Source organism: Vogesella sp. LIG4 (assembly GCF_900090205.1).
Classification (GTDB): domain Bacteria; phylum Pseudomonadota; class Gammaproteobacteria; order Burkholderiales; family Chromobacteriaceae; genus Vogesella.
Genome location: NZ_LT607802.1, coordinates 156,088 through 211,514 on the forward strand (window position 1 = coordinate 156,088; position 55,427 = coordinate 211,514).

General features: G+C 63.1%; 56 protein-coding genes (2 of these 56 only partly in view). 36 read left to right on the forward strand and 20 right to left on the reverse strand.

What is annotated here, in order from left to right; translation table 11 throughout:
- The 5 genes in view from PSELUDRAFT_RS00705 to PSELUDRAFT_RS00725 are tightly spaced (at most 16 nt apart) and all read left to right on the forward strand, a layout consistent with a single transcriptional unit that may run on beyond the window.
- Positions 1-1,307, forward strand: partial view of a chemotaxis protein CheA gene (locus tag PSELUDRAFT_RS00705; protein WP_088965034.1) — the 3' portion only. The gene continues 604 nt to the left of window position 1, outside the view; the window shows 1,307 of its 1,911 coding nt (coding positions 605-1,911); its start codon lies off the left edge, out of view; its stop codon occupies positions 1,305-1,307.
- A 12-nt stretch (positions 1,308-1,319) separates the two neighbouring features.
- Positions 1,320-2,531, forward strand: coding sequence for an EAL and HDOD domain-containing protein (locus PSELUDRAFT_RS00710; protein WP_088965035.1), 1,212 nt, complete (start codon positions 1,320-1,322; stop codon positions 2,529-2,531).
- A 16-nt stretch (positions 2,532-2,547) separates the two neighbouring features.
- Positions 2,548-3,189: a tRNA (adenosine(37)-N6)-threonylcarbamoyltransferase complex dimerization subunit type 1 TsaB gene (gene tsaB, locus PSELUDRAFT_RS00715; RefSeq protein ID WP_088965036.1), complete on the forward strand. Its 642-nt coding sequence runs from the start codon at positions 2,548-2,550 to the stop codon at positions 3,187-3,189.
- Positions 3,182-3,631, forward strand: a complete 450-nt coding sequence (gene rimI, locus PSELUDRAFT_RS00720) for a ribosomal protein S18-alanine N-acetyltransferase (protein ID WP_231895272.1) — start codon at positions 3,182-3,184, stop codon at positions 3,629-3,631. Before tsaB ends, rimI begins: the two co-directional genes overlap by 8 nt.
- On the forward strand, positions 3,628-4,410 hold the full coding sequence (locus PSELUDRAFT_RS00725; RefSeq protein ID WP_088965038.1) for a uracil-DNA glycosylase family protein: 783 nt from the start codon (positions 3,628-3,630) through the stop codon (positions 4,408-4,410). The genes rimI and PSELUDRAFT_RS00725 overlap by 4 nt, the downstream gene beginning before the upstream one ends.
- A gap of 119 nt (positions 4,411-4,529) precedes the next feature.
- On the opposite strand, the gene rpmG is transcribed toward PSELUDRAFT_RS00725, so the two are convergent.
- Positions 4,530-4,685, reverse strand: a complete 156-nt coding sequence (rpmG, locus tag PSELUDRAFT_RS00730) for a 50S ribosomal protein L33 (protein ID WP_017506994.1) — start codon at positions 4,683-4,685, stop codon at positions 4,530-4,532.
- A gap of 34 nt (positions 4,686-4,719) precedes the next feature.
- Positions 4,720-4,953, reverse strand: a complete 234-nt coding sequence (gene rpmB / locus PSELUDRAFT_RS00735) for a 50S ribosomal protein L28 (protein WP_026107616.1) — start codon at positions 4,951-4,953, stop codon at positions 4,720-4,722.
- 354 nt (positions 4,954-5,307) lie between these two features.
- On the opposite strand from rpmB, the gene PSELUDRAFT_RS00740 reads away from it, so the two are divergent.
- The 5 genes from PSELUDRAFT_RS00740 to PSELUDRAFT_RS00760 all read left to right on the forward strand — a co-directional run bounded on the left by PSELUDRAFT_RS00740 (position 5,308) and on the right by PSELUDRAFT_RS00760 (position 11,431).
- Entirely contained in the window at positions 5,308-6,948 is a 1,641-nt protein-coding gene (locus PSELUDRAFT_RS00740) for a CTP synthase (protein ID WP_088965039.1), read from the forward strand.
- A gap of 102 nt (positions 6,949-7,050) precedes the next feature.
- Entirely contained in the window at positions 7,051-7,902 is an 852-nt protein-coding gene (gene kdsA, locus PSELUDRAFT_RS00745) for a 3-deoxy-8-phosphooctulonate synthase (protein WP_088965040.1), read from the forward strand.
- Positions 7,903-7,987: 85 nt separating this feature from the next.
- A complete protein-coding gene (gene eno / locus PSELUDRAFT_RS00750) occupies positions 7,988-9,271 on the forward strand; it encodes a phosphopyruvate hydratase (RefSeq protein WP_088965041.1) in 1,284 nt (427 codons plus the stop codon).
- A gap of 2 nt (positions 9,272-9,273) precedes the next feature.
- Complete coding sequence (ftsB, locus tag PSELUDRAFT_RS00755; RefSeq protein ID WP_088965042.1) at positions 9,274-9,573, forward strand: cell division protein FtsB; 300 nt, start codon at positions 9,274-9,276, stop codon at positions 9,571-9,573.
- Between the two features lie 76 nt (positions 9,574-9,649).
- Positions 9,650-11,431, forward strand: a complete 1,782-nt coding sequence (locus tag PSELUDRAFT_RS00760) for a diguanylate cyclase (protein WP_088965043.1) — start codon at positions 9,650-9,652, stop codon at positions 11,429-11,431.
- Positions 11,432-11,493: 62 nt separating this feature from the next.
- On the opposite strand, the gene PSELUDRAFT_RS00765 is transcribed toward PSELUDRAFT_RS00760, so the two are convergent.
- A complete protein-coding gene (locus tag PSELUDRAFT_RS00765) occupies positions 11,494-11,805 on the reverse strand; it encodes an RnfH family protein (RefSeq protein ID WP_088965044.1) in 312 nt (103 codons plus the stop codon).
- Positions 11,792-12,229, reverse strand: a complete 438-nt coding sequence (locus tag PSELUDRAFT_RS00770; RefSeq protein ID WP_088965045.1) for a type II toxin-antitoxin system RatA family toxin — start codon at positions 12,227-12,229, stop codon at positions 11,792-11,794. The genes PSELUDRAFT_RS00765 and PSELUDRAFT_RS00770 overlap by 14 nt, the downstream gene beginning before the upstream one ends.
- Positions 12,230-12,380: 151 nt before the next feature.
- Between PSELUDRAFT_RS00770 and smpB the strand changes: the two genes are divergently transcribed.
- The 3 genes from smpB (at position 12,381) to guaA (ending at position 14,806) form a co-directional block, all read left to right on the forward strand.
- Positions 12,381-12,827, forward strand: coding sequence for an SsrA-binding protein SmpB (gene smpB / locus PSELUDRAFT_RS00775; protein ID WP_088965046.1), 447 nt, complete (start codon positions 12,381-12,383; stop codon positions 12,825-12,827).
- 2 nt (positions 12,828-12,829) lie between these two features.
- Positions 12,830-13,165 (forward strand): hypothetical protein, encoded by a 336-nt coding sequence (locus PSELUDRAFT_RS00780; RefSeq protein WP_088965047.1) that lies wholly within the window; start codon positions 12,830-12,832, stop codon positions 13,163-13,165.
- Positions 13,166-13,228: 63 nt separating this feature from the next.
- On the forward strand, positions 13,229-14,806 hold the full coding sequence (guaA, locus tag PSELUDRAFT_RS00785; protein WP_088965048.1) for a glutamine-hydrolyzing GMP synthase: 1,578 nt from the start codon (positions 13,229-13,231) through the stop codon (positions 14,804-14,806).
- A gap of 172 nt (positions 14,807-14,978) precedes the next feature.
- Here guaA and PSELUDRAFT_RS00790 read toward each other — a convergent pair whose 3' ends face one another.
- Complete coding sequence (locus PSELUDRAFT_RS00790) at positions 14,979-15,875, reverse strand: LysR family transcriptional regulator (protein ID WP_088965049.1); 897 nt, start codon at positions 15,873-15,875, stop codon at positions 14,979-14,981.
- 210 nt (positions 15,876-16,085) lie between these two features.
- Between PSELUDRAFT_RS00790 and ampC the strand changes: the two genes are divergently transcribed.
- The gene (gene ampC, locus PSELUDRAFT_RS00795; protein WP_088965050.1) at positions 16,086-17,255 is read left to right on the forward strand and encodes a class C beta-lactamase; all 1,170 of its coding nucleotides are present in this window, start codon (positions 16,086-16,088) and stop codon (positions 17,253-17,255) included.
- A gap of 43 nt (positions 17,256-17,298) precedes the next feature.
- Here the strand turns inward: ampC and PSELUDRAFT_RS00800 are convergent, their stop codons facing one another.
- Entirely contained in the window at positions 17,299-18,114 is an 816-nt protein-coding gene (locus PSELUDRAFT_RS00800) for an alpha/beta fold hydrolase (RefSeq protein ID WP_088965051.1), read from the reverse strand.
- A 9-nt stretch (positions 18,115-18,123) separates the two neighbouring features.
- On the reverse strand, positions 18,124-18,363 hold the full coding sequence (locus PSELUDRAFT_RS00805) for an AzlD family protein (RefSeq protein WP_088965052.1): 240 nt from the start codon (positions 18,361-18,363) through the stop codon (positions 18,124-18,126).
- A 17-nt stretch (positions 18,364-18,380) separates the two neighbouring features.
- Between PSELUDRAFT_RS00805 and PSELUDRAFT_RS00810 the strand changes: the two genes are divergently transcribed.
- Together PSELUDRAFT_RS00810 and PSELUDRAFT_RS00815 are read left to right on the forward strand one after the other, a co-directional pair.
- Entirely contained in the window at positions 18,381-18,560 is a 180-nt protein-coding gene (locus PSELUDRAFT_RS00810; RefSeq protein WP_255374066.1) for an Lrp/AsnC ligand binding domain-containing protein, read from the forward strand.
- Positions 18,561-18,736: 176 nt separating this feature from the next.
- Positions 18,737-20,287, forward strand: a complete 1,551-nt coding sequence (locus PSELUDRAFT_RS00815; protein ID WP_088965053.1) for an MFS transporter — start codon at positions 18,737-18,739, stop codon at positions 20,285-20,287.
- Positions 20,288-20,361: 74 nt separating this feature from the next.
- Here the strand turns inward: PSELUDRAFT_RS00815 and phhA are convergent, their stop codons facing one another.
- Positions 20,362-21,249: a phenylalanine 4-monooxygenase gene (gene phhA, locus PSELUDRAFT_RS00820; protein ID WP_231895274.1), complete on the reverse strand. Its 888-nt coding sequence runs from the start codon at positions 21,247-21,249 to the stop codon at positions 20,362-20,364.
- Positions 21,250-21,390: 141 nt separating this feature from the next.
- Here phhA and PSELUDRAFT_RS00825 point away from each other — a divergent pair, with 141 nt between their 5' ends.
- Positions 21,391-21,873 (forward strand): Lrp/AsnC family transcriptional regulator, encoded by a 483-nt coding sequence (locus PSELUDRAFT_RS00825; protein WP_231895275.1) that lies wholly within the window; start codon positions 21,391-21,393, stop codon positions 21,871-21,873.
- 74 nt (positions 21,874-21,947) lie between these two features.
- Here PSELUDRAFT_RS00825 and pepN read toward each other — a convergent pair whose 3' ends face one another.
- Positions 21,948-24,581 (reverse strand): aminopeptidase N, encoded by a 2,634-nt coding sequence (gene pepN / locus PSELUDRAFT_RS00830; RefSeq protein ID WP_088965055.1) that lies wholly within the window; start codon positions 24,579-24,581, stop codon positions 21,948-21,950.
- A gap of 98 nt (positions 24,582-24,679) precedes the next feature.
- Positions 24,680-26,461, reverse strand: coding sequence for a M61 family metallopeptidase (locus PSELUDRAFT_RS00835; protein WP_088965056.1), 1,782 nt, complete (start codon positions 26,459-26,461; stop codon positions 24,680-24,682).
- A 415-nt stretch (positions 26,462-26,876) separates the two neighbouring features.
- Here PSELUDRAFT_RS00835 and ccoN point away from each other — a divergent pair, with 415 nt between their 5' ends.
- The 7 genes from ccoN to PSELUDRAFT_RS00870 all read left to right on the forward strand — a co-directional run bounded on the left by ccoN (position 26,877) and on the right by PSELUDRAFT_RS00870 (position 32,543).
- Positions 26,877-28,301 carry a cytochrome-c oxidase, cbb3-type subunit I gene (ccoN, locus tag PSELUDRAFT_RS00840; protein WP_088965057.1) on the forward strand — a complete coding sequence of 475 codons (1,425 nt, stop codon included), beginning with the start codon at positions 26,877-26,879 and terminating at the stop codon, positions 28,299-28,301.
- A gap of 18 nt (positions 28,302-28,319) precedes the next feature.
- Positions 28,320-28,934 (forward strand): cytochrome-c oxidase, cbb3-type subunit II, encoded by a 615-nt coding sequence (ccoO, locus tag PSELUDRAFT_RS00845; protein ID WP_088965058.1) that lies wholly within the window; start codon positions 28,320-28,322, stop codon positions 28,932-28,934.
- Between the two features lie 3 nt (positions 28,935-28,937).
- Positions 28,938-29,117, forward strand: a complete 180-nt coding sequence (locus PSELUDRAFT_RS00850) for a cbb3-type cytochrome c oxidase subunit 3 (protein WP_088965059.1) — start codon at positions 28,938-28,940, stop codon at positions 29,115-29,117.
- Between the two features lies 1 nt (position 29,118).
- Complete coding sequence (gene ccoP, locus PSELUDRAFT_RS00855; protein WP_088965060.1) at positions 29,119-30,033, forward strand: cytochrome-c oxidase, cbb3-type subunit III; 915 nt, start codon at positions 29,119-29,121, stop codon at positions 30,031-30,033.
- A gap of 152 nt (positions 30,034-30,185) precedes the next feature.
- Complete coding sequence (gene ccoG, locus PSELUDRAFT_RS00860) at positions 30,186-31,604, forward strand: cytochrome c oxidase accessory protein CcoG (RefSeq protein ID WP_088965061.1); 1,419 nt, start codon at positions 30,186-30,188, stop codon at positions 31,602-31,604.
- A gap of 1 nt (position 31,605) precedes the next feature.
- Positions 31,606-32,127, forward strand: coding sequence for a FixH family protein (locus PSELUDRAFT_RS00865; RefSeq protein ID WP_088965062.1), 522 nt, complete (start codon positions 31,606-31,608; stop codon positions 32,125-32,127).
- Positions 32,124-32,543, forward strand: a complete 420-nt coding sequence (locus PSELUDRAFT_RS00870) for a YbaY family lipoprotein (protein WP_157724979.1) — start codon at positions 32,124-32,126, stop codon at positions 32,541-32,543. Before PSELUDRAFT_RS00865 ends, PSELUDRAFT_RS00870 begins: the two co-directional genes overlap by 4 nt.
- Positions 32,544-32,596: 53 nt before the next feature.
- Here the strand turns inward: PSELUDRAFT_RS00870 and PSELUDRAFT_RS00875 are convergent, their stop codons facing one another.
- Positions 32,597-33,811 (reverse strand): MFS transporter, encoded by a 1,215-nt coding sequence (locus PSELUDRAFT_RS00875; RefSeq protein WP_088965064.1) that lies wholly within the window; start codon positions 33,809-33,811, stop codon positions 32,597-32,599.
- Positions 33,812-33,879: 68 nt separating this feature from the next.
- On the opposite strand from PSELUDRAFT_RS00875, the gene PSELUDRAFT_RS00880 reads away from it, so the two are divergent.
- Complete coding sequence (locus PSELUDRAFT_RS00880; RefSeq protein ID WP_231895276.1) at positions 33,880-35,628, forward strand: SgrR family transcriptional regulator; 1,749 nt, start codon at positions 33,880-33,882, stop codon at positions 35,626-35,628.
- On the opposite strand, the gene PSELUDRAFT_RS00885 is transcribed toward PSELUDRAFT_RS00880, so the two are convergent.
- The 5 genes from PSELUDRAFT_RS00885 to PSELUDRAFT_RS00905 form a co-directional block, all read right to left on the reverse strand.
- Positions 35,619-36,701, reverse strand: coding sequence for an alpha-hydroxy acid oxidase (locus tag PSELUDRAFT_RS00885; protein ID WP_197693917.1), 1,083 nt, complete (start codon positions 36,699-36,701; stop codon positions 35,619-35,621). The two genes, PSELUDRAFT_RS00880 and PSELUDRAFT_RS00885, sit on opposite strands and share 10 nt — an antisense overlap.
- Before the next feature lie 92 nt (positions 36,702-36,793).
- The gene (locus tag PSELUDRAFT_RS00890; protein ID WP_088965066.1) at positions 36,794-37,171 is read right to left on the reverse strand and encodes a hypothetical protein; all 378 of its coding nucleotides are present in this window, start codon (positions 37,169-37,171) and stop codon (positions 36,794-36,796) included.
- Positions 37,172-37,290: 119 nt separating this feature from the next.
- Positions 37,291-38,046 carry a hypothetical protein gene (locus PSELUDRAFT_RS00895; RefSeq protein WP_088965067.1) on the reverse strand — a complete coding sequence of 252 codons (756 nt, stop codon included), beginning with the start codon at positions 38,044-38,046 and terminating at the stop codon, positions 37,291-37,293.
- Between the two features lie 37 nt (positions 38,047-38,083).
- Positions 38,084-39,472, reverse strand: a complete 1,389-nt coding sequence (locus tag PSELUDRAFT_RS00900; RefSeq protein WP_088965068.1) for a tryptophanase — start codon at positions 39,470-39,472, stop codon at positions 38,084-38,086.
- A 351-nt stretch (positions 39,473-39,823) separates the two neighbouring features.
- A complete protein-coding gene (locus tag PSELUDRAFT_RS00905) occupies positions 39,824-40,249 on the reverse strand; it encodes an Lrp/AsnC family transcriptional regulator (RefSeq protein WP_088965069.1) in 426 nt (141 codons plus the stop codon).
- A 118-nt stretch (positions 40,250-40,367) separates the two neighbouring features.
- Here PSELUDRAFT_RS00905 and PSELUDRAFT_RS00910 point away from each other — a divergent pair, with 118 nt between their 5' ends.
- On the forward strand, positions 40,368-41,957 hold the full coding sequence (locus PSELUDRAFT_RS00910) for an NAD(P)/FAD-dependent oxidoreductase (RefSeq protein WP_088965070.1): 1,590 nt from the start codon (positions 40,368-40,370) through the stop codon (positions 41,955-41,957).
- Positions 41,958-42,034: 77 nt separating this feature from the next.
- Here PSELUDRAFT_RS00910 and PSELUDRAFT_RS00915 read toward each other — a convergent pair whose 3' ends face one another.
- Positions 42,035-42,664, reverse strand: a complete 630-nt coding sequence (locus tag PSELUDRAFT_RS00915; RefSeq protein WP_088965071.1) for a hypothetical protein — start codon at positions 42,662-42,664, stop codon at positions 42,035-42,037.
- Between the two features lie 72 nt (positions 42,665-42,736).
- On the opposite strand from PSELUDRAFT_RS00915, the gene PSELUDRAFT_RS19125 reads away from it, so the two are divergent.
- The 3 genes from PSELUDRAFT_RS19125 to PSELUDRAFT_RS00925 all read left to right on the forward strand — a co-directional run bounded on the left by PSELUDRAFT_RS19125 (position 42,737) and on the right by PSELUDRAFT_RS00925 (position 46,602).
- Positions 42,737-42,964, forward strand: a complete 228-nt coding sequence (locus PSELUDRAFT_RS19125; RefSeq protein WP_157724980.1) for a hypothetical protein — start codon at positions 42,737-42,739, stop codon at positions 42,962-42,964.
- Between the two features lie 821 nt (positions 42,965-43,785).
- Entirely contained in the window at positions 43,786-45,288 is a 1,503-nt protein-coding gene (locus PSELUDRAFT_RS00920) for an ABC transporter permease subunit (protein WP_231895277.1), read from the forward strand.
- Positions 45,289-45,297: 9 nt separating this feature from the next.
- Positions 45,298-46,602 (forward strand): AAA-associated domain-containing protein, encoded by a 1,305-nt coding sequence (locus PSELUDRAFT_RS00925; RefSeq protein ID WP_088965072.1) that lies wholly within the window; start codon positions 45,298-45,300, stop codon positions 46,600-46,602.
- A 260-nt stretch (positions 46,603-46,862) separates the two neighbouring features.
- On the opposite strand, the gene lysS is transcribed toward PSELUDRAFT_RS00925, so the two are convergent.
- From lysS to PSELUDRAFT_RS00940, 3 genes are all read right to left on the reverse strand, one after another.
- Complete coding sequence (gene lysS, locus PSELUDRAFT_RS00930; RefSeq protein ID WP_088965073.1) at positions 46,863-48,374, reverse strand: lysine--tRNA ligase; 1,512 nt, start codon at positions 48,372-48,374, stop codon at positions 46,863-46,865.
- 95 nt (positions 48,375-48,469) lie between these two features.
- A protein-coding gene (prfB, locus tag PSELUDRAFT_RS00935; protein ID WP_157725185.1) for a peptide chain release factor 2 occupies positions 48,470-49,574 on the reverse strand; the annotation gives its coding sequence in 2 pieces (ribosomal slippage) (positions 48,470-49,492 and positions 49,494-49,574; 1,104 coding nt in all).
- A gap of 110 nt (positions 49,575-49,684) precedes the next feature.
- Entirely contained in the window at positions 49,685-50,671 is a 987-nt protein-coding gene (locus tag PSELUDRAFT_RS00940) for a malate dehydrogenase (RefSeq protein WP_088965075.1), read from the reverse strand.
- Between the two features lie 207 nt (positions 50,672-50,878).
- Here PSELUDRAFT_RS00940 and PSELUDRAFT_RS00945 point away from each other — a divergent pair, with 207 nt between their 5' ends.
- The 7 genes from PSELUDRAFT_RS00945 to gltA form a co-directional block, all read left to right on the forward strand.
- On the forward strand, positions 50,879-51,607 hold the full coding sequence (locus PSELUDRAFT_RS00945; protein ID WP_088965076.1) for a GntR family transcriptional regulator: 729 nt from the start codon (positions 50,879-50,881) through the stop codon (positions 51,605-51,607).
- A 225-nt stretch (positions 51,608-51,832) separates the two neighbouring features.
- Complete coding sequence (gene sdhC, locus PSELUDRAFT_RS00950; protein WP_088965077.1) at positions 51,833-52,207, forward strand: succinate dehydrogenase, cytochrome b556 subunit; 375 nt, start codon at positions 51,833-51,835, stop codon at positions 52,205-52,207.
- A complete protein-coding gene (sdhD, locus tag PSELUDRAFT_RS00955) occupies positions 52,201-52,545 on the forward strand; it encodes a succinate dehydrogenase, hydrophobic membrane anchor protein (protein WP_088965078.1) in 345 nt (114 codons plus the stop codon). Before sdhC ends, sdhD begins: the two co-directional genes overlap by 7 nt.
- Entirely contained in the window at positions 52,545-54,311 is a 1,767-nt protein-coding gene (gene sdhA / locus PSELUDRAFT_RS00960) for a succinate dehydrogenase flavoprotein subunit (protein ID WP_088965079.1), read from the forward strand. The genes sdhD and sdhA overlap by 1 nt, the downstream gene beginning before the upstream one ends.
- 20 nt (positions 54,312-54,331) lie before the next feature.
- The gene (locus PSELUDRAFT_RS00965) at positions 54,332-55,036 is read left to right on the forward strand and encodes a succinate dehydrogenase iron-sulfur subunit (protein ID WP_088965080.1); all 705 of its coding nucleotides are present in this window, start codon (positions 54,332-54,334) and stop codon (positions 55,034-55,036) included.
- On the forward strand, positions 55,033-55,281 hold the full coding sequence (locus PSELUDRAFT_RS00970; RefSeq protein WP_088965081.1) for a succinate dehydrogenase assembly factor 2: 249 nt from the start codon (positions 55,033-55,035) through the stop codon (positions 55,279-55,281). The genes PSELUDRAFT_RS00965 and PSELUDRAFT_RS00970 overlap by 4 nt, the downstream gene beginning before the upstream one ends.
- Positions 55,282-55,338: 57 nt before the next feature.
- On the forward strand, positions 55,339-55,427 hold the 5' end (the start) of the coding sequence (gltA, locus tag PSELUDRAFT_RS00975) for a citrate synthase (protein ID WP_088965082.1). It continues 1,201 nt past the right edge of the window; 89 of the gene's 1,290 nt are visible here — the first part of the coding sequence; it begins with the start codon at positions 55,339-55,341; its stop codon lies beyond the right edge, outside the window.

Consider the following 55,427-nt stretch of genomic DNA (forward strand, 5'->3'; position numbering starts at 1 on the left):
TTCCCGCGGCGGCGGTGGCAAGCAGCAGCACCGCAGTCGCTCCGGCTGCGGCACGGGCGCCGGTCAAGGCCTCCGGCGGTGGTGGCAGCATTTCCGGCCAGGAAAACACCATCCGCATCGACACCGTACGTCTGGACCAGGTACTGAACCTGTCCGGCGAGATCGGCCTGACCAAGAACCGCCTCACCACCCTGCGCACCGAGATCCTGCAGGGCAATACGGAAACCAACACCCTGCGTTCGCTGGACGAGGCCATCAGCCAGCTGGACCTGCTGGTGAGCGATCTGCAGAACGCGGTGATGAAAACCCGCATGCAGCCGATCGGTCGCCTGTTCCAGAAGTACCCGCGCCTGGCGCGTGACCTGGCGCGCCAGCTGGGCAAGGAAGTCGAGCTGGTGATCACCGGCGAGGAAACCGAACTCGACAAGACCATGATCGAGGATCTGAACGACCCGCTGGTGCACCTGGTGCGCAACGCGGTCGATCACGGCGTGGAATCGGCGGAAGACCGCATTGCTTCCGGCAAGAAGCCGCAGGCCATCATCGAGCTGACCGCCGAGCAGGTGGGCGACCACATCGTCATCGAGATTACCGACGACGGCAAGGGCATGAACCCGGAAGTGCTGCGCCGCAAGGCCATCGCCAAGGGTCTGATCGATGCAGAAACCGCCAACTCGCTGGACGAGAAGCAGTGCCTGCAACTGATCTTCCTGCCGGGCTTCTCCACCAAGGACCAGATTTCCAGCGTATCCGGCCGTGGCGTGGGCATGGATGTGGTGCGTACCAACATCCAGAAGCTCAACGGCCGCATCGACATCAACTCCATCCAGGGCGAAGGCACCCGCATCAGCATTTCGCTGCCGCTGACGCTGGCGATCCTGCCGGTGCTGGTGGTGCGTGCCTGCAATCAGCCGTTCGCCGTACCGCTGGCCATGGTGCGCGAGATCATCCCGATCGACACCACCGCCATCCAGGAAGTATCCGGCCGCCCCACCATCGTGGTGCGCGACGAGATTCTGCCGCTGAAGACGCTGTCCGGCCTGCTGAACTGGGAACCGACGCAGAAGCCGAATTTCGGCGTGCTGATGCAGTCTGCCGAGAAATCCTTCATCCTGGCAGTGGATTCCTTCGTCGGTCGCGACGACGTGGTGATCAAGCCGCTGCAGAACATCCGCCCGAAAGGCGTGGCCGGTGCCACCCTGTCCGGTGATGGCTCTGTCGTGCTGGTACTGGATATGGAAGACCTGCTGACCGGCCAGCTGGAAACCGGTAGCATGGCACGCAGCCTGGACAATTTCGCTTACTGAAGATAGCCGACGATGTCGAATTCCGCCTTTTTGGGGCGCCAACCTGTTCTGAACAGAAACCAGCAGCTCATCGGGTATGAGCTGCTTTTTCGTAGTGCCGGTGATGCCGCCAGCGCCGCGCCCCACGCCCCGCTGGAGGCCGATACCCAGGTTCTGGTGAATGCCCTTAACAATATGGGCACCAACTGGCTGATCGGCAGCAAGCTCGCCTTCATCAATGTCGGCGAAGCGATGCTGAGCAGCGATTTCCTGGAACTGCTGCCACCGCGGCGCGTGGTGCTGGACATTGCGGCCAACATCCAGCCCGGCAACGAGCTGGTTTCCCGCGTACGCTACCTGCGCTCGCTGGGCTTCGGCATTTCGCTGGACGACTTCACCTTCGAACAGCCAGCTGCCGCCCTGCTCGACCTGGCCAACTACGTGAAGCTGGACGTGCAGGCCATGGACAAGCTGCAGTTCCAGGCGTTGGCCGCACGGCTGCGCAGCTACCCGGTGATCCGCATCGGCGAGCGCATCGAATCCTACGAACACTACAATCTATGCCGCGATCTGGGGCTGGACGGTTACCAGGGCTATTATTTCGCCCGTCCGGAAACCCTGTCCGCCAAGATCATCCACGCCTCGTTCAGCAACACCCTGAAGCTGCTGAACCTGCTGCGCGCCGATGCGCCGCTACGCGATATCGAGCACGTGCTGAAAGGCGACGTGGCGCTGTCGTTCAAGCTGCTGCGCTATGTGAACTCCGCTGCCGCCGGCCTGAACACCACCATCAGCTCCTTTGGCCATGCCGTTACCGTGCTGGGCTACCAGAAGCTGTACCGCTGGCTGACGCTGCTGCTGGTCACCAGCAACGAACACAGCAACCTGGCGCCGGCGCTGCAGAAAACCGCCATTACCCGTGCGCGGGTGATGGAACTGCTGGCACTGGACACTGGCCACAGCAGCGATTTCTGCGACAATGCCTTCATCGTCGGCATGTTCTCGCTGCTGGATGTGATCTTCGACATGCCGATGACGCAGATCCTGGAGCACATCAACCTGCCCGGCGATGTTCAGGACGTCCTGCTACACCGGCAGGGCAGTTTCGCCCCCATCCTGCAGCTGGCACTGGCGCTGGAACAAGGTCTGCCCACCCTGCCCCCGCTTGCGGAAGGCCTGGGCCTGGACCCGGACCAGCTCAACCTGTTGCACACTTCCGCCCTGGCCTGGGTGGAAGAGCTTTGATTGAATCCGATTATTGATGACCCGTTTGCTTGCCCTGGATTGCTCCAACTACAACCTGTCTGTTGCCCTGCTTGACCAGCAACAGCTGCTGCAATACCACCAGACCGTAAAACAGGGCCACTCCGACCTGGCCCTGAACGTGATTGCCGACCTGTTGCAACAGGCCGGCATCCAGCTGACCGACCTGGACGCCATCCTGTTCGGCAAAGGCCCTGGTGCCTTCACCGGCCTGCGCATTGCCGCCGGCGTCGCCAGTGGCCTCGCCACTGCGGCCAACTTGCCGCTGCACGGCATTCCCACCCTGGATGCCATTGCCTTGAACCTGCCGGCGGAAACCGGCATCGCGGTACTGGATGCGCGCATGAGCGAGGTGTATGCCTGCCGCTACCTGGATGGCAAGGCCATCGGCGGCACCGGCGTATACAAGCCGGAACAGTTGTCGCTGCAGGCCGGGGATGTCCTCGCCGGTGATGCGGCCAACTATTTCAGCGAGCAGCCGCAACGCTTCATTGCCTGCGAACCTCGCGCCGAGCACTATATCCAGCTGTTCCAGCGCCAGCCGCAGCGCTACCCGGCCAGCGCCACCGCCGAGCTGCTGTATGTACGCGACAAGGTGGCACTCACCGCTGCCGAGCAACGGGACAAACAGCGTGGCTGAGTTGCAACGCCTCCTCGCCCCGGCTGCCGCCATCGAGCTGGCCGCCGCCGAGGCCGCCTGCTGCGCACACCCGTGGAGCAGTGGCATGTATGCCGACTCGCTGGCCGGCCAGGATCAGGTGTACGTCTACCGCGAGGAAGATGGCACCGTGCTGGGTTACGCCGTGCTGCTGCTGATTCTGGACGAAGCCCAGCTGCAGAATATTTTCATCTGCCAGCCACAGCAGCGCCGCGGCCACGGCCGCCGTCTGCTGCAGCAGCTGATGCAGCTTGCCGCCAGCCAGGGCGCCACACGCATGCTGCTGGAAGTACGCGACAGCAACCACGCCGCCCGCGCACTGTATGCCGGCAGCGGTTTCGTGGAGTGCGGCCTGCGCAAGCACTACTACCGCACCGAACACGGCCCGCGTGAGCACGCCGTGCTGATGGAGGCCGCCCTATGAGCCGGCAGCAGCAGATTCTGGCCGAGATTGGCATCCGCCCCTTATGGCAGCTGCGCAACCCGGCCATCGTCGAAGCCCTTGTTGAGGAGGCGGCAGCGCAGCCTGCTCCTGCCCAGGCGGCAAGCCTAGAACAACCTGCCCCAACGCCGGCAGCCATGCCAGCCCCGACGGCGGCTGATGTCCATCCCCAGGAAACAAGCCAGCCGGCCCCCCCTGCCGTCATCAACATCAGCGATTGGGACGACCTGCATGCGCAGGTAGCCGCGTGCCAGCAGTGCCAGCTGGCCAGAACCCGCAGCAATACCGTGGTCGGCCGTGGCAACCGCCAGGCAAGGCTGTTGATCATTGGCGAAGCGCCGGGCGAGCAGGAGGATCTGCAGGGCCTGCCCTTCGTCGGCAAGGCCGGTCACTTGCTGGAAAACATGCTGGCGGCCGCCGGTTTCGACAGCGCCCGCGATGTCTACATCTGCAACCTGCTCAAGTGCCGCCCGCCGGGCAACCGCAACCCGGCACAGGACGAGATCGTGAAATGCCAGCGCTTCCTGCAGTGGCAGATCGAGAGCGTTGACCCTGAGCTGATCGTGGCCGTGGGCCGCTTCGCCGCGCAAAGCCTGCTGCAAAGCACCGCCTCGCTGGGCAACCTGCGCGGCAAGCAGCACCAGTACGGCCGCTACCCGGTACTGGTGAGCTTCCACCCCGCCTACCTGCTGCGCAGCCCCGGCGAAAAAGCCAAAGCCTGGCAAGACTGGTGCCGCGTGCGCCAGCTGCTGCAGAAATAAGCAAACCCCGCCAGGCGGGGTTTTTTCTTGCCGGCGCCGCAAGCGCCATGCGGCCAACGTTGGCTGCAAAAAACAAAAGCCCTCGAAACCGAGGGCTTTTAGCGGGATACCTGGCCGAATTACTTCAGCTTGGTTTCCTTGTACAGAACATGCTTGCGGGCAACGGGATCAAATTTTTTGATCTCCATTTTTTCCGGCATAGTGCGCTTGTTCTTGGTGGTGGTGTAGAAATGACCAGTACCAGCGGTCGATTCCAGTTTGATCTTGTCGCGCATGGCTTATTCCCTTAAAGAGCTGTCGGTCGACTGATTACAGTTCGCCGCGAGCACGCAGGTCGGCCAGAACGGCATCGATACCTACTTTGTCGATGGTACGCAGAGCAGCGTTGGAGATGCGCAGGCGCACCCAACGGTTTTCGCTCTCTACCCAGAACTTGCGGTACTGCAGGTTCGGCAGAAAACGACGCTTGGTCTTGTTATTGGCGTGGGACACATTGTTCCCGGTCATCGGACGCTTGCCGGTGACTTTGCAAACACGCGCCATGGTGAGTCACTCCCAAAAGCCGGTATAAAGAAACATTTATACCATAAATTAACGCCGCAGCACAAGCTTTGACAGGCAAGCGAAAGCGCCTGCAAGCAAGCAGGCGGCGTCAGGTTTCACAGAAAGGCGGCATGATACCGAAAGCGGCGGCAGTGCGCAGCAAAAAACCGCATACTGCATGCCACCTGGCAGCACATCATTACAAATACACTGGCAAATCAACAACCTGCGGCGCAACACCCTGCAACCAACACGCCACAGGCGGTAAGATTCCGTAGCAAAGCGTGCGGCGCCCCCATTCAAAAACCGGGGCGTTGCTGTTAGAATCCCGGATTCTCATAGAGCCGTAATCCCATGACCAAGTTCATCTTCGTTACCGGTGGTGTGGTGTCCTCTCTGGGCAAGGGCATCGCTGCCGCGTCCATCGCCGCCATTCTCGAATCCCGTGGTCTCAAAGTCACCATGCTGAAGCTGGATCCCTACATCAACGTGGATCCGGGCACCATGAGCCCCTTCCAGCACGGTGAAGTCTTCGTTACCGAAGACGGTGCAGAAACCGACCTCGACCTTGGCCATTATGAGCGCTTCATCCACGCCAAGATGAAGAAGAGCAACAACTTCACTACCGGCCAGGTATATGAATCCGTGATCACCAAGGAGCGCCGCGGCGACTACCTGGGTGGCACCGTGCAGGTCATTCCGCACATCACCGACGAAATCAAGCTGAAAGTGCGCGAAGGCGCCGGCAGCGTGGATGTTGCCATCGTCGAAATCGGCGGTACCGTCGGCGATATCGAATCGCTGCCGTTCCTGGAAGCCATCCGCCAGATGCGCTCCAACCTGGGCCGCAAGAACACCCTGTTCGTGCACCTGTCCTACGTGCCGTACATCGCCACCGCCGGCGAAATCAAGACCAAGCCGACCCAGCACTCCGTTAAAGAGATGCGCGAAATCGGCATCCAGCCGGACATCCTGCTGTGCCGCATGGACCGCGAGCTGCCGGAAGACGAAAAGCGCAAGATCGCGCTGTTCTGCAACGTGGAAGAGAACGCGGTAATCGGCTGCTACGACGCCGACTCCATCTACAAGGTGCCGGAGATGCTGCACGCGCAGGGTATCGACGACATCATCGCCGAGCAGCTGCAACTGGAGCTGCCGAAGGCCGACCTGTCCACCTGGAAGCGCATCATCGACGCCATCGAGCACCCGGACCATAGCGTGAACATCGCCATGGTGGGCAAGTACGTCGATCTGACCGAATCCTACAAGTCGCTGTCCGAGGCGCTGAAGCACGCCGGCGTGCACACCCGCACCAACGTCAACATCATCTATGTCGATTCCGAAGAGATCGAGCGCGACGGCGCCGAATCGCTGAAAGACATGGACGCCATCCTGGTACCGGGCGGCTTCGGCAAGCGCGGCGTGGAAGGCAAGATCAAGGCGGTGAAGTTCGCCCGCGAGAACAACATCCCTTACCTGGGCATTTGTCTGGGCATGCAGATCGCGCTGATCGAGTACGCCCGCGACGTGGCCGGCATGACTGGCGCCAACTCCACCGAGTTCGATCTGGAAACCGACTACCCGGTAGTGGCGCTGATCGACGAGTGGGTAAACCACGACGGCAAGATCGAAACCCGTGATGAAAACTCCAACCTGGGCGGCACCATGCGCCTGGGTGGCCAGCAGTGCGACCTCATCGACGGCTCGCTGGCAGCACGCGTGTACGGCAACACCGAGATCACCGAGCGCCATCGTCACCGTTATGAAGTGAACAACCACTATGTACAGCGCCTGCAGGCAGCCGGCCTGACCATCAGCGGCCTGTCCGCCGGTCACGAGAAACTGGTGGAAACCATTGAGCTGGCCAACCATCGCTGGTTCTTCGCTTGTCAGTTCCACCCGGAGTTCACCTCCACACCGCGCGATGGCCACCCGCTGTTCATCGCCTACGTGCAGGCAGCCCTCGCCTACCAGGCGGACAAGGCCAAGGCCTGAGCAGGCAGCCATTGTCAGCCCGTCTGACCAAAGTTGGCCGCAAGGTGGCGAAGCGCGAGCTTCGCGGCCAATGCGGCCAACCTTGTCTTGAAAGGACACACCATGAAACTTGCCGGATTTGAAGTCGGCCTCGACCAGCCGCTGTTCCTGATCGCCGGCCCCTGCGTGATCGAAAGCGAGCAGATGGCGCTGGATACCGCTGGCGCGCTCAAGGAAATCACCCAGGAACTGGGCATCAACTTCATCTACAAGTCGAGCTTCGACAAGGCCAACCGCTCGTCCGGCAAGTCCTTCCGCGGCTTCGGCATGGAAGAAGGCCTGCGCATCCTGGCGGAAGTGAAACGCCAGATCGGCGTGCCGGTACTCACCGACATCCATACCGAAGAGCAAGTGCCGCACGTGGCAGCGGTGGTGGATGTGCTGCAGACCCCGGCCTTCCTCGCCCGCCAGACCGACTTCATCCGCGCCGTGGCGCAAAGCGGCAAGCCGGTGAACATCAAGAAGGGCCAGTTCATGGCACCGGGCGACATGAAGCACGTCATCGACAAGGCGCGCGATGCCGCCATCGAAGCCGGCCTGGACCCGAACAGCTTCATGGCCTGCGAACGCGGCGCCTCCTTCGGCTACAACAACCTGGTGTCCGACATGCGCAGCCTGGCGATCATGCGCGAGACCAACTGCCCGGTGGTATTCGATGCCACCCACTCGGTACAGCTGCCGGGCGGCCAGGGCACCAGCTCCGGCGGCCAGCGCGAATTCGTGCCGGTACTGGCGCGTGCCGCGGTAGCCGCCGGCGTGGCCGGCCTGTTCATGGAAACCCACCCCAACCCGCCCTGCGCGCTGTCCGACGGCCCCAATGCCTGGCCGCTGCCGCGCATGAAGGAGCTGCTCACCACCCTGGTGGCGCTGGACCGACTGGTAAAAGCGCAACCGCTGGCCGAGCTTTCGCTGTAACAGGTTGACTCCACGGCCAGCCTGTTTCAAGGTTGGCCGCACCGAACCCCGGTTTATCCAACTTAGAAATCTAAAGGGAACTTAGATGAGTGCGATCGTTGACGTGATTGCCCGCGAAATTCTGGATTCGCGCGGTAACCCGACTGTTGAAGCCGATGTACTGCTGGAATCCGGCGTAATGGGCCGTGCCGCCGTACCGTCCGGCGCCTCCACCGGCGAGAAGGAAGCGCTGGAACTGCGTGACGGCGACAAGAGCCGCTACCTGGGCAAGGGCGTACTGAAGGCGGTTGAGAACATCAACACCGAAATCTGCGAAGCCATCATCGGCCTGGACGCCTCCGATCAGGCATTCATCGACAAGACCATGATCGAGCTGGACGGCACTGAGACCAAGGGCCGCCTGGGCGCCAACGCCATGCTGGCCGTCTCCATGGCCGTGGCTCGTGCCGCCGCCGAAGACGCCGGCCTGCCGCTGTACCGTTACCTCGGCGGCGCCGGCCCGATGGCCATGCCGGTACCGATGATGAACGTGATCAACGGTGGCGCGCACGCCAACAACACCCTGGACATCCAGGAATTCATGATCATGCCGGTAGGCGCGCAGACCTTCCGCGAAGCCCTGCGCTGTGGCGCCGAGATCTTCCACACCCTGAAAAAGCTGTGCGACAGCAAAGGCTACGCCACCACCGTGGGTGACGAAGGCGGTTTCGCCCCGAACCTGGCCAGCCACGAAGACGCCATCAAGCTGATTCTGGAAGCCATCGACGCCGCCGGCTACGTAGCCGGTCAGGACGTGCTGCTGGCCCTGGACTGCGCCTCCTCCGAATTCTACCGCGACGGCAAGTACCATCTGACCGCCGAAGGCCTGGCGCTGAGCTCCGAGCAGTTCGCCGACTACCTGGAAACCCTGGTCAACAACTACCCGATCATCTCCATCGAAGATGGCATGAGCGAGCACGACTGGGCCGGCTGGCAGCTGCTGACCGAACGTCTGGCTGGCCGCGTGCAGCTGGTAGGTGACGACGTGTTCGTGACCAACCCGGCGATCCTGGCCAAGGGCATCGAAAGCGGCGTGGCCAACGCCCTGCTGGTAAAAGTGAACCAGATCGGCACCCTGTCCGAGACCCTGAAGGCCGTGGACCTGGCCAAGCGCTCGCGCTACACCAGCGTGATGAGCCACCGCTCCGGCGAAACCGAAGACAGCACCATTGCCGACCTGGCCGTGGCCACCAACTGCATGCAGATCAAGACCGGCTCGCTGTCGCGTTCCGATCGCATGGCCAAGTACAACCAGCTGCTGCGCATCGAGGAAGAACTGGGTGATGCCGCCTGGTACCCGGGCCGTGCCGCCTTCTACAACCTGAAATAATCATGAAACGCCTGACCCTGCTGCTCATCCTGCTGCTTGCCGCATTGCAATGGCCATTATGGCTGGGCAAGGGCAGCTGGCTCAGGGTCTGGCAACTCGACAAACAGGTTGAGGAACAACATGCGGCCAACCAGCAACTGGTTGGCCGCAACACCGCGCTGGACGCCGAAGTGCGTGATCTAAAACAAGGAACCGCGGCAATTGAAGAGCGCGCCCGCAACGAACTTGGCATGATCAAGCAAGGTGAGGTATTTTTCCAACTTCTTGATCCGTCTCACCCTCCCGGACCAGCCCCGCACTGACAGGCGTTGACGGGAAGCGGACCACAAGCGATAACGACAAAACATGGTTGGTAAAAAAGGCTCCAGGGTCTGGTCCATGACGATGCACAATCCGATCGACACCGCGCGTGAAACGCTCAAACAGCTCACGCTGCGCAAACTCCTCCCCACACCAGACAATTTCGAACGCCTGTACTGCGAGATTGCCGGCGTAGAGCCGGAAAGCCAGAAAAGCAAGCTGGCGGAACTGCTGTTCAACGCCTTTGAAAAGCTGCCGGTCACCGACAGCAGCTACAAGATCGCCCTCACCAAACTGCGCAAGGCCATCCAGGATGAAAAATGGGAACTGGTGCCGCAACTGGTGATGGATCTTTCGGTACTGCACCAGCGCAGCCGTGAACTGAACCAGCACTGGGGCTCGCTGATCCTCGACCTGATCAAGGCCTGGGATACCCGCAACCCGGAGATGGGACAGCGCTACAAGCAATCCGCGCTGGAACGGGTAGTGGCTACCTTCGGCAACAACCCGCAGGAACTCAATGACAAGCTGGGCAACCTGGTCAAGAACTGGCTGCAGCCGGAGATGCCGGCAGCAGCAGCCGAACCGCCCGGCAGCACGAGCAGCGACACTGCCGCGGCTGAAGCCCCCGCCGGCAGCGCGTCTGCGGCCAACGACAGCTCCGCCTGGCGCGATGTGCTGGAATACGCGCTGCGCTACGGCATCGCCCCTCGCCTGCTGCACTACCCCGACCTGCTGCCGCAGCTGGAAGAAGTGCAGCTGCAGCTCAAGGATTGCAGCACCGATAGCCAGCTCACCGAATTCTTCCCGAAACTGCGCAGCTTCCTGATTCGCCTGGAACTGCTGTCGCAGGAAGACGAGCGCCTGGTTGCCGGCCTCGCCAACCTGATGCGGCTGATGCTGCAGAATGTCGCCGAGCTTAACCGCGGCGACAGCTACCTGGTAGGCCAGATCAGCAGCCTGCAGGCCATCCTGGCGCAGCCCAATATCTCGATCCAGCACATCTATCACCTGGAATCGAGCCTGAAGGAAGTCATCCACAAGCAGGGCTCGCTGCGCAGCTCGCTGGACGAAGCCACCGATTCGCTGCGCGCACTGCTGGACACCTTCCTCAGCAAGCTGTCACTGATGAGCAGCGGCACCGGCCAGTTCCAGCAGCGCCTGCGCGAACACAGCGAACGCATCCGCGCCGCCCACGACGGCGAAGCGCTGAACGGCATCATGCAGGACCTGCTGCATGACACCGCCAGCATGCAGGACAACCTGCAAAGCTCGCAGCAGGAGCTGCAGGGTGCCAAGCAGGAAGTGGAATCGGCCCAGTCGCGCATCCGCGAACTGGAGAATGCACTGGAAGCGGCCAGCGCCAAGATCAAGGAAGACCAGCTCACCGGCGCCTACAACCGCCGCGGGCTGGAAGAACACTTCACCCGCGAGATCAGCCGCGCCGAGCGCAGCGGCCAGCCGCTGTCGGTGGCACTGCTGGACGTGGACAACTTCAAGCAGGTCAACGACAGCTTCGGCCACCTCACCGGCGACAATGTGCTGAAGTACCTGGTGGACATGATCCGCCACAGCGTGCGCGCCTCGGACATCGTCGGCCGTTTCGGTGGCGAGGAATTCATCGTGCTGCTGCCGGACACCGCCGCCGCGGAAGCGGTGGACCTGATGCAGCGCCTGCAGCGCGAGCTGACCAAGAACTTCTTCCTGACAGGCAGCGAAAAACTGGTGGTGACCTTCAGCGCCGGCGTGGCGGAATGGCACCGCGGCGAGCAGGATATCGACGTGATCGAACGCGCCGACCGCGTGATGTACCAGGCCAAGCTGGCCGGCAAGAACCGCACGCTATCCGCCGAATCCTGAGCCGGCGGCAACGGCAAACAAAAACGGGGCAACAGCCCCGTTTTTTCATTTGCCGGCGCTACTCAGTCGCCGCCCTTCTTCATCGCCTTGCCGGCCTCGGCCCGCTGGCGGCGCACCGCCTTCGGGTCCGCCTGCAGCGGGCGGTAGATTTCCACCCGGTCGCGTGCGCGCAGCACGGTGTCCGGCTGCACCGCCTTGCCGAAGATACCCAGCTTCAGCGCCGCCATATCGATTTCGGCAAACTCTGCGGCCAACCCTGACTGCGCCACGGCCTGCACGGCGGTGGTACCGGGCGCCACCTGCAGCGCCACGATCTTCTGCCGGCCCGGCAGCGCGAACGCCACCTCCACCGGGATATGCTCAGTCGTCGCCATAGACACGATCCGCCTCCTTGATGAAGGCATCCACCAGCGTGCCGGAAATATGGCCGAATACCGGGCCGATAATGGTTTCCAGGATCTTGCTGGAGAACTGGTAGCTCAGGCGGAACTCCACCTTGCAGCCGAAATCGCCCAGCGCATGGAAATGCCAGCGCCCTTCCAGGTGCTGGAACGGGCCATCCACCAATTCCATGATGATGGCGCCGTACGGCTCGTTGCGGTTGCGGGTGGTGAAATGCTGCTTCACCTTCAGGTAATCGATATGCAGGCTGGCCACCAGCTGGTCGCCGTCGCGCTCGTGCTCCTCGGCCCTGGCGCACCACGGCAGGAAGCGCGGATAGTGGGTTACATCATCCACCAGCCGGAACATCTGCTCCGGGGTGTGCGCCACCAGGACGCTCTTCTCGATGACATGCATGCTGAAACGGTGCTAGGGAAAGCACGAAGGGTACACAATCGCCCAGCCCGGCGGCAAGCCGCCAGATCAAGCCCATGAATTTGCAGCGCTTTGGCGAATGCGCCCGTTCTGCTAAAATGCGCGATTCCCTGCAATACCTGCCTTGGACCCCATGAGCATCGTCGACAACCGCAAAGCCTTTCACGACTACTTCATCGAGGAGCAGCTCGAAGCCGGCCTGATGCTGGAAGGCTGGGAGGTCAAGGCGATCCGCGCCGGCCGCGTACAGCTGAAAGAAAGCTACGTCATCTACCGCGACGGCGCCTTCTACCTGTTCGGCTGCCACATCACCCCGCTGCAGTCTGCCTCCACCCACGTTCACCCCGACCCGGTACGCACCCGCAAGCTGTTGCTGAACCAGCATGAGATCAGCCGCCTGATCGGCAAGGTGGAACGCGCCGGCTACACCATGGTGGCACTCAACCTGCACTACAGCAAAGGCAATATCAAGGCCGACATCGGCCTGGCCAAGGGCAAGAAGCAGCACGACAAGCGCGAAAGCGAAAAAGAACGCGAATGGCAGCGCGAGAAACAGCGCCTGATGCGCGGCAAGGTGTAAGCATGAAACCGAGCATCGTCCAACCCATCCTGCTGATCATCCTGGGCGCCCTGTGGCTGCTCAAGAGCACCGCGCTGCTGCCGGAAACCTCCATCCTGCTCGCCCTGCTGCTGGCCGCCGCCGGCGTGATACTGGGCCTGCTGGACGGGCTGACCAAGTCCACCGTGGTCAGCAGCCCGATGCTGGTCTACGCCGGTGCCGCCATTTACCTGTATGACCACTATTTCGTGCGCTTCAGCCACGTTGCCGCCTTCGGCATGATGCTGCTGGGCATATTGCTGCTGCTCGCCCGCAGCGACCGCATACCGGAGCGCCGGCTGCCACGCCGCCGCACCTGACAAGACACCGTATTCAAAATGACACCGGCCAACCCCAGCCGGTTAATACACGCAAGGACTGCCATGGACAAAATCCTCATCCTCGACTTCGGCTCCCAGGTCAGCCAGCTGATCGCCCGCCGCGTGCGCGAAGCCCACGTCTACTGCGAGCTGCACCCGTTCGACATGCCCATCGACGAGATCCGCGCGTTCAACCCCAAGGCCATCATCCTGTCCGGCGGCCCCAACTCGGTATACGAATCCGACTACCAGGCCGACCAACAGGTATTCGCGCTGGGCGTACCGGTACTGGGCATCTGCTACGGCATGCAGTTCATGGCGCAGAGCCTGGGCGGCAAGGTGGAAGCCGGCGACAAGCGTGAATTCGGCTACGCCGAAATCCAGGCCCGCCACCACTCCAAGATCCTGGAAGGCCTGCAGGACCGCGTGGACGATGCCGGCAACGGCTTCCTCGACGTATGGATGAGCCACGGCGACAAGGTTACCTCGCTGCCGGCCGGCTTCCATGTCATCGCCGAGACCCCGTCCTGCCCGGTGGCCGCCATGGCCGATGAGGACCGCGGCTTCTACGCCGTGCAGTTCCACCCGGAAGTGACCCACACCAAGCGCGGCACCGAGATGCTGCACCGCTTCGTGCTGCACGTGGCCGGCGCCAAGCCGTCCTGGACCATGCCGAACTACATCGAGGAAGCGATCCAGAAGATCCGCGACCAGGTGGGCGACGAGGAAGTCATCCTCGGCCTGTCCGGCGGCGTGGATTCCTCGGTGGCTGCAGCGCTGATTCACCGCGCCATCGGTGAACAGCTCACCTGCGTCTTCGTCGACCACGGCCTGCTGCGCCTGAACGAAGGCAAGATGGTGATGGAAATGTTCGCGCAGAACCTGGGCGTGAAAGTGATCCGGGTTGATGCCAGCGAACAGTTCATGGGCAAGCTGGCCGGCGAGACCGACCCGGAGAAGAAGCGCAAGATCATCGGCGCCGAATTCGTGGAAGTGTTCCAGCGTGAATCCGGCAAGCTGACCAACGCCAAGTGGCTGGCACAGGGCACCATCTACCCGGACGTGATCGAATCCGCCGGCGCCAAGACCAAGAAGGCGCACGCGATCAAGAGCCACCACAACGTGGGCGGCCTGCCGGAAGACATGAACCTCAAGCTGCTGGAGCCGCTGCGCGACCTGTTCAAGGACGAAGTACGCCAGCTGGGCGTGGCGCTGGGCCTGCCGCACGACATGGTGTACCGCCACCCGTTCCCGGGCCCGGGCCTGGGCGTGCGCATACTGGGTGAAGTGAAGATGGAATACGCCGAGCTGCTGCGCCGCGCCGACGCCATCTTCATTGAAGAACTGCGTGGCACCGTGGATGAAGCCACCGGCAAGAACTGGTACGACCTCACCAGCCAGGCCTTTGCCGTATTCCTGCCGGTGAAATCGGTAGGCGTGATGGGCGACGGCCGCACCTACGACTACGTGGTGGCACTGCGCGCGGTAATCACCAGCGACTTCATGACCGCACACTGGGCCGAACTGCCGTACAGCCTGCTGGGCAAGGTATCCAACCGCATCATCAACGAAGTGCGCGGCATCAACCGCGTGGTCTACGATGTGAGCGGCAAGCCACCGGCAACCATCGAGTGGGAATAAAAGTTGTTATCTGACAACAGCTTAGACAGCACAACAGGGCCGGCGTATTGCCGGCCCTTTTTACATTCATCGCGACCTGAACCACGTTCTGACAGCTTAAAAACGGGCCTCTGATGGTCACAAAATGGTCAGAGTCGGCCCACCTCGCGAGGCCCCCCTCATGCTGCCCCGGCTAGGAACCCTCCACGGATCGATTGCTCGTTTCGCCGGCCGCTTCCCTCAGTATCCAGCTATGGAACAGCTGCATGGCCGGCGACATGGGTCTTGATTTCAACCACGTCAGCCAGTAGCTGCCGGCTTTCACTTCCATCTCGAACGGACAAACGAGAAGTCCTGCCTGCAGTTCCCGCACGAACATTCCGGGTGGAGCCAAAGCGACGCCCGCACCTTGTACTGCCGCTTCCACCATCAGCCGGGACGAATCAAAGACTGGGCCATTCATCGTCCACGGCGCCAGCCCGGCAGCGGCAAACCAGGCAATCCAGTCGTCAACGCGATACGAGCGCAGCAGTATTTCCCTTGCCAGGTCGGGCGGCTCGGAAAGTCGTCTTGCAATCTCCGGCGCGCACAGCACCGCAAGCGGCGCATCGAGCAGTAAGGCATTGTGTGTTGCAGGCCAGAGCCCCTCGCCGAAACGGATCGCAAAATCGAGCCCCTCAGATGCCAGATCAACGAGATTGTTATGAGTGAGCAGTCGCAACTCGACGAAGGGATGCAGCTCCCTGAACCGTTTCAGCCGCGGCATCAGCCAACCGACGGCAAATGTGCCCACCACGCCAACCGTCAACACCTCGTGGAAATTCCCTCCCTCGAATTGCTTCAGTACGGCTTCGATACGGCCGAAAGCATCACTCAGCACCGGCAACAAGGCGCGGCCCTCGTCAGTCAAGCCCAGGCCACGCGGCAGCCGCTTGAACAGGGGCATCCCCAGGCGTTCTTCGAGCGTCCGCACCTGCTGGCTGACTGCCGCCTGCGTGACGTTGAGCTCCAGCGCGGCGCGAGTAAAACTGAGATGTCGCGCTGACGCTTCGAATGCTCGAAGCGCGTTAAGTGGTAGATAAGTACGCATGCCGCTCACACCATAGATTTTCTTTACCCTGCAGCAAATTATCCTCGATTGCCAAGCAATCGGGAGATGACGGATATTCCTCACTCGACAAGGGCTTCGCACAGATGACATCCGGCGGGGTGATGCATCCAGAGGCAAAGCTAGCTTATACGAGCCGCTGTCTGACCGAATAGCCTCAACCAGCAATAGAAATTGAAGGAAATCCCAGGAATGAAGTTCAGCGCGACAAGCCGGCTGGCGACCGTTTTCTTCGCCTTATGTGCGACCACAACCGCCACGCTCGCGGCGGATAGCCCGCAAGACGCGATCAGGTCAGCGGTGGACAGGACAATCCAGCCTGTCATGACGAAATACCGCATCGCCGGCATGGCGGTTGGCGTCATTACCGGGGGCAACACCTACGTGTTCAACTATGGCGTGGTGTCGATGAAAAGCGGCAAGCCGGTTACGCGCGACACCTTGTTCGAACTCGGCTCGGTCAGCAAGACCTTCACCGCGACGCTGGCATCGTATGCGCAGGTGAGTGGCAAGCTGTCGCTGACCGATAAAACGAGCCAGTACCTGCCATCGCTGCAAGGCAGCCCGTTCGGCGACGTGCGTCTCGTCAACCTGGGCACGCATACGCCCGGCGTGCTGCCGCTACAGGTGCCGGATGGCATCCATGACGACACGCAGCTCCTGCAATACCTGAAGGAGTGGAAACCGGGCTGTGCGCCGGGTAGCTGCCGTACGTATTCGAACCCCGGCATCGGCACACTCGGCCTGATAACGGCGAAAAGCATGAACCAGCGCTTTGACGCGCTGATGGAGCAGCGCGTGTTTCCCGCACTCGGCATGAGCAGCAGCTACATCAACGTTCCGCAAGCCAGGGAAGCGGATTACGCGCAAGGCTATACAAAGGATGGCATGCCGATCCGCATGTCGCCCGGCATGCTGTCCGCCGAAGCCTATGGCATCAAGTCGACGGCAGCAGACATGACCCGCTTCGTGGCCGCCAACATGAAGCTGATAAAACTGGACGCCAAGCTCCAGCGTGCAATCACCGACACGCACACCGGCTACTTCAAGGCAGGCGTGATGACCCAGGACCTGATATGGGAACAGTATCCGTATCCGGTCGCCTTGCAGACCTTGCTGGAGGGGAACTCCTCGGCCATGGCCTTCAATGCGACGCCGACGGCTGCAATCACACCGCCACAGGCCCCTAGGCAAGACGTCTGGATCAACAAGACCGGCTCTACCAACGGCTTCGGGGCTTACGTGGCATTCATCCCTAAGAAGCAGCTGGGCATCGTCATCCTCGCCAACAGGAACTACCCGATCGATGAACGGGTAAGTGCGGCCTACCAGATCCTCACCTCACTTGCCGACGGGCAGTGAGCAATGATGAAAACAAAGCCCGGCGTTTGCCGGGCTTTGTTTTTTAGTGTCGACCAGCGTCGAGAAACTTGCCGATGCGCTGCAGCACCCAGTGTTCCTGCTCGCGGTGCGGCATGTGGCGCACACCGGGCATAATCTCCAGTTGCGCCGGGCCGGCCACCAGGCCGGCAATCTGCTGCGGGTGCAGGCTGGAGCCGTACTCGTCGTCAGCGCCATGCAACACCAGCGTCGGGCAGTGCACCTGTGGCAGCGCCGCCTGCAGCGACCAGTCGGCGAATGCCGGTGCCAGCCAGGTATCGATCCAGGCTTGCAGCACCCAACGCGCCTTGTCACCGTGGTAGCGCCGCAGCCGCTCGAACGGCTCCGGCTGGGCAAACTGTTCCCTGGCTTCGATGATGCCGGCGCGGGTGCGCTCCTCCACGAACGCCTGCGCCGCGATGGTGATCAGCGCCTCGCAGCCGGCCGCATAGTGCGCGGCGCAGTGCACCGCCATGCCGCCGCCCACGCTATGCCCCAGCAGCACGAAACGCTCCAGGCCGAAATGCTCGCGCAGCGCGGCAAAGCCGCTGGCGGCCTCCGCCGGCACGAAGTCCATGCCCGGCGGTTCGTGCCGCGGGTCGGACTGGCCAAAACCCAGCCGGTCGTAGGCAATCACCGTGCGCCCGGTGTGCTCCGCCAGCAGTGCCGGGAAGTTGCGCCACAGCGCGACGCAGCCCAGCGAATCGTGCAGCAGCACTATTGGTGCATGAAGGTCGGGCGCCTGAAGGTTGGCCGCATGCGGCTGCCAGCAGCGGGCGAACAGCCGGCCGGCAGCGGTGGCCACCCAGTGGTCGGTGGCGGGGGGATTGGTCGTACTCATGAGCTTCTCTCAACTTGCCAGCAGCTGGCGCAACAGGCCGCTGGCGGCGATGCCGATCAGCACGGTGGGCAGCATGCCCAGCCGGCATGCGGCCAACAGGGTGATGCCCAGCGCCAGCAGATCGGCGGGTTTGTCTGCCACGAAGGCCGGTGCAATCACCGATATCAACACACAAGCCGGTACGTTTTCCAGTACCGCCAGCATGCGCGGGCTGAGGCTGCGCCCGCGCAGCGCCAGGTAGCCGACGATGCGGGTCGGTCAGGCCGGTGCTGGAATGCCACCTGATGGCGGGCGACTGCGACTTTCTGTTGCGGGTGGTGGCAGCGGATCTGGACGACTACCGCCAGTTCCAGATCGAGCACCTCACCCGCATCAAGGGCGTGCAGAGCGTGAAGACCGAGATTCCGATGCAGAAGATCAAGCTCACCGCGGAAATCCCGGTCTAGCCGACCGGAAATTCACAACAATTAAAAAAACAGGCTGCGCCCGCCGCCGCCCGCCCGGCTGCAGGCGCCCAGCGCCGCCAGCGGAACAACGGCAGCGATAAACCCGGCCATACTGCAAGCTCATCTCACATGCGGCCAACCTTGCCGCCAGGCACACCGCAAGGGAGTGAACAGCAATGCACACACCATGGCACAGGCAGCTACACGCCCGGCTACGCCTGGGCAAACGCCGGCTGCTGATGCTGCTGCTGGGGCTGATCACCGCCGTCGAGTTCTTTGAAAACGCCATGTTCGTGTTCGCCGCCAGCCACGTGATGGGCGGCATCGACGCCTCGCCGCGCGAGTTTGCGCTGGTGCAGGCGGCCTATGCGGTGGGCAGCATGCTGATGATCGTCAAACAGCAGTGGCTGACACGCCATTACGGCTACCGCCACTACCTGGTGGCTTCGCTAGCGCTGTTCGTACTGGGCGCGCTGGGCAGCGCCGCCAGCGGCAGCCTGATCGCCCTGGCGCTGGCGCGTTTCGTGCAGGGTGTGGGCGGCGGTGCACTGTTCACCAGCAGCCGCATCCTGGTGAACCTGCTGTTTGCGCCGGCGGATCGGCCGCGCGCGCTGAAATACTTCATGCTGCAGATCTTCTCCGCCTCGGCATTCGGGCCGGCGGTGGCCGCGCTGTGCGTGGAAAGCCTCGGCTGGCAGTCCATCTTCCTGGTGGCTATTCCCCCAGCCCTGCTGGCGCTGGCACTGTGCTGGCTGCTGCTGCCGGAAATGCCTCGCAGCGAAGCCGCGGGCGCCTATTCCGCCTGGCCCCTGCTACTGTTCGCCGCCGCCGTGATCTGCCTGCAGCTGATGCTGTCGCAGGCCCGCTACGATTTCTTTGCCCACCCGCTGCGCCTGCTGCTGATGACAGTAGCCGGCGGCGCGCTGTTGGCCGGCTTCCTGTGGCAGCAGTACCGCCACCCCGACCCGATACTGCACGTGCGCGAACTGAACAGTCCGGTGTACCTGGCCGGGCTGGCGCTGTATTTTCTGCATTACTTCCTGAGCAATTTCAGCGGCTACCTGTTCCCGGTATTCGCCGAACAGGCACTGGCGTTGCCGCTGCGCACGGTGGGCTGGCTCAATTCCGCGGCCGGCATTGTTGGTGTGGCGGTGGCACTGGCGTATGTCAGCTGGGGGCGTCGCCTGCCCAGCAAGAAGCCGCTGATGCTGCTCGGCGCACTGGCCATGGCAGTCACCGCCTGGTGGTTTGCCGCCCTGCCGGCCAATGCCACGCCCGGCACCCTGCTGCCGGGGCTGCTCGCCAAGGGCTTGTTCTCGGTGCTGCTGGTGCTGCCGGTGGCCGGGCTGACCTTCCGCGAGCTGGGCGACCAGCGCTTTGCCCACGGCTACCAGGGCAAGAACCTGATGCGGCAGATCGCCGGCTCCATCGCCACCGCGGTGGCGGCGGTGCTGATGCATAACCGCCAGTTCGCGGTGCAATCCGAGTTGTCGGTAACGCTGTCGCCGGCACGGCCCGACGTAGCCGGCTGGGTGGACAGCTTCGCCCGCTCACTGCAACAGCATGGCCTGACAACGGAGCAGGCACACAGCGGCGCGCTGGCCGAACTGGCCAGGCTTACCCAGCAGCAGGCACAGCTGATCGCCTGCCAGGATCTGTACCGGCTGCTGATAGCCTTCGCGCTGCTCACTGCGCTGGTGGTGATGGTGCAGCGCAAGCTACAGTAGCCGGCTTGCGGCCAACCTTGCCGCAATAAAAACGCCCGCTTGCGCGGGCGTTCTGCGGCAAAACCGGCAGGCGCTTACACGTCGGCGGTATCCGCCCAGCCCACGCGGTTGCCCACATGGAAGATGCGATCCTGCGCGTCGATCTCGCCGGCCCCCAGCAGGCCCTGCTGTTCCACCGCGTGGTACACCGGTGTGAAGTCCGGCGCAGTGGCTTCGAACAGCTGCTGGAAGCTGTCGATGACGAAGTAGGTTTTCTGGAAGGTATCGATGCGGTAGCGGGTGCGCATGATGCGCTGCAGATCGAAACCCACGCGGTTGGGGCTGTCGCTTTCCAGGCTGTACACCGATTCCGACTTGCTGGACACGATGCCGGCGCCGTAGATGCGCATGCCCTGCGGGGTGTTGATCAGGCCGAATTCCACCGTGTACCAGTACAGCCGCGCCAGCAGCGGCAGGTAGCCCAGCTCCTTGGCTTTCATGCCGCCCTTGCCATAGGCCTCCAGGTAGTCGGCAAACACCGGGTTGATCAGCAGCGGCACGTGGCCGAACAGGTCGTGGAACACATCCGGTTCCTGCAGGTAGTCCAGCTGGTGCGGCTCGCGCAGCCACCAGGTCACCGGGAAGCGGCGGTTGGCCAGATGCTCGAAGAACACGTCGTCCGGAATCAGCCCCGGCACCGCCACGATCTGCCAGCCGGTGGCAGCCTTCAGCGTTTCGTTGAGTCGGTCGAAGTCCGGCACCTGGTGCGCATCCACCTCCAGTGCGGCCAACCCTTGCAGATATTCGTCACAGGCGCGGCCCGGCAGCATCTCGCTCTGGCGCCGGTACAGCGTGGCCCAGGTCTGGTGATCCTCGGCGCTGTAGCGCTCCCACGGTTGCGGCAGGGTGAAATCCGCCGCGTGCGTCAGCCCCTGGTTCTTGCGCACGGTGATGTCCGGCACCGTGTAGGTATTCATTTCCATGGCGTTGTCTCTCGATAGGGTTGGCAGTGGCTGCCTATGTTTCGAGTGTAGGTGCAAGCGCATGCGCGTTGGCCGCATGATTTGAATGCCCAGACCTTTTTTTGCATACTTACCGCATACAAACCAATGGAAATGCAGAAAATGCGCGGAATCGAGCTTGATCGTTACGACTACCAGATTCTGGAGGCGCTGCAGAAGGACGCGCGCGCCACGCATCAGAAGCTGGCGCAGGAGGTGCCGCTGTCGGCATCGCAGATCGGCCGCCGCATCCAGCGGCTGGAAGAGGCCGGCATCATCCAGGGCTACCACATCGCGCTGCGGCCCGACCTGCTGGACCTGTCGGTAACCGCCTTCGCCAATGTCAGCCTGGAGCGCCACGGCGAGGCATCGATACGCGAGTTCGCCGCCGCCATCAGCGACCTGCCGGAGGTGCTGGAGTGCTACGCGGTGGCCGGCGAGGCGGATTACTGGCTGCGCATCGTGGTGCAGGACCTGCCCTCGCTGTCGCGCTTCGTGATGAACAAGCTGATGACGCTGTCGCTGGTGCGCAGCGTGAAATCCACCGTGGCGCTGGAGCCGATCAAGCACACCACCCGCCTGCCGCTGCAGCCTCCGGCGCGCTGATGCGGCCAACCCTGGCGCAGCAGCAATGAAAAAGGCCGGCATCGCTGCCGGCCTTGCCGTTTGCCCCTGTCCGCTTACGCGCTCAGGTTCTTGGACACGATCTCGTACACATCCTTGGACAGCCCGTCCTTGGCCAGGATGCGCTGCAGTTCGCGCGTCATCAGGTCGCGGCGTACCGGCTCCAGCTTCTGGCGGCGGTTGAACAGCGACACGATGCGGCTGGCCACCTGCGGGTTGATGGCATCCAGCGCCAGCACCTGGTCGGCCAGGAACTGGTAGCCGGAACCATCGGCGGCGTGGAAATGCAGCATGTTACGGCCGAAGCTGCCCAGCAGCGCGCGCGCCTTGTTCGGGTTGCGCAGGGTGAACGCCGGGTGCGACATCGCCGACTGCACATGGTCCAGCGTGCACGGCAGCTGGCTGCCGGCCACCAGCGCAAAGAACTTGTCCATCACCAGCGGGTTGTCCTGCCAGCGTTCGGCAAAGGCCAGGTAGCAGTTGTCGCGCTCCTCGCTGTCGCGGTCGCGCAGGGCCAGCATGGCGCCCATCTGATCGCTCATATTGTCGGCCTGCAGGCATTGCTGCTCGGCGGCCTCCAGCGGCCAGGCATCGGCCAGACGGGTGAGCATGGCCAGCGCCAGGTTCTTCAGCGCGCGGCGGCCGGCATCGGCCGGGCGGTAGTGCGGCGTCTGGTTGAGGTCGAACGCCTCGTGCCATTCGCCGCGCAGCGCCTGCGCCAGGGTGTCCAGCACGAAATCGCGCACCGCGTGGATGGCAGCCGGGTCGGCCTCTTCCACCATTTCCAGGATCTCGGCTTCCGACGGCAGGCTCAGCATCAGCGCCTTGAATGCCGGGTCGGCGCCGTGGTCGTCCAGCACCGCGCGGAAAGCATCGGTAAAGCCTGCGGCCAACTTGAGCGGCGTGCCGGCGGCATGATCGGCCAGCAGCTGGCGGATCAGGCGTTCGGCGTAGGCCTGGCCGGCTTCCCAGCGGGCGAAGGCGTCGCTGTCGTTGGCCATCAGGAAGGCCAGCTCGCTGTCATGCCAGTCGAAAGCCAGCTTCACCGGCGCGGAGTAACCGCGCAGCAGCGATGGCACCGGCGCGCTATCGACATTGGTGAAGGTAAAGGTCTGCGCCGCGGCGCGCACGTCCAGCACGCGGGTGGTGCCCTGGGCGGCGTCCTCGCCCTGCAGCTGCAGCGGCAGGTCGTTGCCGTCCGCACCGATCAGGCCGACGGCAAACGGGATGTGCAGCGGCTGCTTGTCGCTCTGCCCAGGCGTAGCCGGGCAGCTTTGCTGCACGTGCAGGGTGTAGCTGCGGGCATCGGCATCGTAATCGCCGCTGACCTGCAGCTGCGGGGTGCCGGCCTGGCTGTACCACAGCGCGAACTGCGCCAGGTCGGCCTCGTTGGCATCGGCCATGGCGGCACGGAAGTCGTCGCAGGTTACTGCCTGGCCATCGTGGCGCTTGAAGTACAGCTGCATGCCCTTCTGGAAACCGGCTTCGCCCAGCAGGGTGTGGTACATGCGTACCACTTCGGCGCCCTTCTCGTACACCGTCATGGTGTAGAAGTTGTTCATCTCGATGTAGCTGTCCGGGCGGATCGGGTGCGCGGTGGGGCCGGCATCTTCCGGGAACTGCATCTGGCGCAGGTTCTTCACGTCCTGGATGCGCTTCACCGCGCGGCTGTCCAGGTCGGAGCTGAATTCCTGGTCGCGGAACACGGTCAGGCCTTCCTTCAGCGACAGCTGGAACCAGTCGCGGCAGGTAACGCGGTTGCCGGTCCAGTTGTGGAAGTATTCATGGCCGATGATGGCCTCCACGCGCTGGAAGTCGGCGTCGGTGGAGGTATCCTGCCGCGCCAGTACCGCGGAGGTATTGAAGATGTTGAGGCCCTTGTTCTCCATCGCCCCCATGTTGAAGTCGCCTACCGCCACGATCATGTAGATGTCGAGGTCGTATTCCAGGCCGAAGCGCTCTTCGTCCCACTTCATCGAGCGCTTCACCGCGCCCATGGCGAACTCCACCTTGTCCTGGTCGGCCGGCACGGTCCAGATTTCCAGCAGCACGTTGCGGCCGCTGCGGGTGGTGTAGCTGTCGCGCAGCGCGGACAGCTTGCCCGCCACCAGCGCGAACAGGTAGGACGGCTTCTTGTACGGGTCCACCCATTTCACCCAGTGGCGCTTCTTGTCCACCATGCCCTCGCCCACCTTGTTGCCGTTGGACAGCAACACCGGGTACTTGGCCTTGTCGGCGATGATGGTGGTGCTGAACTTGGCCATCACGTCCGGGCGGTCCGGGTAGAAGGTGATCTTGCGGAAGCCTTCCGGCTCGCACTGGGTGTAGAGGTTGCTGCCACCGGAGGCGTACAGGCCCATCAGGCTGCTGTTGGCCACCGGGTCGATCTCGGTTTCCACGTCCAGGATGAAGCTGTCCGGCACGTCGGGAATAGCCAGGCCGTCGGCGCTCAGCGTGTAGCCGTCCGGGCCCAGGCGCTCACCGTCCAGCGCCAGCGAGTGCAGCCTGGCGCTGCCGTCCAGCTGCAGCACGGTGGCCGAGGTGGCGGCCGGGTTGCGGCGCATCACCAGCCGCGAGTGCACGCGGGTGAGATTGTCTTCGATGATGTCGAAGGTCAGATCCACCTTGTCCACCAGGTAGGCTGGCGGCAGGTAGTCGCTGCGGTATTTGATCTGCGGTTGTTGGCTCATCTACTTCCATCCTGCTAATGGCTAACAGCGAGTCGCCTGGCGCCCGCCTTGTTGTTGTGACGCGAATGCGTCCCCGGTCATATTGTTGGTTCCAGCGTTCAGCCCTTGATCCAGGCACCGCCGTCAGCTGTCAGACGCAGCCGGCAGGTATCGGCCGGCATGCCCTGCAGGGTGACGCGGAAGCTCAGCAGCTCGTCGCGGCGGAAGGCATGCAGCTTGAGCTTGGAGCCCACGCGGTAGCGGCGCAGCGCCTTGTCCAGGTCGCTCACCCGCACGCCGTTGACGGCAATCACCACGTCGCCGCCGGACAGCCCGGCCGCCTGGGCGGCACCGCCGTCCAGCACCGCGCTGAGCTTGACGCCCAGCGCATCGCCGGCGGTTTTCACCCCCAGGGTTGGCCGCACGGCGCCGCTGACGATCTCGTCCACCACGCTGCCGCCATCACTGGCACTGTCGGCCGGCAGCAGTTGCATCTCGACTCCCTGGCCGGCCAGCAGTTCCGCCAGCGGCAGCTCGCGGGTGGAGCGGATCGCCATGTCGAAGAATTTGCCGAGCTTGAGGCCGGTAACCTGTTCGGCCACGCGCTCCCACTCGTCCTCGGCCAGGCCCTTGCCGTCCGCCAGCCATTTCTGCCACAGCGCCTGCATCACCGTATCCAGGCTGCTGGCGCCACGGCTGTGCTTGCGGATGTAGAGGTCCAGCGCCAGCGCCGCCAGCGAGCCCTTGGTGTAGTAGCTGACAATGCTGTTGGGGCTGTTCTCGTCCTGGCGGTAGTACTTGCTCCAGGCATCGAAGCTGGAATCGGCCAGCGTCTGCTTGTTGCGGCCGTTACCGCGCGCCACGCCGGTGATGGTCTTGGCCAGCAGGCCGAGGTAGCGTTTTTCGTCGATCAGCCCGCAGCGCACCAGCGCCAGGTCGTCGTAGTAGGAGGTAATGCCCTCGAACGCCCACAGCAGCGTGGTGTGGCCTTCGCGGTTCAGGTCGTACGGGGTGAACGCCGCCGGCTTCATGCGCTTGACGTTCCAGGTGTGGAAGTACTCGTGGCTGATCAGGCCCAGCAGCTTGAGGTAGCCGTCGTTAATTCCCGCCTCGCCGTGCTGCGGCAGGTCGTCGCGGCTGGCCACCAGCGCGGTGGAGGCGCGATGCTCCAGCCCGCCGTAGATGTCGCCGCCGACGAACAGCATGAATACGTAGCGATCGAACGGGGCCGGCTCGCCAAAGAAGCGGATCTGCCATTCGCAGATGCGCTTGGTGTCTGCGGCCAACCTTTTCAGGTCGGCCTTGTATTTGCCGGAGACCACGAATTCATGCGGCACGCCGCAGGCCTTGAAGCTGACGCGCTCGAACTCGCCCAGCTCCACCGGGTGGTCGATCAGCTCGTCATAGTTGGCCGCACGGTAGCGGCCGAAGCCGGATTTCTTGCATTCCAGCGCCGGCAGGCTGGTGGCCACCTGCCACTTGGCCAGTGCCTTGTCTGCCGGCGGCAGGATCTCCACCTCGCACGGCGCGTTCTCGAAGCCGTCCGCCTGCAGGAACACACTGGTGCCGTTGTAGAAGCCGCGCTCGCCATCCAGGTAGGCGCCGCGCACCGAGAGGTCGTAGGCGTACACGGTGTAGTGCACGGTCAGCGCGCCCTTTGCCGGCGCCGCCAGCCAGCTGTGCTTGTCCAGCTTGGTGAGCGCCACTGCCTTCCTGCCGCTTTCGGCGCGGATGGCCACGATGTGGCGCGCGAACTCGCGAATCATGTAGCTACCCGGAATCCACGCCGGCAGGCGCAGCACCTGGCCGTCAGCGGCGGGCTGGGCGAGGGTAACCGAGACTTCGAACAGGTGGGCTTCGGGAGCGACAGGGCGAATGCGATAGCTGACAGGGGTAGACATGGAGGCGAACCAGGTATGGCGGGGAAACCCGGATTCTAGCACCTGCCACCCCCGGCCGCCCCTGACCTTCGGGCTTGATATTCATCAATAGCGGAATTATCGATGACAATATAATCGCTCAATGTCAAAAGCCGGAATGGGGTAAGCAGGCCATACAGCACCGGCCGGCAAGCCCTGTCGATATTCTTATCGACTAGTGGCTGATGCCCGATTGATTTAGAATGACTCGTTGAAAAAATGGGGATCGAGGGTGGTTATTGCCCGGGGTTGCCAGCAGTCTCACGGTACCCCGAGCACAGTTCAAGCCTGCCGCATCCCTCGACTTGCCGGGCCTCGTCTAACATGGGGATACGCCCCCGGATCTCAAGTCACCGGTTTCATAACGTTCTAGTTCGCAACCTTGGAGAAACCCTGAATGGATACGCAATCCACTTATAACTATAAGGTGGTGCGCCAGTTCTCGATAATGACCGTGGTCTGGGGCATTGTCGGCATGCTGGTCGGCGTGATTATTGCGGCCCAACTGGTATGGCCAGAGCTCAATTTCGGGCCCTGGTTCCACTACGGCCGCCTGCGTCCGCTGCACACCAACGCCGTGATCTTCGCCTTTGGCGGCTGTGCGCTGTTTGCCACGTCCTACTACGTGGTGCAGCGCACTTGTCACGTGCGCCTGATTTCCGACAAGCTGGCCGCCTTCACCTTCTGGGGTTGGCAGCTGGTCATCGTGGCTGCGGCCATTACCCTGCCGCTGGGTTACACCTTCGGCAAGGAATACGCCGAGCTGGAATGGCCGATCAAGCTGCTGATCGCGGTGATCTGGGTGGTGTACGCCATCGTGTTCTTCGGCACCATCGCCATCCGCAAGGTGAAGCACATCTACGTAGCCAACTGGTTCTACGGTGCCTTCATCCTGGCCGTGGCCCTGCTGCACATCGTGAACAGCGCCTTCGTACCGGTATCCATGTGGAAATCCTACTCGGTGTACGCCGGTGCCGTGGATGCCATGGTGCAGTGGTGGTACGGCCATAACGCCGTGGGCTTCTTCCTGACCGCCGCCTTCCTGGGCATGATGTACTACTTCGTACCGAAACAGGCCGGCCGTCCGGTGTACTCCTACCGCCTGTCCGTAGTGCACTTCTGGGCGCTGATCTTCACCTACATGTGGGCCGGCCCGCACCACCTGCACTACACCGCGCTGCCTGACTGGACCCAGTCCGTAGGCATGGTGTTCTCGCTGATCCTGCTGGCGCCGAGCTGGGGTGGCATGATCAACGGCATCATGACCCTGTCCGGTGCCTGGCACAAACTGCGTACCGACCCGGTACTGAAGTTCCTGGTGGTATCCCTGTCCTTCTACGGCATGTCCACCTTCGAAGGCCCGATGATGTCCATCAAGACCGTTAACGCCCTGTCGCACTACACCGACTGGACCATCGGTCATGTGCACTCCGGCGCACTGGGCTGGGTAGCCTTCATCTCCATCGGTTCCATGTACTACCTGCTGCCGCGCCTGTTCGGCCGCGACGGCATGCACAGCGTGAAGCTGATCGAAGCACACTTCTGGCTGGCTACCGTGGGCGTGGTGCTGTACATCGCCTCGCTGTGGATCGCCGGTGTGATGGAAGGCCTGATGTGGCGCGCCCTGAATCCGGACGGCACCCTGACCTACTCCTTCGCCGAAGCCGTGAAAGCCACCTACCCGTACCTGTTCGTACGCTTCCTGGGCGGCGTGCTGTTCCTGACCGGCATGCTGATCATGGCTTACAACACCTTCCGCACCGTCTCTGCCGGCCGCGCTGTTGATGCCAAGATCCCGGCTGTTGCAGCCCAAGCGCACTAAGGGTTCAAGGGAAACATCATGGAAAAAATCCAGAAACTGATCGAAGAAAACGTAGCGTATCTGATCGTGCTGACCCTGCTGGTCATCAGCGTGGCAGCCCTGGTCGAGATCGTACCGCTGATGTTCCAGAAGTCGACCACCGAGCCGGTGGCAGGCGTGAAGCCGTACAACGCGCTGCAGCTGACCGGCCGCGACATCTACATCCGTGAAGGCTGCTACCTGTGTCACTCGCAGATGATCCGCCCGTTCCGTGCCGAAACCGAACGTTACGGCCACTACTCGGTAGCCGGTGAATCGGTGTACGACCACCCGTTCCAGTGGGGCTCCAAGCGTACCGGCCCGGATCTGGCCCGCGTTGGCGGCCGCTACTCCGACGAATGGCACCGCGTACACCTGAACAACCCGCGCGACGTGGTTCCGGAATCCAACATGCCGGCATTCCCGTGGCTGGCCCGCAACCTGGCCGACGCTGACAGCGTTGCCGCCAAGATGACGGCCCTGCGCAAGGTTGGCGTACCGTACACCGACAAGGAAATCGCCGAAGCCAAATCCATGGTGGATGGCAAGTCCGAGCTGGATGCACTGATCGCTTACCTGCAAGGCCTGGGTCTTGCGCTGAAAAACGCACGCTAAGCCATGGAGCTGACCAACCTGGCACGTACCCTGTTCACGGTGTTCTGCTTCACGCTGTTCGTCGTGGTCGTGGTGGGTGCCTTCGGCAAAAAATCCAAGAAGCGTTACGACGAAGCGGCCAACCTGGTCTTTGATGACGAAGACAAGCAGCCGAACAAGCCGGACGCTTCCAACGGAGCCTGAAATGAGTGATTTCGTAAGTAACTTCTGGGGCGTGTACATCGCCGTCGTGGTAATTGCGGGTATCGTAGGCCTGGCCTACCTGCTGTTCTCCCAGTCGAAGACCACGGTCAAGAAAGGCGAGCAGGTAGAAATTACCGGCCACGTCTGGGACGGTGACCTGGCCGAGTACAACAACCCGCTGCCGCGCTGGTGGATGCTGATGTTCTACATCACCCTGCTGTTCGGTGCGGTCTACCTGGCCCTGTACCCGGGCCTGGGCACCTGGAAAGGCCTGCGCGGCTGGACCTCGGTTGGCCAGTACAAGGAAGAAAAGGCGCAAGCCGAAGCCAAGTACCAGCCGCTGTACGACCAGTACCTGAAGCAGGACATCAAGGCCCTGTCCACCAACCCGGACGCGCAGGCCATGGGCAAGCGCCTGTTCCAGACCTACTGCGTACAGTGCCACGGCTCCGACGCACGCGGTGCCAAGGGCTTCCCGAACCTGACCGACAACGACTGGCTGTACGGTGGTACCCCGGAAATCATCCAGACCACCATCATGGGCGGTCGCCACGGCCAGATGCCGGCCTTCGGTGCTGCCTTCGGTGAAGAGAAGGTCAAGGATGTGGCCAACTACGTGATGTCGCTGTCCGGCAAGAAGCACGACGCCGAACGCGCCGCACGCGGCAAGGAAACCTTCGCCGCCATCTGCTCGACCTGTCACGGTCCGGATGGCAAGGGCAACCAGACCATCGGCGCCCCGAACCTGACCGACAACATCTGGCTGTACGGTGGTACCGAAAAGACCATCATCGAGACCGTGACCAACGGTCGCAACAACCAGATGCCGGCCTGGAAGGACTTCCTCGGCGACGGCAAGGTTCACCTGCTGGCTTCTTACGTATACGGCCTGTCGCACAACGGCAAAGCCCAGTAATTGATGCTGCTCAATACTGCCCGCGCAAGCGGGCAGTATCTTTTCCTGCATTCAATATATTGTTTTGTGAAATATACCAACCCCAGAAGCTTGCGCCAAAGGCATACAATCAAGCATCTCTTTGGCGGAAACTTTTCGCAGGAACCCCCACCATGACTGACAAGCTCAAAGACATAGCCGTCAAAGTCGAGTCCCCGAAAGCAGACGCCGTTTCCCTGTATGCCGCGCAAAAGAAAATCTACCCGCGCAGCGTAAAAGGGCTGTTCGCCAACTGGCGCATCCTGTTCGTACTGGGCACCCAGCTGGTCTACCTGGGCCTGCCGTGGCTGCAATGGAATGGCCATCAGGCGGTGCTGTTCGACCTGATCAACCGCAAGTTCTACCTGTTCGGCATGACCGTGCTGCCGCAGGACTTCGTCTACCTCGCTGCCCTGCTGCTGATCAGCGCCTTCGGCCTGTTCGCCTGGACCACCATTGCCGGCCGGCTATGGTGCGGCTACTCCTGTCCGCAAACGGTGTACACCGAGATCATGCTGTGGATCGAACAATGGGTGGAAGGCGACCGCAACAAGCGCATGAAGCTGGACAAGGAGCCATGGAGCCTGCGCAAGCTGCGCCTCAAGGGCACCTCGCGCGGGCTGATGATCCTGTTCTCGCTGTGGACCGGTTTCAGCCTGGTGGGCTACTTCACCCCCATCCACCAGCTGGTTGCCGCCATGCCGACATTCAATTACGGCACCTGGGAAACCTTCTGGATGTTCTTCTACGCCGGCTTCACCTACCTGCTGGCCGGTCACATGCGTGAACAGGTCTGCAAGTACATGTGCCCGTACGCCCGCTTCCAGAGCACCATGTTCGATGAAGACACCCTGATCATCTCCTACGATGAAAAACGCGGCGAACCGCGTGGCGCACGCAAGAAAGGCCAGGAACACCAGAACCTGGGCGACTGCGTGAACTGCGGCATCTGCGTACAGGTATGCCCGGTGGGCATCGACATCCGCAACGGCCTGCAGTACGAATGCATCGGCTGCGCCGCCTGTATCGACGCCTGTGACGAAGTGATGGTGAAAGTGGGCAGCCCCAAGGGCCTGATCCGCTACACCACCGAGGCCGCGCTGGAAGGCAAGTACCCGGAAAGCCAGTTCTGGTCGCGCCTGAAGCGCCCGCGCGTAGTGATGTACACCCTGGTGCTGGGCATCGTGATGGTGGCCGCCGGCACCTCGCTGGCCATGCGCAAGCCGTTCCGGGTGGACGTGATCCGCGACCGGGCCTCGCTGGTGCGCGAAACCGACGATGGCCGCCTGGAAAACAGCTACAGCATCCGCATCATGAACGTGTCGGAACAAGTACAGCATTACCGCATCTCAGTCGAAGGCATGCACGACATCAAGCTGCAGACTGATCACAAGGACATCGTGGTCAAACCGGCCGAAGATGAACTGGTTGCCGTACGCGTACAGGCCGATCCGGAAGAAGCCACCAAGGGCAGCCATGAAATCCACTTCGTCATTGAATCGGTAGAAAGCGGCAGCGTCGTTCATGAAAAATCCAGCTTTATCGGTGAATAACATGCAGAAATCGGCAGGGACCCCCACCCCCTGGTACAAGAACCGCTGGCCATGGCTGCTGATGGCCGGGCCGGCCATCGCGGTGGTCGCCGGCATCGTGACCTTCCGCCTGGCGGTCGTCACCGCCGACGACCTGGTAGTGGACGACTACTACAAGCGCGGCAAGGACATCAACCTGGAGCTGAGCCGCGACAAGGCAGCGGTGGCGATGGGCATCTCCGCCCAGGCCATGTTCAGCGACGACCACCACAGCGTGCGCATCATCACCAGCAGCAAGCAGCCGCTGCAGGACAACCTGGTGCTGCAATTGCTGCACCCCACCAAACAGCCGGAAGACCAGACCGTGCCGCTGGAACGCATTGCCGACAACACCTACCAGGCGACCATACGCAGCGAAGCGGCCGACCACTGGTATGTGCGGCTGCAGGACCGCGCCGGCAAATGGCGGCTGCAGGGCGAATGGCGCCCCGCGGAAAGCCAGGCAGTGCAACTGGGCAACCCGAAACTGGAGGCCGCAGAATGATGAACACCCTGTTCCAGCGCCGTACCCTGCTGCTGGCCGTGCTGGCACCACTGTTGGCCGCATGCGCCAGCACCCATGGCCAGCCGCCGCAGTCCTACCTGAACGGCAGCGCTTTCTATCAGGAAAAAATCGCCTTCCCGCGCGACAAGACCCTGCTGCGCGTGCGCCTGCTGGACGTAAGCGACAGCAACGCCGCCCCGGCCATTCTGGCCGAGCAGTCGCTGGAAAAAGTGGCCACCCCGACCGACTACTCACTGTGCTATGACGCCCAGACCGCACAGCCGGGCCACCGCTACGCAGTGGATGCTCGCCTGTTCGTCAACGGCGAACTGCGCATGCAGGGCCAGGCCAGCGTCGGCCAGCTCAACGGCAAGGACGCCGGACCGCAGGTACGCATGCAGTCGGCCACGGAGTAAGCCTCTCCCCGGGAAACGGGCCTGCCATGCAGGCCCGTTTTGCTTTGCCCTGCTCAACGCAGCCCACGTACCTGCGAGCAGGCGCAGCCCAGTGCAGCCAGGCCCTGCAGCGCGACTGCGGCCAACATGAGTTCCAACAGCGGCCAGCTATGGCTGAGCACGCCGGTCAGCCATAGCGACACCGGCATGGCCAGCTTGAACAGCGAGCCGGTCAGGCCGGCAACCCGCCCTATCGTCTGCGCCGAACTGCTCTCCTGGCGATAGCTCCAGATCGCCACATTGCCGCACACCGCGACAAAGCCGTACCCCAACTGCGACAGTGCCAGCAACCATGGCGAAGTCAGCTGTGCCAACGCCAGCATGCCCACCGCCTCCAGTAACCAGCAGCCCACGATAATGCGCCCCAGCCCCAGCCGTGCGCGCAGGCGTGGCATCAGCACACCGGCCAGCACGCCGCCGGCACCAGCGCAGGCAAACAAGGCGCCCAGTTCGGTGGATGACATGCCCAGCACATCACGCGCCCGAAAAATGAAACACACCTCGCTGACACCCGCCGCACCGTTTGCCACCACCACCAGCCAGGCCAGCTGCCACAACGGCTGATTGGCGCGCAGGGCTTGCCAGCCCTCCAGCAGTTCTCCGATAAAGCTGCGCCCTTCAGCCCTGCCAACCGGCATCGCCGGCACAGTCAACATGGCACATGCGGCCAACATGAACAGCATGGCCGGCAGCCCCAGCCCCCAGGCCGGCGCCGACAGCGCGATGACCATGCCGGACAGCAGCGGCCCGCTGACGGCAAATACATTGAACAGCGTATTCAGATAGCTGGTAGCCGCCAGCTGCTGCGCTGCCGGCACGCATTGTTTCACCAGCCCCAAACGGCACACCGCGGTCACGTACTGACACAGCATCAGGCCAAACGCCAGCGGATAAAACCAGCTCACCGGCAAGCGGTGCAACGCCAGAGCCAGCGCCGCACCGCCCGCCAGCCCGCACATCAGCAGCAGGCTGCGCTGCGCCCAGCGCCGACGGCAGACCCGATCCACCCAGACACCTATGAACACCGCCAGCAACAGATTGGGCAGAAAGCTCATCGCGCGCAGGCTGCTCATCGCCTGCAGCGAATGACTCAGCTCGTACACGATCAGTGGCAGCGCCAGTTCATAGATCTGCGTACCCAGCGCCATGAGCAAAGTAGAGGCGAACAGCCCGACGAACACGGGTTGGCGCCATAGCGCCTGCGGATGAAGGAATGCTTCGGATTTCATGCTGCCACCATGCAATTAACAGGATGAGCAGCTTGCCGGATAAAAGCGGCGCATAATGAGGAGGATATTTGAATATCATTTCCCCTTTTAACATGCGCGACTTGCAGCACTACCAGCGTCTGTACGCAGCCCGTCACGGGCAAAGCGGCAACGCACGGCTGGATGAACTCAGCCAGGCACTCAACTGCAGCCCCCGCCATTGCCGGCAGATATTGCAAAGGTTGGCCGCACACGGCTGGCTGCAGTGGCAGCCCGGGCGCGGTCGCGGGCATACCTCCACCCTCACCCTGCTGGCGCACCCGGCCACGCTGGAGCACGACGCCATCCAGCAGCAACTGGCCCGCGGCGAGCTGGAGCAAGTGCTGCAGAATCTCACCCCCGCCAGCCGCCAGCGCCTGCGCGAGGTGATCCCCAGCTACCTGGGCCTGCATGGCGGCAGCAGCCAGCGGCTGCGGCTGCCGTTCTACCGCCCGCTGCACAGCCTGGACCCGGCGCAGATCAATCGCCGCACCGAATGCCATCTGGTACGCCAGCTGTTTGACGGACTGACACGGTTCAACCCGCAGCAGCAGCGCATCGAACCCGCGCTGGCGCATCACTGGCAGGCCGACGACAGCCTGCAGCAGTGGCGCTTCTTCCTTCGCCCCGGCGTGGTGTTCCACCATGGCCGCCCGCTGGAAGGCGAAGACGTACGCCAGACGCTGTACCGGCTGCGCGACGAGCCAGGGCCGTTCCAGCAGCTGTTCAGCCACCTGGTCGGCATCGAGCTGCCCGCAGCACACGAGGTCGTCATCCGGCTGCGGCAGCCGGATGCCCTGCTACCGCACCGCTTGGCCGACAGCTGCGCCAGCATTCTGCCGCGCGAACGTTGGCCACAAGCCGACTTCGCCCGCCTGCCCAGCGGCACCGGGGCGTTCCGGCTGACGGTGAACAATGACTACCGTGCAACCTTGCAGGCGTTCGAGCGCCACTGGCGTGAGCGTGCCCTGCTGGATGAAGTGGATATCTGGGTGCTGCCCGAACTGGACAGCCGCGCCAGGCTGGATGCGCGTATCAGCAGCGGCGGGGAGCTGCTGCCCAGCAAGCTGCGCCGTTCGCAGCTGGAGCCAGGCTGTTGCTTTGTGATGGTCAACCCGGCCAAGCCGGCCTTTGCCAGCCAGCAGCAACGGCAGGCTTGGCAGCAATGGCTGCATCCGGCGCACTGGCGGCGTGGCGAGCTGTACGATGCGGTTGGCCAGCTGATCATGCACGACATCGCCCACGGCCTACTGCCAGGCTGGCAACAGCTGCCCGCTGCCCACCACAGCTCGCCGCCTGAGCTGCCCGCCAGCCTGCACCTCGTCACCTACCAGTTGCCCAGCAATCTGGCCGAGGCCCGGCAACTGGCCACCCGCCTGGCTGCGGCCGGCTGCCGGCTGGAAATCACCGTGCTGCCCTACCCCGAATTCGCCCAGGGCCGCTGGCGGGCGCATGCCGATCTGATGCTCTGCGGCGAGGTATGCCATGACGATGTGGATTTCAGCCTGTACCAGTGGCTGAGCAGCGAGCACATCTTCCAGCCGTGGCTGCCTGCGGCACTACGGCAGCAACTTGATACCGCCTTGCGCGATCTGGCCGCCGAAGCCGATGCCAGCCGGCGCATGGCCGGCTACCAGGCCACCGCCAGCATGCTGCTGGCCGACGGCGGCATCCTGCCCTTGTCGCACTACACGCTGCACCTGGACTTTGACCCGGCGCTGCAGGGCATCGAGCTGTCACAGTGCGGCTGGATGGATTTTCGCAGCCTGTGGCTGCTGCCCGCCGACAGTCAGGCCTGAGCCTCCGTCCACAACAGCTGCCGGTCGATATCCGCCAGCGTGCGGCAACCGGTCAGCGCCATTGCCACTTCCAGTTCTTCCTGCAGGATGCGCAGCAGATGCGCCACGCCCAGCGCGCCGGCGGTGGCCAGCGCGTGGATGTATGGCCGGCCGATCAGCACCGCGCTGGCCCCCAGCGCCAGCGCCTTGAGGATGTCGCTGCCGCGGCGCACGCCGCCGTCCAGCAGCAGCGGCACGCGCCCGGCCACGGTGGTGGCTACCGCCGGCAGCGCGTCCAGGCTGGCCGGCACGCTGTCCAGCACCCGGCCGCCATGGTTGGAGACGATCAGCCCGTCCACGCCGCAGTCGATGGCGCGCAGCGCATCGCGCGCGCCCTGCACGCCCTTGAGCAGCAGCGGCAGGCGCGTCTGCTGCCGCAGCCAGGCCAGATCCTGCCAGCCGGGCGCCTGCGCCATGAGGCCGTCGAACACCATGCTGCCACCGGCGGCAACTGCCGGAGGCGTCTGCGCATAGCCGGCCAGGTTGGCCGCAAACACCCCGGGTGGCAGCTGGAAGCCGGCGCGCTGCTCGGCATTGCGCACCCCAGCCAGCGGCGCATCCACCGTCAACACCAGCGCGCGGTAGCCGGCGGCCTCGGCACGACGCACCAGGTCCAGCACTACCTCGCGCTGTGGCTGCCAGTACAGCTGGAACCACAGCGGGCCGCTGGCGGCGGCGGCGATGTCTTCCAGCGGCGTGCTGGCCAGGGTGCTGACCAGCATGCTGCTGCCCACTTCGCAGGCGGCGTAGGCTGCAGCACGTTCGCCGTCGGCATGCACCAGCTTCTGGTACGCCACCGGCGCCAGCAGCAGCGGGTGGCTAAGCTGCAGGCCGAACAGCTCGCTGCGGCAGTGGCCGCCGCGCACGTCGGCCAGCACGCTGGTCTGCAACTGATGGCGCGCAAATGCCGCAAGGTTGGCCGCATGGCTCAGTTCGTCGGCGGCAGCGCTATCGACATAGGCGCGCGCGTTGGCTGTCATGTGGCGGGCGGCGTAGCGCTGGTAGTCGGCAGCGCTGACCAGATCCTGGGGCAAGTCTCGGAGCGGGGGCAGGCAGGCAGTCATGTGCATGGGGAGCCGGGCAAAACCGGCACCCTATACGTTTTGAGAATAATTATCAATACCACTCAGTCTCGTGCATGACGGAACAGGTTGATGGCGAACAGCAACACCGCCAGCCCCACCAGCAGCGAGCCGACGCCGGCCAGCGGCTCGAACTGGTGATGCCCCATATAGATGGCGGCCACCGCGAACAGCATTACCGGCAGCCCCAGGTTGTACAGCCAGAACTGCGGCCAGGCCAGCCGGGAGCTGCCCAGCCGCGGGTAGTGGCGGAACAGCAGGCCGAACAGCGTCATCGATACCCAGCCCAGCAGGTTGAGGTGCGCATGCACCGGGAACAGCGCGTGATCGCCGGATGCCCCCATGTGAATGCCCAGAGCAACGCCCAACAGGAAGTACAGCGCGGCCAGGCGCAGCCACAGGCTGGCGGACAGAGTATTCATGGTTTTCTCCCGGTTGCCGCCCGCCGCCCTGCCTCGCGTCGGCGGGCATGCAGGCACATGGCCTCACCATAGAACACCCGCGGCCGGACGCAAGCCGCCGGATGCAGGCTGGCTACGCACTAGCCTTGCAGCACGTGGCCGTCACGGCAGTCGATCAGCCTGTCGATGGCCATGCCCGGCGGTATGCAGGCGAACTCGCCTGGTGCACTGATCAGCATCAGCCCGTGGTTGCCGGGGCGCGGGAACCACTTGTCGTCCGTCGTTACGTGGATATTGCCGACGCCGAAGCGCGCCAGCATCGGCAGGCTGTAGCTCCACACCGCGTAGCGCTGGATGCCGCTGCGGTACACCGGCTGGTAGCCGTAGGAGGTGATGCGCTGATCGACGCCTATCATGCGGAAGAAGGCGGTTTCGCGCTGCTGCTTGTCGCGGATCTGGGCCACGATGCGCGGCTGCACCTGCGCCCGCTGCGCCGCCGGGTAGCGGTACAGCATCTGCCCCAGGCGATCGCTGGTATCCATCATGCCTCCATGGAACACCACAATGGCGTACAGCCCCAGCTCACGCTGGCTGGCGGCGGTGAACACATAGTTGGCGCAGGAGGAGTTGCAGTAGCGCGGCACGCTGACCGCCAGGCGGTGGGCAAACACCCATTTGCCCAGTTCCAGCCCCTGCTCGAACATGCCGCCTTCGCTTGTAATCACCAGCGTGCCCGGCTTGGGCTGCATGCGCTCGTACAGCGCGAACAGGCGCTGGTTGGCCTCTTCGCTCAGCTCGCCGTTGTAGATCAGCGCATTGCCCGACAGGGAAAGTTCGACCGTAGCTGCCGCCGCCCAGGCGGGCAGCAGCAGCGCGGCCAGCAATGCATGCTTCATCGCACCCCCGGCTGGCGTGCGCCACTGCCTTGTCGTCTTATACCGGCTTCAGCCGCGCGGTGAAGTGCCGCAGCAGCGGCGGCTCATATTCGAAAGTGAGGCCGCGGATGCTGCCGGCACGCTCCCGGATGTCGATCAGGCAGTCGGCGATGTAGTCCATGTGGTCGTTGGTGTACACCCGGCGCGGAATGGTCAGCCGCAGCAGCTCGAACGGTGACGGCTCCTGCTCGCCGCTTGCCGGGTTGCGCCCCAGCAGCAGTGAGCCGATTTCCACGCCACGGATGCCACCTTCGATATATAGCTCGCAGGCCAGCGCGTGGGCAGGGAATTGCTGCGCCGGGATGTGTGGCAGCAGCTTGCGGGCATCCACGAACACCGCATGGCCGCCGGTGGGCGTCTGAATGGGAATGCCGGCTGCGGCCAACCTATCACCCAGGTAGGCCACCTGGCCGATGCGGTAAGCCAGGTGGCCCTCATCCATGCCTTCCTTGAGGCCGATGGCCAGCGCCGCCATGTCGCGGCCGGCCAGGCCGCCGTAGGTGATGAAGCCTTCCATCGCCACGCAGCGCACCTGCACACGGCGGAACAGCGCCTCGTCATCCTTGAAGCAGCACAGCCCGCCGATGTTCACCAGCGCGTCCTTCTTCGCCGACATGGTGAACATGTCGCCGTGGCTGAACATCTCGCGCACGATGTCGGCCACGCTCATGGCAGCGTAGTCCGGGTCGCGCTGCTGGATGAACCAGGCGTTCTCGGCAAAGCGCGCCGCATCGATGACTACCGGAATGCCATGCTTGCGTGCCAGCGCGGCAGATTCGCGGATGCTGTGCATGCTCACCGGCTGGCCGCCGGCGCTGTTGCAGGTAACGGTGATGATCAGCCCGGCCACGTTGGCCGCACCCACTTGCTCGATGGTGGCGGCCAGCCGCGGCAGGTCGAAATCGCCCTTCCAGTCGTAGGGCGTGGTGGTATCCAGCGCCTTGTCGGTCAGCACATTGATGGCGCGGGCGCCGGCGATCTCCACGTGCGCCTTGGTGGTGTCGAAGTGGTAGTTGGAGAGGAATACCGGGCTGTCCCCCTGGCAGCGCTTGACCAGCTCCGGGAACAGAATCTGCTCGGCGCCGCGCCCCTGGTGGGTGGGCAGGGTGTGCCGGTAGCCGAACACCTCCTGCACCGTATCGGCCAGCTGGTAGAAGTTGCGGCTGCCGGCATAGGCCTCGTCGCCGCTCATGATGCCGGCCCACTGCCGGTCGGACATGGCGCCGGTGCCGCTGTCGGTGAGCAGGTCGATATAGACGTCCTCGCCACGCAGCAGGAAGGGGTTCCAGCCGGCGGTTTCCAGGGCCTGGCGGCGGTAGTCGCCGCTGGTCTGCTTGATCGGCTCTACCATTTTGATGCGGAACGGTTCGGGGATGCGACGTGCCATGTGATGCTCCTTGGCCCGCAGCAGGCGCACGCCTGCGGCGCAGGCTCGCGGCAAATAGCGGGCAGGCGCAGGGCGTGGCGATGCCACGGGCGATATTCAGTTCAGTTGTGCGTATGGGAAAAACAGGGGCGCAGCCGGGCGGCTGCCGGGAGCATCAGGCGCGGGGGAAATCGTAGGTCAGCACAATATCGAGGTTGTACCAGTGGGACTGCGTCAGGCTGGCACCCCAGCTTGCCGCAGCGCAGACAAGCAGATTCATGATGGTCTCCGTTGCGAAGGCCTGTGCATTACAGGCGCAACGAGACTATGCCGCGCCAAGGTTGGCCGCAAGCGTTAACGGCAACATGCTTGTCAACGATCAATTCGCGTGGTCATCAGGATGGAAGTGGTGGTGCGTTCCACCCCGTCCAGCGCGCCGATACGGTCCACCAGCGCATCCAGCGCCGCCACCGTCTGCGCCTCCAGCAGCACGATGAAATCGTAGATGCCGCTGACCGAATGCAGGGTGCGCACCTGCGGCAGCGGTCGCAGCGCGCTTTCTATCGCCGGCGTCTTCTTGGGCACCGCGGTGATCATCACCATCGCCCGCACCTGGCCGGCATCGTGTTCGGCACTGGTGCGCACGGTGTAGCCGAGCACCACCCGCTCGCGCTCCAGGCGCTCGATGCGGCTCTGCACCGTGGTGCGCGACAAGCCCAGCTGGCGCGCCAGCTCGGCAGTGGTGGCGCGCGCGTTCTCGCGCAGCAGGGCAAGCAGGCGCTGGTCGATCTGGTCCATTCGATTTGCCGATTGTTTCGTCACAATGCGCAAAAATATCCGCCATTTCGTCGGCATGCGCAATGCATTCTGCCGACGCGCCACCGACAATGAGTCATCCCACACAAGGAGGCGACAGATGCGAGACGTCATCATCATCGGCGGCGGCCACAACGGCCTGGTATGTGCCCACTACCTGGCCCGGGCCGGGCTGAAAGTCACGGTGCTGGAACAGCGCCATGTTGTCGGCGGCGCGGCGGTCACCGAGGAATTCCACCCCGGCTTTCGCAACTCGGTAGCCGCCTACACCGTGTCGCTGCTCAACCCCAAGGTGATACAGGATATGGAGCTGGCCAAACACGGCCTGCACGTGGTGGAGCGCCCGCTGTCCAACTTCCTGCCGCTGGATGACGGCCAGTACCTGAAAATCGGCGGCGGCAAAACTTACGCCGAGGTGGCCAGGTTCTCGCGCCGCGACGCCGAGCGGCTGGACGCCTACTCGCAGCAGCTGGAAGTGGCCGCCGACGTGCTGCGCGAACTGCTGCTGCAAACCCCGCCCAACCGCGTGCAGGGCGGCTGGTTGGCCGCATTGCCGGAGCTGCTGAAAGCAGCAAAGCTGGGCAACCGCATGCGCAAGCTGGGCATAAACGCCGAGCGCGACCTGCTGGACCTGTTCACCAAATCGGCCGGCGACTATCTGGACGGCTGGTTCGAAAGCGACCCGATCAAGGCGGCATTCGGCTTCGACAGCATCGTCGGCAACTACGCCAGCCCCTACACCCCCGGCTCGGCCTACGTGCTGCTCCATCATGTATTCGGCGAAGTGAACGGCAAGAAGAACACCTGGGGCCACGCCATCGGCGGCATGGGCGCCATCACCCAGGCGATGGCCAAATCCGCCACCGCGCGCGGGGTGGAGATCCGCACCAAGACCGCGGTCAGCGAGGTGCTGCTGGACAAGGGCCGTGCCGTGGGCGTGGTGACCAGCGCCGGCGAGCGGCTGGATGCGCGCGTGGTAGTGTCCAACCTCAACCCGCGCCTGCTGTATACCAGGCTGGTGGACCCGGGCGCCCTGCCCGCCGAATTCCTGCGCCGCATGGAAGGCTGGCGCTGCGGCTCCGGCACCTTCCGCATGAATGTGGCGCTGTCCGAGCTGCCCGACTTCAGCTGCCTGCCGGGCAAGGCGCAGGCCGAGCATCACGCCAGCGGCATCATCATCGCCCCCAGCCTGGGCTATATGGAGCGCGCCTACCACGACGCCCGCGCCCACGGCTGGTCGCGCGACCCCATCGTGGAGGTGCTGATCCCGTCCACGCTGGATAGCAGCCTGGCGCCGCCCGGCCAGCACGTGGCCAGCCTGTTCTGCCAGCACGTGGCGCCACAGCTGCCGGATGGCGCCAGCTGGGACGACCACCGCGATACGGTGGCCGACCTGATGATAGACACCGTCAACCGCTACGCACCCAACTTCAAGGCATCAGTGCTGGGGCGGCAGATCATGAGCCCGCTGGACCTGGAGCGCACCTTCGGCCTGATCGGTGGCGACATCTTCCACGGCGCGCTGGGGCTGGACCAGCTGTTCTCCGCCCGCCCGATGCTGGGCCACGCCGACTACCGCGGGCCGATCCGCGGCCTGTACACCTGCGGCTCCGGCGCCCACCCCGGCGGCGGTGTTACCGGCGCACCGGGTCATAATGCGGCCCGCGAAATCCTGCGCGACCTAAAATAGCTCCCCAAAGCAAAACGCCACGCATGCTACGTGGCGTTTGTTTGGGTATGTTGGCCGCATGCAGCGGCCAGAGCGGCTCAGGAAGCGTCGGCAGCCTTGCTGCCGGGAGCGGCGCGCTTGCGGCTGCGCGGCTTGGCCGGCGCTGCGGCCTCGCTGCTGGCTGCCGCGGCGGCCTCGCTACCGTCGGTGGCCAGCGCCGGCACGATGACCGCCTCGCTCGCCTTGCCCGGTTCTGCCGGCTGCTCGGCGTCGGCACGCTTGTTGCCGCGCTTGCGAGCAGGCGCAGCAGCCACCGCATCGTTGCCACCCTCGGCAACTGCCGGCGTAGCGCCCGGCGCGGCAGCCTTCTTCGCCTTGCGCTTGCCCGCCGCGGCCACCGGCTCCGCCGCATCGGCAGGCGCGGGTTCCGGCGCTGCGGCAGCGGCTGCCCCGCTTGCAGCCTGCTCCTCGTCCGGCAGCATCAGTTCCGGGTACATGCCGAACAGGCGCTCCATCAACTTGCTGCGGGTATCCATGTGATGTCCCAGCCGCCAGTCTTCCAGCAGCTGCATGGCAATCTTGAAGAAGGCGTAATCGATCTCGTACAGGCGGGACAAGTCAAACGGCTTTCCCTGGTGCAGTGCAATCGCCAGCGATTTCAGCACCTCCAGCTGGCTATTGCAGTCGCCGTCATCCAGCAGTTTTTTCAAGCGCTTTGCAGCATTCATACCGACTCCTTGCTTGTGAGGCGCGACAACCGGCGCCAGCCAGTCCCTGAGTCTAGCGGCAAATGGCGCGTCATGCCGTTTGAATTCCGCCGCAAATCAGCGGCAGTTGATGCCAATCAAATAGCGCAGGCGGCATCGGTTCACGCGATATTCGCCACCATGCCATGCCTTGATCCGACCCGATTCAGCATTATCGTTTTAGATGACAGGACCATTAAAACCGGTAATGTTGGCCGCACCGGCACGGGAATTAATATTTGTAAAAAACTTAGCCGCTGTAGCCAGTTGTCAATTGTGTAGCGCGATGCTACATTCCGCGCGTCTAAATTCCGGAGTGACCTCGGTGGAAAGTTCCAGTTGTCGATCTTGTATCGACCACACACTGGCAAGGTAACCGCAGGCATTCTGCCGCTACCTTGCCTGATCAAGGGCAGGTAGCGGGTTTTCGGCGGTCGGTTCTCGGCTGTCGCATTCTCCTCTCCATTCAGTTTTTCGCTGTCGCCAGGTACTGGCGCGGATCGCTTGTTGACCGGCTGGGCCGGGCAAGTGGCTTGAGCCACGCAGCCCGGCGCCTGCCGGCCTGTCAACACGCTGTCACTTTGGCGTGCTTTACTGCCGCGGGGTATTGCGTTCGCGCTCCCGGCAGCAACAGCCAACGGTACCTTATGAAAGTTGAGCACGATCCAGCAGGCTGGAACGAGACAAGGCGAGAGCAAGCCGGGAAGCGGCATTTACAAACAGTAAATGAGCATTCCGGCCTTGCACTCACCAGGTAACGTTTTAGCAAGCACAGCAGATCGCCCAGCTTCTTGCAGTTGAATGCTGTCATTGCCCTCTACCCTGTGTTGTTTTGCAACGCGAATAACAACCTCTGATGTGGAGTGCTGATGATGTTGGGTTTATTCAACCCGCAAAAGCGTAGCGACGCCCTGCTGGCGTCAACCCCCAATCGCTGGGATTGGGCGCTATTGCCGCTGGTGCTGGCCATTCTGGTGGCATTGGCATTTGGCGCCATGCAAATGGCCCGACCATTTTCCATTGGCCAGTCTCTGGCCATTTCTCTGTCGCCCAGCTATTTACCGTATTACCTGCTGCGCACCATTTTGCGCATGTTTACGGCAATGGCATTTTCGCTGGTATTCAGCCTGGCATTCGCCGCCATCGCCGCCAAATACCGTGCAGCGGAAAAAGCGATGATTCCGCTGCTGGATATCCTGCAATCGGTACCGATTCTGGGTTTTCAGGCCATTGCCATTGCCCCGTTCATTGCGCTGTTTCCCGGCAGCCTGCTGGGCGTGGAATGCGCCGCCATTTTCGCGATTTTCACCTCGCAGGCGTGGAATATGGCGTTCAGCCTGTACCAGTCGTTCCGCACCGTGCCCACCGAGCTGAACGAGGCGGCACGCATTTTCCGCCTGTCCGGCTGGCAGCGTTTCTGGCGGCTGGAGCTGCCGTACGCCATGCCCGGCCTGCTGTGGAACATGATGATGTCGATGTCCGGCGGCTGGTTCTTCCTGGTGGCGTCGGAAGCCATCTCGGTGGCCAACCAGGACATCAAGCTGCCCGGCATCGGCTCCTATATCGCCGTGGCCATCGAAGCCAAGAACGGCGCTGCCATTGCCTGGGCGATCGGCTCCATGCTGGCCGGCATCCTGCTGTACGACCAGCTGTTCTTCCGCCCGCTGCTGGCCTGGGCCGACAAGTTCCGCTTCGAGGAAACCCAGGGCGAGTCGATGCAGCAATCCTGGCTGCTCGACCTGCTGCGCCGCAGTAACTGGGGCCATGCATTCACCACCGCCTTCTGGTCGCTGATGCGCCGTGCGCTGGGCTGGTTCAGCATCCGCTACGACGGCACCAGCAGCCGTGCGGCCAACCTGGACAGCAACCCGCTGTGGGCCCGCGGCTGGGATGTGCTGCTCATCGTCGGCTCGCTGCTGGCGGTGTACGAGCTGGTGACCTTCATCCACAGCGACGTGGGCTGGGGCGAGGCGCTGCACGTGGTTGGCCTCGGCTTCATCACCCTGGTGCGGGTGATGCTGCTGATTGGTCTGGCGTCGGTGGTATGGGTGCCGATTGCGGTGTGGATCGGCCTGCGCCCGGCGTACTCGCAGCGCGTGCAGGCGGTGGCGCAGTTCCTGGCTGCCTTCCCGGTGAACCTGATGTTCCCGATGGTGGTATTCGTGCTGGTCAGCCTGAATCTGAACCCCAATATCTGGCTCAGCCCGCTGATGGTGTTCGGCACCCAGTGGTACATCCTGTTCAACGTGGTGGCCGGCGCCGCCACCATTCCCACCGAGCTGAGGTTGGCCGCAGACAATCTGGGGCTGAAGGGCTGGCTGAAATGGAAGCGGGTCTACCTGCCCGCGGTGCTGCCCAGCTACGTGACCGGCGCGGTAACCGCCAGCGGCGGCTCGTGGAACGCCAGCATCGTGTCGGAGTACGTAACCTGGGGCAAGACCTCGCTGCAGGCCGATGGCCTGGGCAGCTATATCAAGCAGATGACGGAAAGCGGCGACTTCCACCGCATCGCGCTGGGCATCGGCGTGATGTGCGTGTTCGTGATGCTGCTGAACCGCTTCTTCTGGCGCAAGCTCTACCTGCTGGCTGAAGACCGCAGCCGCTGAGGAATACACATGAACAAGAAAATCCTGATCGATCTGAACGATGTCGCCAAGTCGTTCCGCGCCGCCGACGGCACCGAGCGCAGCGTGCTGGAAAACGTCAACTTCACCATGCAGGAAGGCGAGATCGTCGCCCTGCTGGGCAAATCCGGCTCCGGCAAATCCACCCTGCTGCGCATCATCGCCGGCCTGATCCCGGCCGACCGCGGCGCGGTGGAATACCGCCAGCAACCCATCTACGGCCCGGTGGCCGGCATCGCCATGGTGTTCCAGTCGTTTGCACTGTTCCCGTGGCTTACCGTGCAACAGAACGTGGAACTGGGCCTGGAAGCCCAGGGCGTTCCCGCTGACGAACGCGAACAGCGCGCCGACGCGGTGCTGGAGCTGATCGGCCTGGCCGGCTTTGGCGGCGCGCTGCCACGCGAGCTGTCCGGCGGCATGAAGCAGCGCGTGGGCATCGCCCGTGCGCTGGTAACCAACCCCGACATCCTGCTGATGGACGAAGCCTTCTCGGCCCTGGACGTGCTCACCGGCGAAACCCTGCGCAACGACATGCTGGAGCTGTGGGACAAGGATCGCATCCCCACCAAGGGCATCCTCATCGTGTCGCACAATATCGAGGAAGCGGTGCTGATGGCCGACCGCATCATCATCCTGTCCAGCGACCCGGGGCGCATCCGCAATGAAATCAGGATCAACCTGCCGCGCCCGCGCGATGCCGACTCGGCGGAAGTACGCGCGCTGATCGACGAGGTATACGGCCTGATGACCATGCGCCCGGAGCAGGTGCCCGCCGCCGCCGGCACCCCGCTGCAGGCCCAGCTTGGCTACCGCCTGCCGCAGACCGACGTGGCACGCATCGAAGGCGTGCTGGAGCTGCTGGCCGACTCGCCGTTCAACGGCCGCGCCGACCTGCCGCAGCTGGCGGAAGAAGCCGAGCTGTCCGACGTGGAGCTGTTCCCCACCTACGAGGCCATGGGCATGCTGGGCCTGGCGCAGGTGGAACAGGGCGATATCAGCCTTACCTCGCTGGGCCAGCACTACGTGGATGCCGACCAGCAGCGGAAGCAGGATATCTTCGGTCAGCAACTGCTGGCCCACGTACCGTTGGCCGCACACATCCGCCACAGCCTGGAAGCGGAAAGCAGCGGCGCACTGTCGGAAGAGCCTTTCCTCGATTCGCTGGAGGAGTTCCTCGAGCCGGAAGAAGCCAAGCGCGTGCTGGAAGTGGCCATCGAATGGGGCCGCTACGGCGAGATCTACGAGTACGACTACCACACCGGCCGCCTGTCGCTGCCGGAACAAGCGGAAGAATAAGTCGGCACTAGCCCCCCTCCCTTGCTTTAGCCGCTTGCAGTAACAAAAAAGCCCGCCATCACTGGCGGGCCCAGGCTGCGGACAAAGTCCCGTGTGAAGACTCTGCCGGACCCGGCAAAGCCGGGCCGATCCGGCTAAATTATTGAGTCGGCAGCCTTCCTGTTTTCAAAACAAAGCCCTTGCGCGATACGCAAGGGCTTTGTCGACACTCTCAGCCCGCCATCACTGGCGGGCTTTTGCATGCGCTCAACATCCGTGCATCAGAGGTGCTCGTGACGCATCTGCGGGAACAGGATCACGTCGCGGATCGACGGTGCGTCGGTCAGCAGCATCACCAGACGGTCGATGCCGATGCCGCAGCCACCGGTCGGCGGCAGGCCGTATTCCATGGCGCGGATGTAGTCGGCGTCGTAGTGCATGGCTTCGTCGTCGCCGGCATCCTTCTGCTCCACCTGCGACAGGAAACGCGCAGCCTGGTCTTCCGGGTCGTTCAACTCGGAGTAGCCATTGGCGTGCTCGCGGCCAACGATGAACAGCTCGAAACGCTCGGTGATGCCCGGCTGGGTGTCGGAACCACGTGCCAGCGGCGACACTTCCACCGGGTAGTCGATGATGAAGGTCGGGTTCCACAGCAGGCCTTCGGCGCACTCTTCGAACAGCGCCAGCTGCAGGCTGCCCAAGCCCGGCGCCGGCGGCAGCTTGCCACCCAGGCGCTTGATCTCGGCGGCCACCCACTCGGCGTCGAACAGCTGCTCGTCGGTGTACTGCGGGTTGTAGTGCTTGATGGCGCCCACGATGGTGAAGCGGTCGAAGTGCTTGCCCAGGTCCACTTCCTTGCCGTTGTAAGTCACCACGGTGTGACCGGTAGCGGCGATGGCACAGCGGCGGATGATGTTCTCGGTGAGATCCATCATGCGCTGGTAGTCGCTGTAGGCCTCGTAGAACTCGATCATGGTGAACTCGGGGTTGTGGCGGGTGCTCATCCCCTCGTTACGGAAGTTGCGGTTGATCTCGAACACGCGTTCCAGACCGCCCACCACCAGGCGCTTCAGGTACAGCTCCGGTGCCACGCGCAGGTACAGCGGCATGTCCAGCGCATTGTGGTGAGTAACGAACGGCTTGGCAGTGGCGCCACCCGGGATCGGGTGCATCATCGGGGTTTCCACTTCCAGGTAACCCTCGCCCACCATCACTTCGCGCAGTGCCTGCACGATCTTGGAGCGCTTGATGAAGGTATTGCGGCTTTCGTCGCTCATGATCAGGTCGACGTAGCGCTGGCGGTATTTCTGTTCCTGGTCGGTCATGCCGTGGAACTTGTCCGGCAGCGGGCGCAGGCTCTTGGTCAACAGGCGCAGCTCGGTCACGTTTACCGACAGCTCACCCTTGTTGGTCTTGAACAGGATGCCCTTGGCAGCCACGATGTCGCCCATGTCCCAGTGCTTGAACGCGCTGTGCACTTCCGGGCTTACGCCCTGGTCGTTGATGTACAGCTGGATCTGGCCGGACATGTCCTGGATGGTGGCGAAGCTGGCCTTGCCCATGACGCGCTTGAGCATCATGCGGCCGGCAACGGCCACGTGTACGTTCAGCGGCTCCAGCTCGTCCTTGGCCTTGTCGTTGTAGGCCACGTGCAGTTCGCCGGCGAGGTCTTCGCGCTTGAAGTCGTTGGGGAAGGCGATGCCGGCTTCGCGCAGCGCTTTCAGCTTCTCGCGGCGCTCGGCCATGATGTGGTTTTCATCATGCTGCAGCTGGCTGGATTCTTGTTCCGACATGGAAATCTCCGTCAATGGTCTAAGGTTGGCCGCATGCTGCGGCCAACCCTGGGGCGCTTCAAATCCTGGATTTTCGAAGTGCTCCCGGTTATGCGTTACACGCCCTGCTTCAGGCTGGCTTCGATGAAACCGTCGAGGTCGCCGTCCATCACAGCCTTGATGTTGCCCACTTCGTAGCTGGTACGCAGGTCCTTGATGCGCGACTGGTCGAATACGTAGGAGCGGATCTGGTGACCCCAACCCACGTCGGTCTTGCTGTCTTCCAGCGCCTGCTTGGCTTCGTTGCGCTTTTTCAGTTCCAGTTCGTACAGCTTGGCACGCAGCATCTGCCAGGCTTCGTCGCGGTTGCGGTGCTGCGAGCGGTCGTTCTGGCACTGCACCACGATACCGGTGGGGGTATGGGTGAGGCGCACGGCGGAGTCGGTCTTGTTGATGTGCTGACCACCCGCGCCGGAAGCGCGGTAGGTGTCGGTACGCACGTCGGCCGGGTTGATGTCGATCTCGAAGCTGTCGTCCACTTCCGGGTACACGAACACGGAGCAGAACGAGGTGTGGCGGCGCGCGTTGGAGTCGAACGGCGACACGCGCACCAGGCGGTGCACGCCCACTTCGGTGCGCAGCAGGCCGTAGGCGTATTCGCCTTCGATCTTGATGGTGGCGCTGGTGATGCCGGCTACGTCGCCTTCAGACTCTTCCAGCACGTCGACCTTGAAACCCTTGCGTTCGGCGTAGCGCACGTACATGCGCAGCAGCATGCCGGCCCAGTCCTGCGCCTCGGTGCCGCCCGCCCCTGCCTGGATGTCCACGAAGCAGTTGTTCGGGTCCATCGGGTCGTGGAACATGCGGCGGAATTCCAGTTTGGCAAGCTTGGCCTCGACCTCGTCCAGGTCGGCCTTTACCGCGAGGATGGTATCGTCGTCATCCTCGGCCTTGCCCATGTCGAACAGCTCGGCGCAGTCGGCCAGCGTAGCGGCGATGCCTTCGATCACCAGTACCACATCCTCCAGCTGCTTGCGCTCGCGGCCCAGCTCCTGGGCTTTCTTCGGGTCGTTCCAGATTTCCGAATCTTCGGTCAGGCGGGATACTTCTTCCAGACGGTCTTTTTTGCCGTCGAAGTCAAAGATACCCCCGGATATCAGTGTTGCGCGCGCTCAGATCATCGATCTGGGCCTGAATCTGATTGAGAACTTCTGCTTCAATCATGGTGTGAAATCTCCACAATAAAGAACATTTTGAGACTGCAAATACGGTATTTCAGTAAAGACAAAAAGCGCACCGTGCGGTGCGCTTTTGCCTGAACCACTCAGACATCAACCCAGCAGGTGGGCAACGCCTGCGCGTTCTTCTTCCAGCTCGGCCAGGGTGAAGTTGATGCGCTCACGGCTGAATGCATCGATTTCCAGGCCCTCTACCAGCTTGTACTCGCCATTTTCGCAAGTTACAGGGAAGCCGAACATCACGTCTTTCGGAATGCCGTAGGAACCGTCGGACGGAATGCCCATGGTAACCCACTTGCCGTTGGTGCCCAGTGCCCAGTCGCGCATGTGGTCGATGGCGGCATTGGCGGCGGAAGCAGCGGACGACAGGCCGCGTGCGGCGATAATGGCGGCACCACGCTTGCCCACGGTCGGCAGGAACACGTCGCGGTTCCACACGTCGTCGTTGATCATCTCTTTAACGGACTGGCCGTCGATGGTGGCGAAGCGGTAGTCAGCGTACATGCTCGGCGAGTGGTTGCCCCACACGGTCAGCTTCTCGATGTCGGCCACGGCCTTGCCGGTCTTGGCAGCGATCTGGCTGGCAGCGCGGTTGTGATCCAGGCGCAGCATGGCGGTGAAGTTCTTGGCCGGCAGATCCGGAGCGGACTTCATGGCGATGTAAGCATTGGTGTTGGCCGGGTTGCCTACCACCAGAACCTTGACATCGCGCGAAGCCACGGCGTTCAGGGCCTTGCCCTGGCCAATGAAGATGGCGCCGTTGATGGACAGCAGTTCGGAACGCTCCATGCCCGGGCCGCGCGGACGGGAACCAACCAGCAGTGCGTAATCGGTGTCCTTGAAGGCGGTCATCGGGTCGCTATGGGCCTCAATGCCGGCCAGCAGCGGGAAGGCGCAGTCTTCCAGCTCCATGATCACGCCCTTCAGGGCGTTCTGTGCTTTCTCGTCAGGGATTTCCAGCAGTTGCAGAATCACCGGCTGGTCCTTGCCCAGCATTTCGCCGGAGGCGATACGGAACAGCAGGGCGTAACCAATCTGGCCGGCTGCGCCAGTAACGGCAACGCGTACGGGTGCTTTCATCTAAGTACTCTCCTTTGGACGTGATGACAGTTGCGGCACATGCTCTGACCTGCGCATGTTGCTATGCAATACAGCCGGAGTGTAGCACGCAACTTACGGTTTGTGCTCATCACCTTACCCCTTATCGAAGCCGCTTGGCAATGCCTGTCTTGTGTCTTATATAAGACTAGTCTTTACGCTTGATTTATTTGATGTTAAAAAGCAGGCATGAATGCCAAATCCCTTCTTCGCTTGCCGCTCTACGAGCAGATCAAACAGCAGATTCTGCAGCGGATTGCGGACAGCGAATGGGCCAGCAACGAGCTGCTGCCCAGCGAGTGGGATCTGGCGGAACAGTTTGCCGTCAGCCAGGGCACCGTCAGGAAAGCCCTTACCGATCTGGTGAACGATGGCGTGCTGTACCGCCAGCAGGGTCGCGGTACTTTCGTGGCCGAAGCGCTGGACGACTGGGCCGGCATGAGCATGGTGTCGCCGGGCCTGCTGAGCGAAAAGCCGGATCGCCTGGTACGCGAGTTTCTTGGCATCAGCCGTGCACACGCCAACGAAGAGTTGGCCGCAGCACTGGGCCTGCGCCGCGGCGCCGGGGTGCATCGCATCCGCCTGCTGTGGCGCGTGCAGGGCCAGGCAGTGGCACTGGATGAAGTCACGCTGCCGCTGGAGCGCTTCGAAACGCTGGATGCGCGCTGGCTGCGCCAGAGCGTCGGCGTGTGGGCGGTGCTGCAGCAGCATTTTGGCGTACGCCTGCGCGTGGCCGCCGAACAGTGGCGCGCGGTCGGGCTGACAAGGGAAGAAGCGCAGCTGCTGCATGCGCGCGAAGGCGATGCGGCACTGTTTTACCTGCGGGTGGCGGAAGACATCCACGGGCAGGCGCTGGAATGGCGCGAACGCTGGTGCCTCACCGGCTCGCTGGCCCTGACCAGCCAGCCGGCGCAGTAACAGGCAGATATGTCGCAAGCCTGCAAAATTGCGACCGTTTTATGTCCGGCGTCGGCATGGCGACGCTAATTTGCTAGAATTTACGGACATGTTGCACCTGCAGCATCGGTTCGACATGTTTTCAATCGGGTGGGGGCAGCGTCAACGCCCCCGTTCAGTGGACTTCGCAGCCGTAACGTGAAGCCCGATATAACCACTTGGTACATGCACATCCAAGGAAGCTCTATGCAGAAGCAACGACCAAAGCACCTCGATCTGGGGAAGATCAGACTGCCTGTTCCGGGCATCGTCTCGATCCTGCACCGGATCAGCGGCGTGGCACTCTTCTTCGCCCTGCCGTTACTGATTTACCTCCTCTCCGGCTCGCTCAGCTCCGCCGAAACTTTCGACAACTACCACTCGGTAGTTGCTCACCCGCTGATGAAACTGATCCTGATCGGCTTCCTGTGGGCCTTCCTGCACCACGCCTGTGCCGGCGTACGTTTCCTGTTTCTTGACATTCACAAGGGCCTGGAACTGCAGACCGCTCGTGCGACTGCCAAGATCGTACTGGCAGTCAGCCTGTCCCTGACCGTAATCCTGGGGGCGATCCTATGGTAAACCGCAACGTCGTTGGCGCTCACTATGGCCTGAAAGACTGGATCGTTCAGCGCATCACTGCCGTGATCATGCTGACCTACACCATTCTGCTGGTGCTGTTCCTGCTGGCCATGCCGGCCGGCTATGAGGGCTGGAAAGCCCTGTTCAGCATGACCTGGGTGAAAGTACTGACCCAGACCACCCTGCTGGCGTTGTTCATGCATGCCTGGGTTGGCATCCGTGACCTGTGGATGGACTACATCAAACCGGTTGGCGTGCGCCTGTCGCTGCACTCCCTGACCGCGGTTTGGCTGGTGTCCTGTTTCATCTATTCGCTTAAGGTTGTCTGGGGGCTGTAATGACTGTACCTGTTCGTCGTTTTGACGCAGTGATTGTTGGCGGCGGTGGCGCAGGTCTGCGTGCTGCTCTGCAACTGTCCGAGTCCGGCCTGAAAACCGCCGTACTCTCCAAAGTATTCCCTACCCGTTCCCACACCGTTGCGGCACAGGGCGGCATTTCCGCCTCGCTGGGCAACGTGCAGGAAGACCGCTGGGAATGGCACATGTACGACACCGTGAAGGGGTCGGACTGGCTGGGTGACCAGGACGCCATCGAATTCATGTGCCGCAAGGCGCCTGAAGCCGTGATCGAGCTTGAGCACTTCGGCATGCCGTTCGACCGCCTGGAAAACGGCAAGATCTACCAGCGCCCGTTCGGCGGTCACACCCAGAACAACGGCGAGACCCCGGTACAGCGCGCCTGTGCCGCAGCCGACCGTACCGGTCACGCCATGCTGCACACCCTGTACCAGCGCAACGTGCGTGCCAACACCCAGTTCTTCGTGGAATGGATGGCACTGGACCTGATCCGCGACGAAGCCGGTGACGTGGTGGGCGTAACCGCCCTGGAAATGGAAACCGGTGAAGTTTTCATCTTCCACGCCAAGGCCGTGCTGTTCGCTACCGGCGGTGCCGGCCGCATCTACGCCGCATCCACCAACGCCTTCATCAACACCGGTGACGGCCTGGGCATGTGCGTACGCGCAGGCATCCCGCTGGAAGACATGGAATTCTGGCAGTTCCACCCGACCGGCGTGGCCGGCGCGGGCGTGCTGATCACCGAGGGTGTGCGCGGCGAAGGCGGCATCCTGCTGAACAGCAATGGCGAGCGTTTCATGGAACGCTACGCACCGAACCTGAAGGATCTGGCTCCGCGCGACTTCGTGGCCCGCTCCATGGAGCAGGAAGTGCTGGAAGGCCGTGGTTGCGGCCCGAACAAGGACTACGTGCTGCTGAAACTGGATCACCTCGGTCCGGACATCATCAAGCACCGTCTGCCGGGCATCCGCGAGATCGCCATCAAGTTCGCCGGCGTGGACCCGATCAAGGACCCGATCCCGGTAATCCCGACTTGCCACTACCAGATGGGCGGTATTCCGACCAACTACCGTGGCGAAGTGGTGATTCCGCAGGGCGACAACCCGGAAAGCCGCGTGCACGGCTTCTACGCTGCCGGCGAATGTGCCTGCGCGTCCGTACACGGCGCCAACCGTCTGGGCACCAACTCCCTGCTGGACCTGGTGGTATTCGGTAAATCGGCCGGCGACAGCATGGTCGAGTTCATCAAGAACGAAATGCCGACCTGGAAGCCGCTGCCGGCCAACGCCGCAGAACGCTCGCTGGCCCGCATCAGCCGTCTGGACAACCAGACCGGTGGCGAGGACGTGACTGAAGTGCGTACCGCCATGCAGCGTACCGTACAGGCCCGTGCCGCCGTGTTCCGCAACGCCGACAACCTGTCGCAGGGCGTGAAGGAAATCCAGGAAGTGGCCGAGCGCGTGAAGCGCACCCAGATCAAGGACAAGTCCAAGGTGTTCAACACCGCCCGCGTGGAAGCGCTGGAACTGGAAAACCTGATCGAAGTGGCCGTGGCCACCCTGATCGCCGCCGAAGCCCGCAAGGAATCCCGTGGCGCCCACGCCCACGCCGACTTCCCGCAGCGCGACGACGAAGTGTGGATGAAGCACTCCCTGTACTACGGTGAAGACCGTCGCCTGAGCTACAAGCCGGTGCACACCAAGCCGCTGTCGGTGGATTACATCCCGCCGAAAGAGCGTACCTTCTAAGCGGCGACCAGGAGATCGAAATGACCAAAACCCGTTTTTCCATTTACCGCTACGACCCGGACAAGGACGCCAAGCCGTACATGCAGGATTACGAGATCGAGCTTGGCCCGAACGACGTAAAACTGCTGGACGTGATCGTGAAGCTGAAGGCCATGGACGACACCCTGTCGTTCCGCCGCTCCTGCCGTGAAGGTATCTGTGGCTCCGACGCCATGAACATCAACGGCAAGAACGGTCTGGCGTGCGTCACCGACGTCGCCGGGCTGAAACAGCCGATCGAGCTGCGTCCGCTGCCGGGCCTGCCGGTTATCCGCGACCTGATCGTGGACATGACCCAGTTCTTCAAGCAGTACCACTCGATCAAGCCGTACGTGATCAACGACACCCCGCGTCCGGAAAAGGAACGCCTGCAGTCGCCGGAAGACCGTCTGGAGCTGGACGGCCTGTACGAGTGCATCCTGTGTGCGTGCTGTTCCACTTCCTGCCCGTCGTTCTGGTGGAACCCGGACAAGTTCGTTGGCCCGGCCGGCCTGCTCGCAGCGTACCGCTTCATTGCCGATACCCGCGACACCGCCACCAGCGAGCGTCTGGACAACCTGGAAGACCCGTACCGCCTGTTCCGCTGCCATAGCATCATGAACTGCGTTGACGTGTGTCCGAAAGGTCTGAACCCGACCAAGGCGATCGGCAAGATCAAGGACCTGATGGTCAAGCGTGCCGTATGACCGATATCGATCCGGTTGAAATCAAACGGATCCGCTGGCGCTCCCGCCGCGGCCTGCTCGAACTCGACCTGGTGCTGGAACGTTTCCTCGCCAGTCGTTTCGAACAGCTCACCGCGGCGGAGCTGGCCGCGTACAGGAAGTGTCTGGATCTCGACGACACCGACTTCCTGGACTACGTCAACGGCAAGGCGGAAGTGCCCGATCCCGAACTGACACACATCATCGGGATCTTGCGGACAGTCTGACTGGCCGCTGCAGCAAACACATTACAACGACCACAAACTGAAACTGGGAGTATTGCTGTGGAAAACAATCGCAAAGTAACGCTCACCTATAACGAAGGCAAGGACTCGCTGGACCTGCCGGTACTGCCGGGCACCCTCGGTCCGGA

Coding starts and splice junctions, on each gene's coding strand:
- PSELUDRAFT_RS00710 (WP_088965035.1), top strand. CDS start 1,320: ATGTCGAATTCCGCCTTTTTGGGGCGCCAACCTGTTCTGAACAGAAAC.
- tsaB (WP_088965036.1), top strand. CDS start 2,548: ATGACCCGTTTGCTTGCCCTGGATTGCTCCAACTACAACCTGTCTGTT.
- PSELUDRAFT_RS00725 (WP_088965038.1), top strand. CDS start 3,628: ATGAGCCGGCAGCAGCAGATTCTGGCCGAGATTGGCATCCGCCCCTTA.
- rpmG (WP_017506994.1), bottom strand. CDS start 4,685: ATGCGCGACAAGATCAAACTGGAATCGACCGCTGGTACTGGTCATTTC.
- rpmB (WP_026107616.1), bottom strand. CDS start 4,953: ATGGCGCGTGTTTGCAAAGTCACCGGCAAGCGTCCGATGACCGGGAAC.
- PSELUDRAFT_RS00740 (WP_088965039.1), top strand. CDS start 5,308: ATGACCAAGTTCATCTTCGTTACCGGTGGTGTGGTGTCCTCTCTGGGC.
- kdsA (WP_088965040.1), top strand. CDS start 7,051: ATGAAACTTGCCGGATTTGAAGTCGGCCTCGACCAGCCGCTGTTCCTG.
- eno (WP_088965041.1), top strand. CDS start 7,988: ATGAGTGCGATCGTTGACGTGATTGCCCGCGAAATTCTGGATTCGCGC.
- ftsB (WP_088965042.1), top strand. CDS start 9,274: ATGAAACGCCTGACCCTGCTGCTCATCCTGCTGCTTGCCGCATTGCAA.
- PSELUDRAFT_RS00760 (WP_088965043.1), top strand. CDS start 9,650: ATGACGATGCACAATCCGATCGACACCGCGCGTGAAACGCTCAAACAG.
- PSELUDRAFT_RS00765 (WP_088965044.1), bottom strand. CDS start 11,805: ATGGCGACGACTGAGCATATCCCGGTGGAGGTGGCGTTCGCGCTGCCG.
- PSELUDRAFT_RS00770 (WP_088965045.1), bottom strand. CDS start 12,229: ATGCATGTCATCGAGAAGAGCGTCCTGGTGGCGCACACCCCGGAGCAG.
- smpB (WP_088965046.1), top strand. CDS start 12,381: ATGAGCATCGTCGACAACCGCAAAGCCTTTCACGACTACTTCATCGAG.
- PSELUDRAFT_RS00780 (WP_088965047.1), top strand. CDS start 12,830: ATGAAACCGAGCATCGTCCAACCCATCCTGCTGATCATCCTGGGCGCC.
- guaA (WP_088965048.1), top strand. CDS start 13,229: ATGGACAAAATCCTCATCCTCGACTTCGGCTCCCAGGTCAGCCAGCTG.
- PSELUDRAFT_RS00790 (WP_088965049.1), bottom strand. CDS start 15,875: ATGCGTACTTATCTACCACTTAACGCGCTTCGAGCATTCGAAGCGTCA.
- ampC (WP_088965050.1), top strand. CDS start 16,086: ATGAAGTTCAGCGCGACAAGCCGGCTGGCGACCGTTTTCTTCGCCTTA.
- PSELUDRAFT_RS00800 (WP_088965051.1), bottom strand. CDS start 18,114: ATGAGTACGACCAATCCCCCCGCCACCGACCACTGGGTGGCCACCGCT.
- PSELUDRAFT_RS00815 (WP_088965053.1), top strand. CDS start 18,737: ATGCACACACCATGGCACAGGCAGCTACACGCCCGGCTACGCCTGGGC.
- phhA (WP_231895274.1), bottom strand. CDS start 21,249: ATGGAAATGAATACCTACACGGTGCCGGACATCACCGTGCGCAAGAAC.
- PSELUDRAFT_RS00825 (WP_231895275.1), top strand. CDS start 21,391: ATGCGCGGAATCGAGCTTGATCGTTACGACTACCAGATTCTGGAGGCG.
- pepN (WP_088965055.1), bottom strand. CDS start 24,581: ATGAGCCAACAACCGCAGATCAAATACCGCAGCGACTACCTGCCGCCA.
- PSELUDRAFT_RS00835 (WP_088965056.1), bottom strand. CDS start 26,461: ATGTCTACCCCTGTCAGCTATCGCATTCGCCCTGTCGCTCCCGAAGCC.
- ccoN (WP_088965057.1), top strand. CDS start 26,877: ATGGATACGCAATCCACTTATAACTATAAGGTGGTGCGCCAGTTCTCG.
- ccoO (WP_088965058.1), top strand. CDS start 28,320: ATGGAAAAAATCCAGAAACTGATCGAAGAAAACGTAGCGTATCTGATC.
- PSELUDRAFT_RS00850 (WP_088965059.1), top strand. CDS start 28,938: ATGGAGCTGACCAACCTGGCACGTACCCTGTTCACGGTGTTCTGCTTC.
- ccoP (WP_088965060.1), top strand. CDS start 29,119: ATGAGTGATTTCGTAAGTAACTTCTGGGGCGTGTACATCGCCGTCGTG.
- ccoG (WP_088965061.1), top strand. CDS start 30,186: ATGACTGACAAGCTCAAAGACATAGCCGTCAAAGTCGAGTCCCCGAAA.
- PSELUDRAFT_RS00865 (WP_088965062.1), top strand. CDS start 31,606: ATGCAGAAATCGGCAGGGACCCCCACCCCCTGGTACAAGAACCGCTGG.
- PSELUDRAFT_RS00870 (WP_157724979.1), top strand. CDS start 32,124: ATGATGAACACCCTGTTCCAGCGCCGTACCCTGCTGCTGGCCGTGCTG.
- PSELUDRAFT_RS00875 (WP_088965064.1), bottom strand. CDS start 33,811: ATGAAATCCGAAGCATTCCTTCATCCGCAGGCGCTATGGCGCCAACCC.
- PSELUDRAFT_RS00890 (WP_088965066.1), bottom strand. CDS start 37,171: ATGAATACTCTGTCCGCCAGCCTGTGGCTGCGCCTGGCCGCGCTGTAC.
- PSELUDRAFT_RS00895 (WP_088965067.1), bottom strand. CDS start 38,046: ATGAAGCATGCATTGCTGGCCGCGCTGCTGCTGCCCGCCTGGGCGGCG.
- PSELUDRAFT_RS00900 (WP_088965068.1), bottom strand. CDS start 39,472: ATGGCACGTCGCATCCCCGAACCGTTCCGCATCAAAATGGTAGAGCCG.
- PSELUDRAFT_RS00905 (WP_088965069.1), bottom strand. CDS start 40,249: ATGGACCAGATCGACCAGCGCCTGCTTGCCCTGCTGCGCGAGAACGCG.
- PSELUDRAFT_RS00910 (WP_088965070.1), top strand. CDS start 40,368: ATGCGAGACGTCATCATCATCGGCGGCGGCCACAACGGCCTGGTATGT.
- PSELUDRAFT_RS00915 (WP_088965071.1), bottom strand. CDS start 42,664: ATGAATGCTGCAAAGCGCTTGAAAAAACTGCTGGATGACGGCGACTGC.
- PSELUDRAFT_RS19125 (WP_157724980.1), top strand. CDS start 42,737: ATGCCGTTTGAATTCCGCCGCAAATCAGCGGCAGTTGATGCCAATCAA.
- PSELUDRAFT_RS00920 (WP_231895277.1), top strand. CDS start 43,786: ATGGCATTTTCGCTGGTATTCAGCCTGGCATTCGCCGCCATCGCCGCC.
- PSELUDRAFT_RS00925 (WP_088965072.1), top strand. CDS start 45,298: ATGAACAAGAAAATCCTGATCGATCTGAACGATGTCGCCAAGTCGTTC.
- lysS (WP_088965073.1), bottom strand. CDS start 48,374: ATGTCGGAACAAGAATCCAGCCAGCTGCAGCATGATGAAAACCACATC.
- PSELUDRAFT_RS00940 (WP_088965075.1), bottom strand. CDS start 50,671: ATGAAAGCACCCGTACGCGTTGCCGTTACTGGCGCAGCCGGCCAGATT.
- PSELUDRAFT_RS00945 (WP_088965076.1), top strand. CDS start 50,879: ATGAATGCCAAATCCCTTCTTCGCTTGCCGCTCTACGAGCAGATCAAA.
- sdhC (WP_088965077.1), top strand. CDS start 51,833: ATGCAGAAGCAACGACCAAAGCACCTCGATCTGGGGAAGATCAGACTG.
- sdhD (WP_088965078.1), top strand. CDS start 52,201: ATGGTAAACCGCAACGTCGTTGGCGCTCACTATGGCCTGAAAGACTGG.
- sdhA (WP_088965079.1), top strand. CDS start 52,545: ATGACTGTACCTGTTCGTCGTTTTGACGCAGTGATTGTTGGCGGCGGT.
- PSELUDRAFT_RS00965 (WP_088965080.1), top strand. CDS start 54,332: ATGACCAAAACCCGTTTTTCCATTTACCGCTACGACCCGGACAAGGAC.
- PSELUDRAFT_RS00970 (WP_088965081.1), top strand. CDS start 55,033: ATGACCGATATCGATCCGGTTGAAATCAAACGGATCCGCTGGCGCTCC.